Annotated in this window: 45 protein-coding genes and 2 tRNA genes (2 of these 47 cut by a window edge); 13 read left to right on the top strand and 34 right to left on the bottom strand. The window is 64.4% G+C overall.

Features of this window, described 5'->3' with window-relative positions; translation table 11 throughout:
- Both C8D78_RS14355 and C8D78_RS14350 read left to right on the top strand, forming a co-directional pair.
- On the top strand, positions 1 to 1,106 hold the 3' portion of the coding sequence (locus tag C8D78_RS14355) for an aminotransferase class I/II-fold pyridoxal phosphate-dependent enzyme (protein ID WP_120954547.1). The gene continues 115 nt to the left of window position 1, outside the view; 1,106 of the gene's 1,221 nt are visible here — the last part of the coding sequence; the start codon falls outside the window, past its left edge; its stop codon occupies positions 1,104 to 1,106.
- Positions 1,107 to 1,108: 2 nt separating this feature from the next.
- On the top strand, positions 1,109 to 1,894 hold the full coding sequence (locus tag C8D78_RS14350) for a spermidine synthase (RefSeq protein ID WP_208641963.1): 786 nt from the start codon (positions 1,109 to 1,111) through the stop codon (positions 1,892 to 1,894).
- Here C8D78_RS14350 and rsmD read toward each other — a convergent pair.
- The 4 genes from rsmD to thiL are packed head-to-tail and all read right to left on the bottom strand — an operon-like array spanning position 1,891 to position 6,920.
- Positions 1,891 to 2,529, bottom strand: a complete 639-nt coding sequence (rsmD, locus tag C8D78_RS14345; RefSeq protein ID WP_120954546.1) for a 16S rRNA (guanine(966)-N(2))-methyltransferase RsmD — start codon at positions 2,527 to 2,529, stop codon at positions 1,891 to 1,893. The two genes, C8D78_RS14350 and rsmD, sit on opposite strands and share 4 nt — an antisense overlap.
- A 27-nt stretch (positions 2,530 to 2,556) precedes the next feature.
- On the bottom strand, positions 2,557 to 4,791 hold the full coding sequence (locus C8D78_RS14340) for an ATP-dependent DNA helicase RecG (RefSeq protein WP_120954545.1): 2,235 nt from the start codon (positions 4,789 to 4,791) through the stop codon (positions 2,557 to 2,559).
- Positions 4,781 to 5,875 (bottom strand): DAK2 domain-containing protein, encoded by a 1,095-nt coding sequence (locus C8D78_RS14335; RefSeq protein WP_244208417.1) that lies wholly within the window; start codon positions 5,873 to 5,875, stop codon positions 4,781 to 4,783. Before C8D78_RS14335 ends, C8D78_RS14340 begins: the two co-directional genes overlap by 11 nt.
- A 22-nt stretch (positions 5,876 to 5,897) precedes the next feature.
- Entirely contained in the window at positions 5,898 to 6,920 is a 1,023-nt protein-coding gene (thiL, locus tag C8D78_RS14330; RefSeq protein WP_120954544.1) for a thiamine-phosphate kinase, read from the bottom strand.
- A gap of 189 nt (positions 6,921 to 7,109) precedes the next feature.
- Here thiL and C8D78_RS14325 point away from each other — a divergent pair, with 189 nt between their 5' ends.
- The 6 genes from C8D78_RS14325 (at position 7,110) to C8D78_RS14300 (ending at position 16,384) form a co-directional block, all read left to right on the top strand.
- A complete protein-coding gene (locus tag C8D78_RS14325) occupies positions 7,110 to 7,685 on the top strand; it encodes a YdcF family protein (RefSeq protein ID WP_147429611.1) in 576 nt (191 codons plus the stop codon).
- A gap of 73 nt (positions 7,686 to 7,758) precedes the next feature.
- Entirely contained in the window at positions 7,759 to 8,103 is a 345-nt protein-coding gene (locus tag C8D78_RS14320; protein WP_120954542.1) for a hypothetical protein, read from the top strand.
- 395 nt (positions 8,104 to 8,498) lie between these two features.
- The gene (gene wecB / locus C8D78_RS14315; protein ID WP_120954541.1) at positions 8,499 to 9,641 is read left to right on the top strand and encodes a non-hydrolyzing UDP-N-acetylglucosamine 2-epimerase; all 1,143 of its coding nucleotides are present in this window, start codon (positions 8,499 to 8,501) and stop codon (positions 9,639 to 9,641) included.
- 67 nt (positions 9,642 to 9,708) lie between these two features.
- Positions 9,709 to 12,591 (top strand): CgeB family protein, encoded by a 2,883-nt coding sequence (locus C8D78_RS14310; protein WP_167467920.1) that lies wholly within the window; start codon positions 9,709 to 9,711, stop codon positions 12,589 to 12,591.
- Complete coding sequence (locus C8D78_RS14305) at positions 12,584 to 14,593, top strand: glycosyltransferase (protein WP_120954539.1); 2,010 nt, start codon at positions 12,584 to 12,586, stop codon at positions 14,591 to 14,593. The genes C8D78_RS14310 and C8D78_RS14305 overlap by 8 nt, the downstream gene beginning before the upstream one ends.
- 138 nt (positions 14,594 to 14,731) lie before the next feature.
- Positions 14,732 to 16,384: a hypothetical protein gene (locus C8D78_RS14300; protein WP_208641962.1), complete on the top strand. Its 1,653-nt coding sequence runs from the start codon at positions 14,732 to 14,734 to the stop codon at positions 16,382 to 16,384.
- A gap of 68 nt (positions 16,385 to 16,452) precedes the next feature.
- Here the strand turns inward: C8D78_RS14300 and C8D78_RS14295 are convergent, their stop codons facing one another.
- The 8 genes from C8D78_RS14295 to C8D78_RS19735 form a co-directional block, all read right to left on the bottom strand.
- Positions 16,453 to 18,462 (bottom strand): DUF6270 domain-containing protein, encoded by a 2,010-nt coding sequence (locus C8D78_RS14295; RefSeq protein WP_120954537.1) that lies wholly within the window; start codon positions 18,460 to 18,462, stop codon positions 16,453 to 16,455.
- A gap of 75 nt (positions 18,463 to 18,537) precedes the next feature.
- Positions 18,538 to 19,791, bottom strand: coding sequence for a UDP-N-acetyl-D-mannosamine dehydrogenase (wecC, locus tag C8D78_RS14290; RefSeq protein ID WP_120954536.1), 1,254 nt, complete (start codon positions 19,789 to 19,791; stop codon positions 18,538 to 18,540).
- An 11-nt stretch (positions 19,792 to 19,802) separates the two neighbouring features.
- Positions 19,803 to 21,485, bottom strand: coding sequence for a glycosyltransferase family protein (locus tag C8D78_RS14285; protein WP_341867121.1), 1,683 nt, complete (start codon positions 21,483 to 21,485; stop codon positions 19,803 to 19,805).
- A 221-nt stretch (positions 21,486 to 21,706) separates the two neighbouring features.
- Positions 21,707 to 22,603, bottom strand: a complete 897-nt coding sequence (locus tag C8D78_RS14280) for an ABC transporter ATP-binding protein (RefSeq protein ID WP_120954534.1) — start codon at positions 22,601 to 22,603, stop codon at positions 21,707 to 21,709.
- Complete coding sequence (locus C8D78_RS14275) at positions 22,590 to 23,477, bottom strand: ABC transporter permease (RefSeq protein WP_244208414.1); 888 nt, start codon at positions 23,475 to 23,477, stop codon at positions 22,590 to 22,592. Before C8D78_RS14275 ends, C8D78_RS14280 begins: the two co-directional genes overlap by 14 nt.
- A 16-nt stretch (positions 23,478 to 23,493) precedes the next feature.
- Positions 23,494 to 25,239 carry a glycosyltransferase family 4 protein gene (locus C8D78_RS14270; protein ID WP_120954532.1) on the bottom strand — a complete coding sequence of 582 codons (1,746 nt, stop codon included), beginning with the start codon at positions 25,237 to 25,239 and terminating at the stop codon, positions 23,494 to 23,496.
- Complete coding sequence (locus C8D78_RS14265; protein ID WP_120954531.1) at positions 25,236 to 26,486, bottom strand: glycosyltransferase family 4 protein; 1,251 nt, start codon at positions 26,484 to 26,486, stop codon at positions 25,236 to 25,238. The genes C8D78_RS14270 and C8D78_RS14265 overlap by 4 nt, the downstream gene beginning before the upstream one ends.
- Before the next feature lie 7 nt (positions 26,487 to 26,493).
- On the bottom strand, positions 26,494 to 26,655 hold the full coding sequence (locus tag C8D78_RS19735) for a hypothetical protein (RefSeq protein WP_167467914.1): 162 nt from the start codon (positions 26,653 to 26,655) through the stop codon (positions 26,494 to 26,496).
- 698 nt (positions 26,656 to 27,353) lie between these two features.
- On the opposite strand from C8D78_RS19735, the gene C8D78_RS14260 reads away from it, so the two are divergent.
- Both C8D78_RS14260 and C8D78_RS14255 read left to right on the top strand, forming a co-directional pair.
- The gene (locus C8D78_RS14260; RefSeq protein WP_120954530.1) at positions 27,354 to 27,854 is read left to right on the top strand and encodes a DUF3515 family protein; all 501 of its coding nucleotides are present in this window, start codon (positions 27,354 to 27,356) and stop codon (positions 27,852 to 27,854) included.
- Positions 27,855 to 28,014: 160 nt separating this feature from the next.
- Positions 28,015 to 29,304 (top strand): alpha/beta hydrolase-fold protein, encoded by a 1,290-nt coding sequence (locus C8D78_RS14255; protein WP_120954529.1) that lies wholly within the window; start codon positions 28,015 to 28,017, stop codon positions 29,302 to 29,304.
- A gap of 62 nt (positions 29,305 to 29,366) precedes the next feature.
- Here the strand turns inward: C8D78_RS14255 and C8D78_RS14250 are convergent, their stop codons facing one another.
- The 6 genes from C8D78_RS14250 to leuC form a co-directional block, all read right to left on the bottom strand.
- A complete protein-coding gene (locus C8D78_RS14250; RefSeq protein ID WP_120954528.1) occupies positions 29,367 to 30,512 on the bottom strand; it encodes a D-alanine--D-alanine ligase family protein in 1,146 nt (381 codons plus the stop codon).
- A gap of 2 nt (positions 30,513 to 30,514) precedes the next feature.
- Positions 30,515 to 31,567, bottom strand: a complete 1,053-nt coding sequence (locus C8D78_RS14245; RefSeq protein ID WP_120954527.1) for an NAD(P)H-dependent glycerol-3-phosphate dehydrogenase — start codon at positions 31,565 to 31,567, stop codon at positions 30,515 to 30,517.
- The gene (locus C8D78_RS14240; protein ID WP_120954526.1) at positions 31,564 to 32,370 is read right to left on the bottom strand and encodes a lysophospholipid acyltransferase family protein; all 807 of its coding nucleotides are present in this window, start codon (positions 32,368 to 32,370) and stop codon (positions 31,564 to 31,566) included. Before C8D78_RS14240 ends, C8D78_RS14245 begins: the two co-directional genes overlap by 4 nt.
- Positions 32,371 to 32,380: 10 nt before the next feature.
- Complete coding sequence (gene murA, locus C8D78_RS14235; RefSeq protein WP_120954525.1) at positions 32,381 to 33,706, bottom strand: UDP-N-acetylglucosamine 1-carboxyvinyltransferase; 1,326 nt, start codon at positions 33,704 to 33,706, stop codon at positions 32,381 to 32,383.
- A 280-nt stretch (positions 33,707 to 33,986) separates the two neighbouring features.
- Complete coding sequence (gene leuD, locus C8D78_RS14230; RefSeq protein ID WP_120954524.1) at positions 33,987 to 34,589, bottom strand: 3-isopropylmalate dehydratase small subunit; 603 nt, start codon at positions 34,587 to 34,589, stop codon at positions 33,987 to 33,989.
- Positions 34,590 to 34,681: 92 nt separating this feature from the next.
- Entirely contained in the window at positions 34,682 to 36,136 is a 1,455-nt protein-coding gene (gene leuC / locus C8D78_RS14225) for a 3-isopropylmalate dehydratase large subunit (protein WP_120954523.1), read from the bottom strand.
- Positions 36,137 to 36,266: 130 nt separating this feature from the next.
- On the opposite strand from leuC, the gene C8D78_RS14220 reads away from it, so the two are divergent.
- Entirely contained in the window at positions 36,267 to 36,986 is a 720-nt protein-coding gene (locus C8D78_RS14220; RefSeq protein ID WP_026266447.1) for an IclR family transcriptional regulator, read from the top strand.
- A gap of 13 nt (positions 36,987 to 36,999) precedes the next feature.
- Positions 37,000 to 37,536: a DUF1697 domain-containing protein gene (locus C8D78_RS14215; protein WP_120954522.1), complete on the top strand. Its 537-nt coding sequence runs from the start codon at positions 37,000 to 37,002 to the stop codon at positions 37,534 to 37,536.
- Positions 37,537 to 37,613: 77 nt separating this feature from the next.
- Here C8D78_RS14215 and C8D78_RS14210 read toward each other — a convergent pair.
- Together C8D78_RS14210 and C8D78_RS14205 are read right to left on the bottom strand one after the other, a co-directional pair.
- Positions 37,614 to 37,689: transfer RNA gene (locus tag C8D78_RS14210), tRNA-Glu, on the bottom strand.
- Positions 37,690 to 37,819: 130 nt separating this feature from the next.
- Positions 37,820 to 37,891 (bottom strand) — tRNA-Gln (locus tag C8D78_RS14205).
- 346 nt (positions 37,892 to 38,237) lie between these two features.
- Between C8D78_RS14205 and C8D78_RS14200 the strand changes: the two genes are divergently transcribed.
- Positions 38,238 to 39,728, top strand: a complete 1,491-nt coding sequence (locus C8D78_RS14200; RefSeq protein ID WP_120954521.1) for a hypothetical protein — start codon at positions 38,238 to 38,240, stop codon at positions 39,726 to 39,728.
- Positions 39,729 to 39,883: 155 nt separating this feature from the next.
- Here C8D78_RS14200 and C8D78_RS14195 read toward each other — a convergent pair whose 3' ends face one another.
- From C8D78_RS14195 to ilvD, 14 genes are all read right to left on the bottom strand, one after another.
- Positions 39,884 to 40,597, bottom strand: a complete 714-nt coding sequence (locus C8D78_RS14195; protein ID WP_120954520.1) for an HAD family hydrolase — start codon at positions 40,595 to 40,597, stop codon at positions 39,884 to 39,886.
- Between the two features lies 1 nt (position 40,598).
- Complete coding sequence (gltX, locus tag C8D78_RS14190) at positions 40,599 to 42,137, bottom strand: glutamate--tRNA ligase (protein ID WP_120954519.1); 1,539 nt, start codon at positions 42,135 to 42,137, stop codon at positions 40,599 to 40,601.
- 130 nt (positions 42,138 to 42,267) lie between these two features.
- Positions 42,268 to 43,044, bottom strand: coding sequence for a fumarylacetoacetate hydrolase family protein (locus C8D78_RS14185; protein WP_120954518.1), 777 nt, complete (start codon positions 43,042 to 43,044; stop codon positions 42,268 to 42,270).
- 89 nt (positions 43,045 to 43,133) lie between these two features.
- Positions 43,134 to 43,928, bottom strand: coding sequence for an MBL fold metallo-hydrolase (locus tag C8D78_RS14180; protein WP_244208412.1), 795 nt, complete (start codon positions 43,926 to 43,928; stop codon positions 43,134 to 43,136).
- A 165-nt stretch (positions 43,929 to 44,093) separates the two neighbouring features.
- Positions 44,094 to 45,206 (bottom strand): branched-chain amino acid aminotransferase, encoded by a 1,113-nt coding sequence (locus C8D78_RS14175; protein WP_120954516.1) that lies wholly within the window; start codon positions 45,204 to 45,206, stop codon positions 44,094 to 44,096.
- A 140-nt stretch (positions 45,207 to 45,346) separates the two neighbouring features.
- A complete protein-coding gene (locus tag C8D78_RS14170; protein ID WP_120954515.1) occupies positions 45,347 to 46,399 on the bottom strand; it encodes a 3-isopropylmalate dehydrogenase in 1,053 nt (350 codons plus the stop codon).
- Between the two features lie 126 nt (positions 46,400 to 46,525).
- Positions 46,526 to 48,085: a methionine--tRNA ligase gene (metG, locus tag C8D78_RS14165; protein WP_120954514.1), complete on the bottom strand. Its 1,560-nt coding sequence runs from the start codon at positions 48,083 to 48,085 to the stop codon at positions 46,526 to 46,528.
- A 9-nt stretch (positions 48,086 to 48,094) separates the two neighbouring features.
- Complete coding sequence (locus tag C8D78_RS14160; protein ID WP_425266707.1) at positions 48,095 to 48,862, bottom strand: ABC transporter ATP-binding protein; 768 nt, start codon at positions 48,860 to 48,862, stop codon at positions 48,095 to 48,097.
- On the bottom strand, positions 48,859 to 51,645 hold the full coding sequence (locus C8D78_RS14155; RefSeq protein WP_120954513.1) for an ABC transporter permease: 2,787 nt from the start codon (positions 51,643 to 51,645) through the stop codon (positions 48,859 to 48,861). The genes C8D78_RS14160 and C8D78_RS14155 overlap by 4 nt, the downstream gene beginning before the upstream one ends.
- Before the next feature lie 206 nt (positions 51,646 to 51,851).
- The gene (serA, locus tag C8D78_RS14150; protein ID WP_120954512.1) at positions 51,852 to 53,447 is read right to left on the bottom strand and encodes a phosphoglycerate dehydrogenase; all 1,596 of its coding nucleotides are present in this window, start codon (positions 53,445 to 53,447) and stop codon (positions 51,852 to 51,854) included.
- A 181-nt stretch (positions 53,448 to 53,628) separates the two neighbouring features.
- Positions 53,629 to 54,654: a ketol-acid reductoisomerase gene (gene ilvC / locus C8D78_RS14145; RefSeq protein WP_120954511.1), complete on the bottom strand. Its 1,026-nt coding sequence runs from the start codon at positions 54,652 to 54,654 to the stop codon at positions 53,629 to 53,631.
- Between the two features lie 78 nt (positions 54,655 to 54,732).
- Positions 54,733 to 55,245, bottom strand: coding sequence for an acetolactate synthase small subunit (gene ilvN, locus C8D78_RS14140; RefSeq protein ID WP_018773531.1), 513 nt, complete (start codon positions 55,243 to 55,245; stop codon positions 54,733 to 54,735).
- A gap of 2 nt (positions 55,246 to 55,247) precedes the next feature.
- A complete protein-coding gene (locus C8D78_RS14135) occupies positions 55,248 to 57,146 on the bottom strand; it encodes an acetolactate synthase large subunit (protein ID WP_120954510.1) in 1,899 nt (632 codons plus the stop codon).
- A gap of 465 nt (positions 57,147 to 57,611) precedes the next feature.
- Positions 57,612 to 57,671: the 3' portion of a dihydroxy-acid dehydratase gene (gene ilvD / locus C8D78_RS14130; protein WP_120954509.1), read on the bottom strand. The gene runs 1,662 nt beyond the window's last position; the window shows 60 of its 1,722 coding nt (coding positions 1,663–1,722); the start codon falls outside the window, past its right edge — the gene reads right to left on this strand; its stop codon occupies positions 57,612 to 57,614.

Raw genomic sequence — 57,671 nt, 5'->3', positions numbered from 1 at the left:
CGCTGGCCCTCAGCACGGGAGCCATCAACCTCGGCCAGGGCTTCCCGGACGAGGACGGCCCCGTGGAGATCAAGGAAGCTGCCCAGGCCGCAATCGCCGCCGGAGCCAACCAGTACGCGCCCGGCAAGGGCATCCTGCCGCTGCGCGAAGCGATCTCGGTCCACCAGCAGCGCTTCTACGGGCTGGCCCCCGATCCCCAGACCGAGATCATCGTCACCACCGGCGCCACCGAGGCCATCGCCGCCTCGCTGCTCGCGCTGGTGGGTCCCGGCGATGAGGTGCTCACGTTCGAGCCGTTCTACGACTCCTACGGCGCCATCATCGGCCTCTCCGGCGCCACCCACGTCACCGCCCCGCTGCTGGCCCCGGACTTCATGCCGGACCTCGCCGCGCTCGAGGCGGCCTTCAGCCCGCGCACCAAGGTGGTGCTGGTCAACAACCCACACAACCCCACCGGCGCGGTCTTCCCCCGCGAGGTGCTTCAGCGCGTCGTCGAACTCGCCGAGCGGCACGACGCCGTCATCATCACCGACGAAGTCTACGAGCACCTGACCTTCGGGGTGCAGCACATCCCCGTGGCCACCCTGCCCGGCGCGGCAGAGCGCACCCTTACCATTTCCTCCGCGGGCAAGACCTTCTCCTTTACCGGGTGGAAGATCGGATGGCTTTCCGGGCCGGAGCACCTCGTGGCCGCCGCCCGGACCGTCAAACAGTTCCTGAGCTATAGCTCCGGCACGCCCTTCCAGGCCGCGATCGCGCTGGGGCTGGGCCTGCCGGACGAGTTCTACACCGGCATCGCCGACACGCTCCGGTACAAGCGGGACATCCTCAGCGAAGGACTCCGCGCGGCCGGCCTCGACGTCCTGACACCGCAGGGCACCTACTTCGTGAACGTGGACACCTCCCCGCTCGGCATCACCGATTCTGTGGAACTGGCCCGCAGGCTTCCGGCCCTGGTGGGCGTCGCCGCCATCCCGGTTCCGGTCTTCTGCCACGCCGACGGCGCCGAACGCACCCGCAGCCTGCTGCGATTCGCCTTCTGCAAGCAGCTGTACGTGCTGGAGGAGGCCGCCGAGCGGCTCGCGACCCTGTGGGACAGGCTGTGACAATGCCGGAGCAGCAGCCGGGCGGCTCGCGTTTCCTGCGGACCACGGGACAGCACGCGGAAATCGAACCGGATCCCTTTACGGACGGCGGCTTCGTGCTGAGCATCGGCGGCGCCGAGCAGTCCCACGTCAATCTGGCCGATCCCTCGGACATCTTCTACGAATACCTGCGCCGTATCGGGCATGTGGTGGACCTCGCCGCCCCGTGGGGCGAGCCCATCAGCGCGCTGCACCTGGGCGCGGGCGCCCTGACCCTGGCCCGCTACATCCAGGCCACCCGGCCCGGATCGGTCCAGTACGCCGTGGAGCTGGAGCGCGAACTGCTGGACTTCGTGCTGGCGCAGCTGCCCCTGCCGGCGGGCACGCAGCTGCACACGGTGATCGGCGATGCCCGCGACGCCCTCGCCGAGCTTCCGGCGGAACTGCGCTTCGACGTCGTGATCCTGGACATCTTCTCCGGGCCGGAGGCGCCGGAGCATATCGCGTGCACCGCGTTCTACCAGGAGGCCGCGGCACGGCTGACGCCCCGCGGGGTGCTGATAGTCAACGTGGGCGACGAACCCGGGCTGACCCTGGTCCGCAGCCAGGTCGCGGCCCTGCGCCAGGCCATGACCGGCGTCGCGGCCTTCGCGGAAGCCGGAATGTTCACGGGCCGGTACCCCGGGAACATCATCCTGACCGGCACGCAGGGCCCGTGGCCCGAGGCCTGGACGGCGGCGCTCACGGCGCGCGGGCCGCACCCGGCCAAGGTCCTCGCCGGGGTGGAGCTGGACGTGCTGTCCGGCTAGTCCCCGGCTCCTGCGTCCACGACGTCGGCGGCTTCCAGGTCCTCCGCGTCCACGCCCCCAGCAGGCTCCACGCCGGGTTCGGCGTACCACAGCCGGGTTTCGCCGTACTTCTTCTCGGCAAACCGTTCCAGGCCCGCGGGCCACGCCGGTTCGGGGCTCCGGGAAGAGCGCTCCACCACCACGACGGCGCCCTCACCCAGGTGCGGCACCAGCTTGGCCAGGACGGCGGCCAGTGCAGGCTCGTCCAAGGGGTAGGGCGGGTCCAGGAACACCAGGTCCCAGCGCACGGCGTCGGCGGTCCGCTCCAGGAACGATTCGACCTTGGAGCGGTGCACGGACACCACTTTGCGGGCCGCCACGGTGTTGACCAGGTCCGCGTTCTTCTGGCACACGGCGCTGGCCTTGGCATCGAACTCCACCAGATCCACGGAGCTGGCGCCGCGGCTGCCGCTCTCCACGCCCAGCGAGCCCGATCCTGCATACAGGTCCAGCACCCGGGCGCCGGCAATGACGTTGAAGGCGTCGAGCCGGGAAAACAGCGCCTCCTTGACGCGGTCCGTCGTGGGCCGGGTCAGGTTTCCGGGCACGCTGGTCAGCGGGCTGCCGCCGGCGGCGCCGGCAATGATCCGGCTCATAGCGGCCGCTGCCCTTGATGTGTGGTCCTAGCCGCGTTCAAGGAACGCCTCCTTCTCGGGGTTCAAGTATTCGTCGATGGCCGCCGCGAGACCCGGCTGGCCCGCCAGGGATGGGTCCGCGGCCACGATCCGCTGAGCATCCTGCCGGGCCTTGGCAATGATGTCCTCGTGTTCGAGCACGCGCAGCAGCTTCAGGGTGGAGCGCCCGCCGGACTGCGATGCGCCCAGGATGTCGCCCTCCCGGCGGAGTTTGAGGTCCTCCTGGGACAGCTCGAAGCCGTCGGTGGTGGCGGCGACGGCGTCGAGCCGGCGGCGGCTCGGATGGCCCGGCTCCAGGGTGGTGACCAGCAGACAGGTCCCCGGCAGGCCGCCACGGCCCACCCGGCCGCGCAGCTGATGGAGCTGGGAGATGCCAAAACGGTCCGCGTCCAGGATCACCATAAGCGTGGCGTTGTGCACGTCCACGCCGACCTCAATCACGGTTGTCGAGACCAGGAGCTTCGTCTGGTTGGCGGTGAAGGAGGCCATGGTCTCCGACTTCAGGACGGGGTCCTGCCGGCCGTGCAGGGGCGCCACGGTGACCCCGGCGAGGGCGGGCTCGTCCCGGAGGTGTTCGACGACGCCGGTGACGGAGGCGAGCTCGCGCGCGCCGTTGTCGCCTTCCAGGTCCGCGGCGGACGGCTCTGCCTCGCCCGGGGTGAAGTCGCCGTCGTCGTCCTCGCCGATCTTGGGGCACACGACGTAGACCTGGTGGCCGGCGTCGATCTCCTCCCGCGAGCGGGACCAGATGCGGCCGGCCCACCCCGGGTGCTCCGCGAGCCCCACCACGTGGGTGGAGATCGGCGCGCGGCCCGCGGGGAGCTCGTCCAGCACGGAGGTTTCCAAGTCCCCGAACACGGTCATGGCCACAGTCCGGGGAATCGGGGTGGCGGTCATGACCAGCAGGTGCGGCGGCTTGCTGGCCTTTGCCCGCAGGGCGTCGCGCTGTTCCACGCCGAAGCGGTGCTGTTCGTCCACCACAATCAGCCCGAGGTCGTAGAAGGAGACGTTCTCGCTGAGCAGGGCGTGGGTGCCGATCACGATTCCCGCCGTCCCGGACGCCGCGTCCAGCATGGCCTGCTTCCGCGCCGCGGTGGGCATGGAGCCGGTGAGGAGGGTGACCTGGACGGCGTCGGGCCCGAATGCGCCCAGCATCCCGTCCCGGGAGAGCGGCCCGAGCGTGCGCCGGATGGATTCGTAGTGCTGGGCCGCCAGGACCTCGGTGGGGGCCAGCAGGGCAGCCTGTCCCCCGGCGTCCACCACCTGCAGCATGGCGCGCAGGGCAACAATGGTCTTGCCGGAGCCCACCTCGCCCTGGAGCAGCCGGTTCATGGGCGAGTCCTGGGCGAGCTCCGCGGCGAGCGTCTTGCCGACGGCGGCCTGGCCGGCGGTCAGCGTGAACGGCAGCTGCCGGTCGAAGGCGGGCAGCAGTCCGTCCGGTGCCGGGCGCCGGGCGGTGGCCTCCTCGGCGGCCAGCTGGGCCCGGCGGCGGGCCAGGGCCGACTGCAGCACGAGCGCTTCCTGGTAGCGGAAACGGTCCCGGGCGCGCTGGAAGTCCGCCGGGGTTTGCGGGGCATGGATCAGCCGGTAGGCGTCGGCAACCGGCAGGAATTTCTCCCGGGCCGCGATCTCCGGCGGCAGCGGATCGTCGAGGGCCTCCAGCTCCACGGTGTTCAGCAGCGTGGAGATGACCTTCTGGATGGACCAGCTGGTCAGTTTCGCCGTGGCCGGATACACCGGGATGGGCATGGCCGCGAGCGTCTCCGGATCGATGCCCGGGGTGTCGGGGTCTTCGTCGAGCAGCAGGAAATCGGGATTGGTCAACCCGAGCGATCCGCCGTAGCGGGTGACCTTGCCGGAAAACATGGCGCGCCGGCCCGGCTGCAGTTCGGCCTTGGCCCGGAACCCGTTGAAGAAGCTGACCTTGAGCGTGCCCGGCAGCGCGCCGCCGGTCCCGGCGTCGTCAGAGATCACGACGTCGGTGAGCGAACCCTTCCGGGCGCGCATGGGCCGGGTGCTGTTGGAGATGACCCGGGCGATCAGGGTCACGTCCTCATCCAGCGGGACCTCGCTGATGGGCGTGAGCTCGCCGCGGCTGAGGTAGCGGCGGGGGAAATAGTTCAGCAGGCCGCCGACAGTATCGATGCCAAGGTGCTTTTCGATGACGGCCGCGGAGCGTTTGCCGATGCGGCGCTCCAGGCCCAGTTCAAGTTCAGCGTGCATATCCGTCGGGGTTTCGGGTTTCAGTGGCCATTGCCGGGGCGGCGGTGGCCGCTTTTGGGTCCGGGTCGCGCGGCAGGGCGAGCTCGCTCACGGAGATATCCGTGGGCTCGCCCAGGGAACGGATCAGCGCGACGGCGGGTTCGGCGTCCAGGACGTGGACGTGGACGCGCCAGCGGTAGTGTCCGGCGGCATCGGCGGCACCGCCCACCTGGCTCATGATCACCGAGTCCCCCATTTCGTCGAGCCGCTGCCGCATCATGGCGGCGTCCAGCGGTGACAGGGAGATGGTGCACATGACCTCGACGCCGTCGTCGCGGGGCATGCCCATGTGGATGTGCGGGTCCTGGACGTCGTAGCCGTGCAGGCCGTCCAGCAGTTCGCTCTGGAGCTCCTCGCCCAGCACGGCGGAACGGAGGCAGTCCAGGATCAGGAGCATGCCCACCCCGCCGGCGTCCACCACGTGGGCGGCATGCAGGGCGTCGAGCTGGTCCTCGGTGCGCACCACGGCCGCCAGGGCAGCCTCGACGGCGGCGTCCAGGGCCAGGCCCAGGGTGTGGTTGCTGTCATCGCCGTCGTGCTCGGAGTCCACAGCAGCTGCCGCGCGCGCGGCAGCCTCCATGACGGAGAGCATGGTGCCCGGCACCGGATCGCTGAGGGCGGACCAGGCCCGGATCTGGGCCCGGTTCAGGGCCGCCGCCAGCAGGGGCGAGCTGATCCTGGTGTGTCCGGCCAAGGGTTCCGCGGCGGCGCAGAGGAACACGGCGAACAGTGTTCCGGAGTTGCCGCGGGCCTGTTCCATGGCCGCCTGGCCGGCCTGCGCCAGGACGGCGCCGACGTCGTGCAGGGCGGGGTCCGGTGCGGCGACGACGTGTGCGGGGTGCTGTGGCGTGTGCGGGGCCGGGTCCGCGGCGGTGTGCGCCCCGGCTCCGGGGTCCGTGCCGTGGGCGGCGTGGGCTGCGGCCCGGACGGTCAGGTAGAGGTTGGTGCCGGTGTCGCCGTCGGCCACGGGAAAGATATTGATGGCGTTCAGGCGGTCGCTGTGGTTTCCGAGCGTGGTTTCCGCCTTGACCAGCCACCGCTTCATCGCTTGCGCGTTGGCGGCAATCTTAGTCTGCAAAGTGATCCCATCCCACAGCGTCAGCGGGCCTTCCCGCGATCTTTACTCCCGTGCTTTCCGTTGGTGCAGGGGCCTCTACCGAGCCTATCGCAGTGAAACCGGGCGGGAGCTGAAGCCCCGATGGGAATGTGGCCAGCAGGCCGTGGTCTTCGCCGCCGCCCAGGACCCAGGACATCGGATCCGCGTCCAGGAGCTCGGATGCCGGCAGCAGCGGCACCGCGAGTTCCTTCAGGGCCGCGGCGTCCAGGTTGAGCACGGCGTGGCTGGCCGCGGCCATGCGGTTGCCGTCCCGGGCCAGGCCGTCCGAGATGTCCATGAGGGCCGACGCGCCGGCCTCACGGGCCAGCGGGCCGGCAGCGAGCGGCGGCAGGGGCCTGCACTGGGTGTCCATGAGGGCCCGTTGTTCGGCGCTGAGGTCCCCCACCTGGATGTCCGATTCCAGCAGGGCCAGCCCGGCGGCGGCGCGGCCCACCGTTCCCGCCAGCGCCACGGTGTCCCCCGGCCGGGCTCCGGAACGCAGCACGGGTTCCTTGCCGTCAAGGGTGCCCAGGATCGCCACGCTGACGGCCAGTTCGCGGCCCCGGCCAAGGTCTCCGCCGGCCACGGCACAGCCCGCTGCCCCCAGTTCGTTGATCCCGGCCATGAGGCCGTCGGCGAAATCCTCCACCCACGAGACAAGGGTCTCCGGGGGCATCGTCAGGCTCACCACCAGGGCGGTGGCGCGGGCGCCCATGGCATTGATGTCGCTGAGGTTCTGAGCGGCGGCCTTCCAGCCGACGTCGTACCCGGACGTCCGGTAGCCGTTGTTCCATTGGAGCCGGAAGTCCTGGTCCGCCACCTGGGTGTCGATGCTCAGCACCGTCCGCCCGTCCGGCGCCGCGACGATCGCCGCGTCGTCGCCCGGGCCGAGCAGCAAGGATGCCGCCGCGGACCCGCGGAGCAGGCGCGGGAAGATGCGTTCGAGGAGCTCGGACTCGGAGAGTCCGGCAACGGTCAGCGGCGATTCGGGCATGTGTGATCCGGACATTGTCGTTTCGGGCATGGCCGATTCGGGCACGGGCGATTCGGGAACTGCAGATTCGGGCACAGCCCTACGCTACCGCGCCGGGCCGACAACAACTGGGGAAGGGACATAGCGGCGCCATCAGGGCACGGCGGTGCGTATTTCTTCCGGAGGACCCTCCATGTCAGACTCATACGCGTGCCTCATTCCGTCCCCGCATTGAAGACCGTGGCCCGTCAGGTGCTCACATTCGTTGTGGGGGCCGCGGCCGTGTGGCTGATCGTTTGTTTTCAGCTGTTCGTCAACGTTGACCCGCTGAGCGTGCACCGCACCGACGCCGTCATCATGCTGGGCGGCGCCGGCTCCGAGCGGCTGCCCGTCGCACAGCAGGTCCAAGAGGAATACAAGGTGCCGGTCCTGGCCCTGTCCCACACGGATACTTCCGGCAACGCAGCCGCGGACGACGCTTGCAAATCCGCCACGTTTCCCAACGCCTCCCTTATCTGCTTCCGCCCCAATGGCCTGGACACCCGGGGCGAGGCCCAGGCGGTCGGGCGGCTGATCGAGGCGAACGGCTGGAAGTCCGTCACGGTGGTGACGTCCAGCTACCACGTCACCCGTGCCGGACGCCTGATCGGGCAGTGCACGACGGCGGAGGTCCAGATGGTGGCCTCGCACCCGGAACTCAGCCCGTGGCAGTGGCTCCGGCGCTTCATCATCGAAACCGGGGGCCTGATCGACGTGTCGCTGCGGCCCGAGTGCGCCGCCGGCTGATGGCCCACACGATCCGATCCGTGATTCGGATGCAGATCCGACACACGGTGGTGTAAGAATTGAGGATGGCCCGGTGGACGTCGTCGAAAATGGCGATGACCGGACAAAAAAAGGGGGACTGACAGTGGAGCGTGACCGCGAGCAAACTCCGCCGCTCGTTGCCGCTCCCAGGCATCTGCGACGGCGGCCGTTCCACGCCGAAATTCCGGACGAACTGCTGGTTCCTGGTGCGGAGCCGTTCACCGACGGCCACGGACAAGTTCACGAATCATTTTCTGTAGTCGAGAAGGAGGCGCGCCCGGCCGAGTTCCCAATGGAGGTTGCCTACCGGCGAAAGCGCCGCGTGGCCCTCCTTTGCGTAATCATCGTCTCGTTGAGCGTCCCGGGCCTGCTGATGGCACTGATCTTCGCTGGCTAACCGTGACACCTCGATCACGAGCCAACCGGACCTCGATTAGCCTCCTCAATACCCGGGGGGACGGAGGGCGCTTAGAGAATGCCGTCATTGGAACAATGCCCCAAGCACAAGCTTTGCGCGGCCGCCCTAATGACTGAAAAGGCGCGCCCAATCCTTGGAATCTTAGGCTGAGGCCCGGAATTTTCGAAGGACTGCCGAGGTGAACAATGGATGCACTCTGAGCGCCTCATCGGCAGCCATACGTCTTTGCGGGCGCATCATCGCCTCCGGTCTCACCGCCCGAGCATCTTTGTCACGCCACACCCTATCTCGGTAGCCGTGAAGATTCACGCCTGCTCTGTCAAGTCGGATAGCATGCAACGGTACTTGGCTTCATTCATCTGGGGGAAACTTTAATGCCTAGCATCATGCCAATTTTCGGCACCCGGCCCGAGGCCATCAAGATGGCGCCCATCGTAGCGGCCCTTCAACAGTCAAAAGACTTTGAATGCATTGTGACCGTTACCGGACAACACAGGGAGATGCTGGATCAGGTCAATGAGCTTTTCGGAATTGTTCCGGACCATGACCTCAACATTCTGCAGCAGCGCCAGTCGCTCTCGGCGATCATGACCCGAACAGTCGACGGCTTGGACCGCCTGTTCAGCTCGAATAAGCCCGACGCCGTGATTGTCCAGGGTGACACGACGACATCTACAGCCGGGGCCATCGCTGCTTTCTATCACGGCATCCCCGTGGTCCATGTGGAGGCCGGGCTTCGCAGCGGGGATCTGTTCTCTCCTTTCCCGGAAGAGGCAAACCGCAAAATGACAAGCCAGATCGCCAGCCTGCATTTGGCTCCGACGAGCATCAGCAAAGCGAATCTTGTAGCCGAGGGAGTGAATCCCGATGACATAGTCATTACGGGCAACACTGTCATTGATGCTCTGCTTGCAACTGCGGGCAAGCAAATGCCTTTTTCGGACCCTACATTGGAGACCCTTGCTGCTGGCGGGCGGCGGATTCTGCTCGTCACGACCCACAGGCGTGAGAATCAGGGCGATGCTATGCGGGGAGTGGGACGAGCCTTGGCCAGGTTGGCAGAGGCCTATCCGGACGTAGATATTGTCCTGCCGGTCCACAAGAATCCAGCTGTGCGGGAGGCTGTTCTTCCAGCACTGAACGGGCGGACCAACGTCAAGGTCACAGAACCTCTGGCCTACGGCGAATTTACCCGGATGCTTGCGATGGCCCACATCGTACTGACGGATTCGGGCGGAGTGCAGGAAGAGGCCCCCAGCCTGGGTAAGCCGGTGCTCGTCATGAGGGACAACACTGAACGTCCCGAGGCTGTTACCGCTGGGACGGTACTCCTTATAGGCACCGATGAGGACCGGATAGTTCAAGAGGTCACACGACTCCTTGATGACCAGACGCATTTTGATTCAATGGCAAACGCCGTCAATCCATACGGCGATGGCCGCGCAGCCGACCGCACCATGGCGGCGCTGGCGCAACTGCTCGGACTCGGGCTCCGGGTCCAAGACTTCGCTGCCTGACCGCCCTACCGGCGCCAACGTTGACACCTTTTTAGAACACAGCTTTCAGCTATTTGGAGAGAACTGCATGCTTCGGACCATTCTCGATAAGCCCCGCGCTAAGCTTCAGCGCACGTGGCACGATTCCCCGACGGGCCTGCCACGAACCGAGTTCCGGCTTGATCCGCGACTTCCGGCCAACTCGGGTATCGCCCTCGTCAAGCGTTCCCAATGGCTGAGAGCCGAGGTAGCAGGCAATTCCGAACTCACCGTTAAAGTAGGTCTAGTCCAAGGCAGCGGGCACCTTGCCGCTAAGGCCGGCGTCATCTGGATCAAGTATCTCGATCGAAGCGGGGGCGAACTGGCGAGCGAAGCAAAGCTTGCCTCAGGCAAGAACGGTCACTACGTCTACCTGATTCCGGGCCCCGAGGGAGTTCCGGCCTTTACACTCCGAACGCCAACCGGCTGCGCCTCCGTGGCGCTCGGCTTTGCAGCCTGGAAGGCGACCCCGGGGTCCATCAGTCTTCAAAACGGCGTATCGATCGAGCAAACGGTGCGGCAACCGTTGCCAACAAAGTCATTGGGCCAGACCGGGCAGATCACCGGCCATGGGACTATTTCCCCCGACGAGGACTCGGAGGGGTCCTTGGTCCTCGGCAAGTCCCCTGTCTGGAGTGCGGTCTCTCTTCACGAAACCAAGGACCTTGAGGGTCGAATTAATGTCCTGGACCCCGCCGCCTTCGGGGCCCCGAAGGTCGGCGTCGTCATTGTGAAGTTCCTGGACAAGTTTGGTACGGATGTGTCGTCCCGGGTGGAGATCCCGACTGGCCCCCTTGGTGACTACTTTTATATCGAACCCGACAGTGATGGCCAGTTCATTTTCCGGCTCCACGCGCCGGACAATTGCGTCACTGCTGAGCTAGGCTTCGCCGCATGGAACGCAAGTGCGCAGCGCCTACCGATCCGAAACGGCATCACATTCACCGCACTTCCGCCGTCTGCTGCGGAAGGTCTCCCGCCAGGCATCGGGCCGCTCCAGTCGGACGGTAAGGGTCTCCTCTTCAACCCCCAAACTGCTAAGGCCGCAGTCTTCGCCCCTAGCAAGGCGCCGACGTGGATCCGCGTTGCAACCAGGGGCCAGTCAAATTTCAAGCTGACCTTGGACGTCGTAAAGGCCACAGGCCTGGACACTGCAAGAAGCGGCCTCCTGCGAGTGGCTTGCGTCACATCCAACGGTACAACCGAAGTCGTATCAGGTCTCGATCACTCGCAGGAATATGGAGCCTACGCCTACATCGATGCCCGTACTGCCGGCGCGCGCACATTCCAAGTAGGTGTTCCTCGCTCCGCTGTGGAGCTCAGAGTTGCGGTCCAAACGTGGGAAGAGGCCGAGGGCGAGCTGCTTCTCGCCAACGAACTCCAACTCGAATCGGTCAATGACTCTCATATCAGGCAGTCTGAGCGCCGTGTACAACGGATCGCTAGCCCGCCTGCGGCCAAGCAGCCGAAGGAATTCAAAGTTGCTATTATCTGCGACGAATTCACGTATAACAGTTTCAAGTATGAGTTCGATCCTATTGTTCTTGACCCAGCCACGTGGCAGCAGCAGCTCGAGGAAGAACGGCCGGATCTTTTTCTATGCGAATCAGCATGGTCAGGCGTAGATTCTCGCACCAGGCCCTGGAAGGGAAGAATCTACGCCAGTAGTAACTTCGCTCATGAAAATCGCCGCGAGGTTCTGGATATTCTGGAATGGTGTCGAGCTGAAAGCGTACCTACGGTCTTCTGGAATAAAGAAGATCCGACTCATTATCCCGACAGGGTGCATGACTTTGTGGATACCGCCGTCAAGTTCGATCACGTATTCACCACTGACCGAAACTGTGTCGAGAAATACCGCGACGATTATGGACACCCCAGCGTCCATTGCCTGCCCTTTGCCACCCAGCCGAAGCTCTTCAATCCCATAGGTGGCTCATCGCGGACTGATGAGGTCGTCTTCGCCGGAAGCTGGTATGCGAACCATCAAGATCGCTCTGCAGAAATGCTGGCAATCTTCCGGCAGATTATGGCGACGGGCCGAAAGATCAAGATCTTTGACCGCTTCTTCGGTTCATCCGATGAACTGCACATCTTCCCCTCAGAACTACTCCCCTACACTGTTCCGGCGGTTTCTCATGCCGAACTGGCGTCGGTGTACAAGTCAAGCATTTTTGGGCTCAACATCAACACGGTCACCGGCTCCTCTACAATGTTTGCTCGGCGCGTCTTCGAACTAATGTCGAGCAACACCCTGGTACTGAGCAACGACTTTGCAGCAGCGGAAGAGTTCTTCGGCGACACGCTGGCAATAGTCGGCCGAGATCGAAGTGCGCTCGTGGGACTTACACCTGACGAGATTGAGAGGAAGCGCGACAGCGCGCTTCACAATGTGCTGGAACATCACACATACCGTGCGCGTTTCGAACAAATTCTTGATGTCGTCGGTTCAAGCTACCAGCGTCCCGATGACCGCCTGACGGTGGTCTATCCGGTCGTAAATGCGGCAGAGGCTTCTGCAGCCTTGTCGTCTTTTAGCGGGTTCTCCTCTGTTGCACGAGGCGTCTTGTTGCTCCTCTCCCCGGCCATACCCGATGAAGAGGTGCGCAGTCTCTACTCTGAATTCAACAAGTACGGGGCCACGGTAGTCTCAGTTGCGCTGGCGCTTCGGCAAGGAGTCCTGCCAGAGTCGCTCATACCAACGACTCATTTCGTCGTGCTAGCGCCGGACACACAGGTTACTCCGGAGGACATCAGGCGTGCCAAACTCCATACCGCTTATGTGGACTCACCAATCGTCCTCGGCTCGGGTTTGAAGTACGAATTTACCTCCTCCCACAAGGTCGCAGATATCATCGCCCCTCAGGACTACATTGAAACAGTCCTGCAACACGCAGGCGCCGCAATCGGCGGTGATTTCTATCATGTCTGATCTCAATAACGCAATAGGTTCAAAAGCATCTGGAAACCCAAACGACGAGGTCGATGCAATGAAAGTCAGCATAATTGTTCCCTGCTACAACGTGGAAACGAAGATCGACCGCTGCTTTGCTTCTTTAGAGAAAGTTGGCCTGGAGTTCGAGCGATCCGAATTTGAGGTGATTTTTGTCGATGATGGCTCTTCAGACAGGACTGTCGACAAAATTCGGGACAGACAAGTCCACCACCCCCAATGGAGCATCGTGGCGCTCGACGCCAACAGCGGCTCCCCATCCCGGCCCAGAAACGTCGGCGTAACCGCGGCAAAGGGCGAATTCGTTTTCTTCCTGGATCCGGATGATGAAGTCCATGCCGGGGCACTGCACGCCCAATACTGCCTCGCGGTTGACGAGTCCGCCGATCTGGTGCGGACTGCCTTGGAACTAGCCGAGCTCGGAAAGCCAAACGTCGTCGTCGACCGCGTCGCTGGCTTCAAGGCCGATGCACCACCGGTTGCCCAAATTTCGCAGATCGTCAGGTCTCAGAGCACGACCAATTCAACGTTGGTGCGGCGGTCCCTTTTACTCGATCACTCCATCCAATGGCCTGAAGAGCTTCACATGGGCGAGGATACGATATTCCTGCTGACAGTCCTGACGCGTGCGCGGAAAGTGTCCTACCTTGATGAGCCGGGCATTGTGTATCACAAGACGGTCAGTGTCGTTCGGTCAGCCACTCAGCAGTACAGCGCACGCGACTTGGCCTCGCACCTGACGGTCTGGGAACAAGCCGAACAGATTCTCTCGTCGGCAGGGCTGAGCTACCTGAAACTCAGGGGGGCCGTTGCAGTCCGCCACGCAATCGAACAGTTGTACAAATTCGATTCGGATGAACTCCCGGACGCAAGCCTGCTGGAGTTTTCGGCATTTGTTCAGCGCCACTCGATAGCCATGCAGAGCCTCAAAGTCCGGCCCAGAATCCGCGAGACCCTTGAGGCTCTGGAGCTTGGCGACATAACTAGGATCCGTCAGAACCTTCGGCTGCGTCTCCTGATTGCCGGCAGCGATCTGAAGTTCATCAAAGCCGCAATTCCCGCGCTGGAAGTAGTCTACGACGTCCGGATCGATGAATGGCCCGGCCATGATAGCCATGACAAGGAACGAAGCGCCGAGTTGTTGGGTTGGGCAGATGTCATCTTCTGCGAATGGTTGCTCGGTAACGCGGTGTGGTACGCCGAGCACAAGAAAACGTACCAGAAACTGATCGTAAGGCTGCACCTCTTTGAATTGACCCGCGACTTTGGCCTAAAGATTAGGCAATCGGCCGTTGACTGCTTCTTCTCGGTCAGTGCTCACACCGCTGAGGACATGATCCGCACCTTCGAGGTCGACCGCACTAAGGTGCGCGTGATTCCTAACTTCATCGTGGAGGACAAATACGCCCAAGGCGTTGGCCAGGACAGACTCTTCCGTCTCGGGCTTGTGGGCCCGGTGCCCAAGCGCAAGGGGCTGCTGAAGTCACTTCGATTGCTCTACAGCCTACGACTGCAGGATTCGCGCTACACGCTTACCATCTACGGCAAGCGACCAGAGGAACTCCCGTGGGTCATCCGCGACGACGACGAGCGACTCTACTACGAGGAGTGTGACAGGTTCATCGTCGACCACGGATTGTCCGAAGCAGTGTCATACGCAGGCTGGGTGGACACCTCCACCGAACTTGCCAATATCGGGTTCGTTCTTTCGCTCAGTGATTTTGAAAGTTTCCATGTGGCGCCTGCCGAGGCCTTTGCCGCAGGTAATCAGGCAATGTTTTTGCCTTGGCGCGGGGTCGAGTTCCTGTACCCAAAACAGTACATCCATGAAGATATTTACAGCATGCGGGATTACATTTTGGCGAACAGAGAGGAACCAATCTTCCAGGCCAGCGGCGCTCATGGCCAGGAATATGTTCGACACAACTACTCGCTGACGTCTTTCACGCGCGACGTGTCTGACCTGATCGCCTCGATTTAGCCGATTTTCGCACCTGAGCGTAAGTGCGGCTTCAACGTCCGGACAACGAGGCGAGCGGTTGTGTCCTGTACCAAAGGTTTTTCCAAGATCGGCGGTTCACTCTGGCTTAGGGGATGCTTGTAGCCGGATGAAAGGCTGATGGTCATGTCAGTGACGCGGCGGGGAGCTATCGTTTTCGCAAGCCTCGGACTCGCCGCCGGCCCTCAGGGAACCCCAGCAGCCCAGGCCCTCGCCCGTCCGACAGCGACCGGAAATATAGCTCAAGCCACGGCAGTCTCGATCTTCGCCGATGACTATCCCGGCGCTGGCGACGGAACAGTGGCCGGAACGGCGGCGCTGCAGAACGCTTTCACCGCGGCACAGGGAAAGACCCTCCTCTTAGGGGTTGAAAAAACGTATCTCATCACGTCCTCCATCAGCGCACCCAAGAATATGACGCTGGTATCCAACGGCTCGAAACTCGTTAAGACCACTATCGGCGCATGGGCCGTCGTCACCAACGATGGCTTCAATGCCGACCTTCTGGACGTCCAAACTCCCGGACATGCCACGACGTACGATCAGGGCGTCTACGTCGCCGGCAGCAACGTACACATTTGCCATCTCCGAGTCGTTTCCACACAAGGAGACACCCCGGGCTTGAACGGGGTCGTCATTGGGAATGCCCAATCCGTGAACACGACAGCCCGCACGAACGTTCGCATCGACAGAATTGAGGTCTCGGGCTTCCAACGCCCGGTTCGGATACTGAACCTCGCGGATTCATGTATCTCTAATATTGACATCCGCAACTTCATCCTCGGCGTGTACGTGCAAAACAACGTGGCGAATGTCAGCTTCCCGCGCGCCACCATTTCAGGCACTTCACCTTCGTCATTCGCCGGCCCGTTCAGCGGTATGAACGGGCTGCTCATCGAGTCCGTGTTGGATTACAACACGTACGGGCTTCGATTCCATGACTGGACTATTGACGGGGCGCCGGAGCACTCCTACCGGATCGGAGGCGGGGGCGCGGTCACGGATATTACATATGAGAACTGCATCAGCCGTAATCCAGGAAACGCGCCAGGTAACGTTTCCACTGGAGGCGCAGCCTTCAAGGCCCTCGGCGCCGTGGGGCACTGGCATTCCAACATTCGCTACATCAACTGCTTGGCGGAAGACTCGAACACTGACGCAGCCGGGATCAACAACTTTAGTCAGTTCAACTTCGGCTTCTGCGAAAATGTCGCACTCGTGACGCCTGTTGTCCGGAAACGCAGAAGATCTTATTCGGCTCACGTTGCTTTGTATTTAAACAGCGTGAGGCATTTCGACATCGTAAGTCCTAATTTCCGGGATACGAAGGCAACCACAGTGTTCATTGGCAAGGACGGCTTTGATAATTCGCTTTCCGGTGTCAGTGACATCCGCATTACTGGAGGAATTATCGACACGGCAGCATCGGCAGCACAATGTCTTCTGTTCGACACGAAGCAAACCATCACAAAGAACGTTTACATTAATGACGTGATCTGTTCACGCGGTCAGGCAGCGTGGCGCACTAACGTCGCAACCGCAGCCGGTGCGGATATTGGCATGTACACCAACGTAAACATCAGCATTCACTATCAAAATGCGCCCCTGGGAAACGTCGTTCCCCCTGTGCAAACTGGCAACGTCGAGGTCACACACCGGTACCAAGGCCCAGTCTATGGGGGATCTATGGGCGGCAGGAATGGGTCCTCCTACGTCGATCAGAGAACCGGCGAAACTCGGATTCGTAAAGCTGCCACCTGGTATTTGCTCTAGTCACCGCCAGATCAATTATCCACCAGTCCAGACGTGCCTGCTTCTCCGCACCACATGCTTGATTAGACTCAGCCGGCGGCAAGCAGCGTTTCTAACTCCCAGAGGTAATGTTCGTTTAGTGCCGGAATGAAGTGGTATGGCTGCCGCCCCCACTTATGGTCGGAATCCGCAATCCTTAGGGACTCTGGATAATCTATAAAACGGATCCCCGGTACCGCTTCGAAGATGGCGTAGAGCTGGCCAAGAAATGCATTGTTCTTCGCAATCCACAAGCCCTGCGCAAATTCCTGTCCTGCGTCGTCTTTCGTCGCCCAGTAGACACGATTCACGATAATACGTGAAGGATCGACAACTCTAAGAAGCGCGCTCACGCCCGCTCTGCGCTGTGCCCATCCCTCAGCGGTCCAAGGCTCACGTTTGCGTTCGGCATCAGCAGCGAATCCAGTAGCCGCCAACTCGGGCGAGTCCGTCACGACAGAACCACCGAATTCCACCGTACTCATGCGCTCGTCAATGAAGTCCAAGACCAGGACGTCGAAGTCTGTGTTTCGCAGATCACCGGCCAGAGTCTTGGTGACGTCGGTCGTCACCATGCGGCGCTGAAACGGGCTGGCGAGAGAGTCGATATCAACCTGTGTCTCCCACCCCAACGGACGATCGGCGAAAGCACTCCCGAGGGACGCCCGGGCTCGGTAGTCGACAAGGTCTACGGTCGTCTCGAGCTCGAAAGGATCCCGCGAAACGCAACTACCCCAGATGAACACACGGTCCGCCTTGGTTTTAGTCCCCCGGCTGTCGCGGATTTTGAAGCCAAAGACTTCACAACGTGTCACTCGAATGCTCAGCGCAGAATTATTCCACCGCCTGATGAGAATTGAGGTGCAGAAGACGCCCCGCGGCAGATTGAGAGTCGTCGAATAGTCCGCTTGGCCAGGCCGCAGGTTGAGGTATCGAAAGTGCCCGATTCCGGGCACTTCGGAGTACAGCAATCCTCGCTGACGCAGCTCCTCGCGCATCACGTCCGGGCCTAAGGGCTTCCCCTCCGAATCAACAAGTCCGAGGCCAAGCAACGCGTTTCCTGCACCGGCTTCGGGCCCGCAGTCGAGAGTTATCTCGACTTGGATGAGGCGATCGGTTCGACCTGTCTCCAGACGGAGTCCCTGCTCGTCGAGGCCCGAGACGGCTGGGCTTGCAGCAATCAACGTGAGATCGGTGTTCGGAGCCGGCGAGAATCGCTCTCCACCCAAAGGAAATGCCCGAACCACGTCGTCCATGGAGAGGACGCGGGGAAATCTGGACAAATCCTTCAGCGTCTGTTCGAGTTGCTCAGACGACCCATATTCGGCTTTGCGCAGAGCTGTGTCTTGAGTCGGGTGCCGAAGCCACAGATAGCTGATCTTCCTAGAGTCAAGGATCAGCGGGTTAAAGCGGTCGGACTGATTATGCGGCACCTCTATAGGCCGGATAAGCTCTCCGCTGCCATCAAACATGCAGACTCTTAGCAAGCCAATGGCGATCATTGGGGAATAAGAAATCCGCGGATTGTAGAAGCGACCGTCCTCGACCAGCGCAGTGAGGCCTGTCCCCAAACTGACCTGCATGCCAGCATTTGCGGCAGTGATGTAGGGCAACATTTGCTGGAAATAGTCCGCCGACAGCAGATCATCGTCGTCGAGTCGGAACCAGCCAAAGGGGGTCCCTGCGCGGTTCTCCGAGCCGTCCGGCCCAAAGATCTGTTTGGCGATTTCGAGCGAGGAACTCCCGGTAGAGCCTTCCGACTGACGGTCAAGGACAAGGAATTCGAACTCCCGCTCGGCCTGTTCCAGCCGCTTCTGGTATTTCGCCGGCAGCGACTCGGAGTAGGACACCACATGGCGATATTCCACTCCAGTTGAGGCTAGGGTCAACTGCGGCAGTGAGACGTCAAAGAAGATCTCGCACCTTACGTCTAACCGTTCAGTGGAATACAAGTAGTTCCGGTATTCCTCTGACGACCGGAACCGGCTGCCATTCGACGCCACCCAATCCGGTGAGTCAGGTTTCAGAAGACTGAACCGGGTCTCTCCGATGAAGCCCATGCTAATTTCCCTCTCGAGATTTGTCACCAGTTGTCGTCCGACTGACAGTCAACGACCAATACGTACTGTGGCGAATCAAACCGCCAGAATGCCGCGAGTGTCGATGACAAACTTGGACTCGAGGTCCGTAAGCTCCGCTGTTTTGAAGTCATCGTGGTCGACTAGCAACACAACTACTCCTGAGCTCTTCAAGCCGACGGTCAGATCGGTCAACTTGACATTTTCATGTTCTCGAAGCTGTTCGGGCAGCTGGACAATGTGTGGCTCTACCACGTTCAAGACAGTCTCGGGAGCACGCTGGGCAATCATTTTCGTAATCTCAATGGCGGGAGATTCGCGTAGGTCGTCGATATTGGCCTTGAAGGCGAGCCCGAGAACGGCCACCTCGGTGCCTAATGGTGCCGATTCCAGGGCATCAATGACTTTGTCCACAACCCAGAGCGGCTTCGCATCGTTAACCTGGCGCGCCGTCCGTATGAGTTTGGCATCCTCCGGGGCCTCAGCAACGATGAACCATGGATCAACCGCGATGCAGTGCCCACCCACGCCGGGACCTGGCTGAAGGATGTTGACACGGGGGTGATGGTTAGCCAAACGAATAAGTTCCCAGACGTCGATGCCCAATCCGTCGCTGATGATGGACAGCTCGTTCGCGAACGCAATATTGACGTCTCTATAGGAGTTTTCTACGAGTTTTGCCATTTCCGCCGTGACATCGTCGGTGAGAAGGATTTCCCCTTGGCAGAAGGTGGAGTACAAGCCCTTTGCGAGCTCTGCCGCTTCGGGGGTTACGCCTCCGACAACGCGGTCGTTAGTGACGAGTTCAATCATCACGCGGCCCGGCAGGACACGTTCGGGGCAGTGCGCCAAATGGATTGTGGGCCTTCCATCCGACCCATCGAGTGATAGGTCCGGCCGAAGGCTCAGGATGTAATCCCCCATGTGACGAGTTGCGCGCGGAGGTGATGTCGATTCCAGGATGATGAGCTCACCGCCCTCGAGTTGAGGTGCAATGCCCCGCGCCGCAGCTTCGATGTAGCTCAGATCGGCAGAACGATCAGCCCTGAAGGGCGTCGGCACCGCAACAATGTATGCGTCGGCCTTGGGTGTGTCCTGGGTTGCCCGAAGCTTACCTTGGCTAACGGCGCCAGCAACGTGGGCCCCAAGGTCTGGCTCCACGAAGGGGACTTCCCCGGCGTTGACCGAATCCACGGTCCGCTTATTGACATCGACTCCAACTACCTGAAGCCCGTTTGTGGCAAGAATGGCCGCTGTAGGCAAGCCGATATAGCCCAGACCGATTACCGCGACTTTTTCAATGTTAGTCACTATGTTTCCCCCTAAATGGTGATGTTCTCAATTGGATTGCCAAAAAGCTTTATTGGCCCGGACGCGAGAAGTTCCTCGTCTGCGATGTCCCAAGTGTGTCCGGTCCCCCGCCGCATCTGGCAGTAGTTGAAACGGTCCGCTGAATAGATCGCTCCGCCACCTTGGGCAACAGACTCAAGGAACCGAGTGTCTTCGCCACGACTTCGTGCCTCAAAAGGATGGCTTTCGAACACCGAACGCGCCGCCGTGATGGTGGGACCGGCAACCAAGCGACTGAAGCGGTGTTCCTTGTGCCCGGAACGCAAAATCGTCGCCTCATTAGCCAGGAAATGCATGTAGTGCGCCTGTTTCCCTACGACGGCGGCCTGAGAAAATTCGAGGGCATTCAGCATGTCCAAGAGATAATCAGGTCCATAGAAGTCGTCGTCGTCAAATTTAGACAGGACCTCGCCTGTGGATGCCGCCACGCAAAGATTAAGGCACTCCCCCAAGGTCAGTTCCATGCCCGCAGTAAGGAACCTGTACCTCCTCACGCCGTGGCGTGTCGCGAGCTGCGAGAGGACTTCCTCCGCCACCTCGAATCCGTGTGTCAGCAACACGAGTTCCAGGTCTACTCCTCGCTGGGTGCCGAGAGTCTCAAAGACATGTTCAAGCTGGTGAGGCCTGAAAGTGCTGACAATGGCGCTGACCGTCGGGAGTGCGGGAATCTGCTCTCGGCCCGGGAGAACTGCAGCGACGATTTTTTCGGCCCGGTGGGCGTAGGTGTGCGCTTCCCAAATGCGGCGCTGGGCCTTGTGCACAACCCGATCCCTGTAGTCAGCGTTTGCAACCAAGGACCGAATCTGGGCTGCGGACTCCGACCGGGACGTCGCGACAAGCACCTCATCGGGCGGAAAATAGTTTGCTATGGCCTTCGACGCCGAGCTCACAACCGGCGTGCCGCTAGCGGTGATCTCAAAGATCCGCCGAGCGCACATGCTAGGTGAATCGATAACAGAGTTGACGTTGAGGAACACCCGGTATGACCGGTACGCCGTGAGCATCTGAGCGTAGGTGAGGCTCCCGACGACGCGCTGACTCAACGGCTCCGGAAACTGATAGTTGGAGTCACCGCCCAACTGTCGAGAAAAGATCTCGAGTTCGAATCCGTCCTTCTCGGCGGCATCGGAAGCTCCGCCGAGCAGCATGTCCAGCTGATCCCTCCGCTCCGGGTACTTGTGCGCGAAGTACATGCCAGCAAAGGCCACGCCTCGGGACTGGAAGCCATGACCCGGGCGAATCGGGTTGTGCAGGGCAGGCTGCGCTGCAAACGGCAGTACACTCACCCTCTCGTGGCCCAGTTCCGCAATGTAATCAGGGACCTTGTGGCTGTCGCTCGTAAAGACGGCATCGAACAACCGCGCGGCAGGCAGAAAGTCCTCGTAGTGAGGCGGATCTTCTTTGTTCCAGAATGCCGTGGGGATCCCGCTTTCGCGGCACCATTCCATCAAAGCCAAGAACTCAGGTTTGGGGCCCGAGGCGCCGGTCAACTGGTGCTGCCATTCGCCTCCGTTGCCGTTCCACGCCGACTCAATAAAGACGAAGTCCACGCGTGACGTTTTGAGCTGATCGCGCCAGCCTGCACGGGACAAGGGCACCGCGTTCCACTCAAACCCGAATGCGGCACTTGAAAAATCATCTAGGATGACGCCCACGCAAAGGTCACTTCGGCGTGGTTTCGCGGCAGGGGATTCAAAGGGGACAAAACTGAGCTGACGCCGCTTTCCCCTGCCTTTCCATCCGCCCTCGGCGCCTTTGATGTTGGCTGGGATGTGCTGCCCGGCTTCGGCGAGCCGCCGGAGTCTCCACTGACGAAGTTGGATGAGGCCGCCATGACGGAAGTGCCATATCGCCGACCTGACCTGACGGACCGACATCACAGTTGTACCCCGATGCGCCGGCCCTGCGTCCTGGGGAGGATCTCCGTAATCGTCAAGCGTGAGCGCGCGTCATCCTTAATTTTTGCCGCTGTAATGTTGTTGCCCTTCGAAAGATGGTCCGTGTAGTCCTTATAGGCGGCTGTGGCTTCCTGGGGTTCCGAGTCCATGATCAGGTCACCTTGATCAATCCAAAGCACCCTCGTGCACATTTCCTCGATCGTGGAGAGGCTGTGGCTGACCAGGAACACGCATCCGGCATTACGCCGTAGTTCGTCCATGCGTTTGCGGCTTCGGTCGATGAACTGCGCATCGCCCGTATTCAAGGCTTCGTCCACGAGTAGGATCTCGGGGTCAACGGCCGCAGCGATCGCGAATCTGAGCCGCGATCCCATACCGGAGGAGTACGATTTCATCGGCAGATGAATGGACTTCTCTAACCCTGAAAGTTCCACAATGCTGTCGAACTTCTCATCTATTAATGCCCTTTCCATTCCCATGGCCAGACACCCCAGAATGACATTTTGGTCCCCTGAAAGATCAGGAACGAGCGCCGCGTTTACGCCCAGCATTATCGGCGTGCTTGACGCGTAGACGGCCCCGGACGTGGCCAGCTCCTGGCCGCTGATGAGCTTCATCAGCGTGCTCTTACCAGAGCCGTTGCGACCGATGATTCCAACAGACTCGCCACGTTCCACAATGAGGGACAGCTCATTCAGGGCATCGACGCGGACCTTATTGTCACGCCCTAAGGTCCTCTTGAACAACCGGTGGCGAATAGGAGACTTATCGGCAGGAACATCCGCCGTTGAGACCACCGTGTAACTCATCCTTACGGAATCGAGTACAACGCAGGGGTTTCCGTCAAAGTAGACCGTATCTTCAGTCGCGGCCATAGTTTTCTTCCCCCTGCCAGAAGAAGACAAGTCCAACAATTAGCGAGCCTAAGGCGAAGACCGCGAGGGCAGCCCATGAATGCCATTCAGGTATCCGATTGTAAAGTACACAGTCCCTCACAATGTCAATCACGTTGAAAAGGGGATTCAACTTAATAATCTCCAGCAATGCGGGGTGCTTGATGAAACGCTCGTAGGAGTAGAAAATGGCTGAACCATACATCCACAAACGGATTACGAACGGCAGAAGATGAGAAACGTCGTTCACCCGCGAAATTACTCGTGCAAGTGTAAGTCCGACGCCAAGGTTAAAAATTGACATCAGTAGCAGTGCCGGAATCACCAAGAGCCACAGCGGCCCAATGAACTCAGCAGGCGGCAGCACCACAACGATCAGGAGCATTGCGATGATCAACGGCACACCCGAAAGTTCCTCCCGCAGATTCGCTCCAATGGGAAGGGCTGCGCGGGGAAAGTTAAAAGCCTGGATCATCGTCCGATTAGCCTGAATAGACCGCGCCACGGATGTTATTGCGCCAGCGCTGAATTGAAAAACGAAGATGCCGGTGACCAAGTATCCTATATAATTTTCGATTCCCCCGCTGGTCTGGAGAAGAATGCCGAATATTATGTAGTAAGTCAGACCATTGAAAACGGGGTTGAGCAACAACCACGCGCTCCCCAAACGGTCGCGCCTGGTTCCGCTGCGGACGCGAGCGCGGGCATCGTAAAAAATGAACTCTCGAAAGTCCCAGAGCTGCACCAAGTAGTCAAGAAACGCTGGCCGCGACCCGACTCGGCTCAGGCGCCGCAGGTCAACGGACACCGCCTGAACTCCCGCTGGCGCGGGCATGGATGCCGTTTCTACTAACACTAGCTGGTCCTCCTGGTTATAAATAGGTCATTCCCCCTGATACGCGGCGATAGGCGAAGGCCATCGCATTTGCGTTTGCGGACCAAGTCCGGGTTAGCAGAACTTGGGCCCTTCCCGTCTCTCCCATAGATGTTCGCAGCGGCTCGTCTCTCAGAATCCGTGCCACCGCGGCGGCAAGCTGTTCGGGCCTTTCGGCCGCCGCGAACAAGCCGCTGACACCCTCGTCGACGATCTCTTCAAGTGCCGGAAGCCTGCTAGCCACTACCGGCCGCGCACTCGCCAGCGCCTCCACTGGCTTGAGCGGAGTCACCGCACGGGTCACGTCAAGGTCCTTACGTGGTACTACGAACACGTCCAGGGCCTGGTGATAAAGCGGGGTGTGGTCCCTGGGCACCCTGCCGGTGAAAATTGCCCTGTCACCCAAGCCCAGCTTCCGGATCTGCTCCTCCAGGCCAGGGCGGGCCACGCCGTCGCCAACAATCAGCAGCCGCAGCTGTGGAAAGGCCGGTGCCAGGAGGGCGAATGCACGAACGAGGTCGTCCAGGCCCTCGTAGGCGACCAGGCTACTGACAGTGCCGATGAAGAGGCCGTCCTCCGGCAGACCGAGTTCACGGCGGGCCTCGCCTGTACCACGGGGCTCCTGAAGGAAGGCTCCGCCGACGGCGTTGGGCGCAATGATGATCTTCTCGTCAGGGATGCCCGCGGCGGCAATGTTGGCCTTCATGGCGTGCCCCAGCGTTACCACCAAATCGGCGTCCCGCATGACCTCGGCTTCCCGTTCCTGGAAAAGCCTGTACTTTTCGCTGTCCCGGGCCTCAGGCCCGCGGGTCGCTGCCCAGGTGTCGGCCAGCTGGCCGCGGACTTCGTATACCCAAGGGACCCCCAGCGCCTGGGCCACTGCCCGGACCACCATGCCGTTGACGAAGTGGGTGGTGGTGTGGAGCACGTTGGGCCTGAATTCCAGCGCCACCTGGAGCAGTTCCTCGGCCTGCTGCTGCAGGCGCGCGTCCATTGTCGGCGCCAGCCGTGACGGGAGGAGCCTGCGGTACCGGACGCCGTCGACGACGTCGCTGGCGCGGGCCAAGAGCTTTCCCACCTGGACCGGATATCCCAGCCTCGTAACAGCCAGGACGTCCCAGCCGGCTTCCTGCTGCGCCACCATGATGGAGTGGGAACGCTGGGCGTAGCCGCTGGCGGTGTGCGGCAGGGAGTTGGTGAGCAGGTGCAGGACCCGGCCGGGAACGGGCGAGAACTCCTGGCGCTCCAGCGAGGGTGCAAAACCGGAGTAGACGGCCGCTTCCCCCGCAAGCCGCGCTTGCTGCCGCCGTCCGGCGGGGCCGGAAGCGTCGAGGGCGGTGACGGCTCCGCTGAGGTTCCCGTCATGCCACAGCCTGCGGGCGTGTGCAGACTTAAGGCGGGTAGCATTCGCGGCTTTGGCCAGCAGTGTGTCCGATAGCTCCGTTAAGCCGGCAGACAAGGCGATGTCGGCCAACCGCCGGGCCTGCTCTCCCCTGACGGGGCCATCCACTGCAAGTTCGAGTCGTCGCCGAACGTCGGCGTCCTGACCGTTGCTCAGCGCCGCGAGGATCACGGGCGCGGCCACCGAGTTACGCGGCGAGCCAGCCGACATTGCCCGGCCCAACGGGCGAGCGACAGCGGGCAGACGGCGGGCCGCCTGCAGGTAGAGGAGGAAAGGGTCATCGGCGAGGTGCTGGGTGACGACGCTGGTGGCCAGGCTTAAATTCTTGAGGAGCTGGATCATCTGCGGCTATCGGTTTCCGCAAGGAGCTGCGAAATGAGGTCCATATAGAGGTCCGCGAGGTGCCCGTATTCTGCGTTGGTCTTGACCCACTGACGGCTGTCCCCGTTGCGTACAAGCCGGCTCCGGTCAGCTGCGAGCTGGCGCCACAAATCGGCCACGGCTTCCGGAGAGCTGGGAACGATGTCCCCGGCTTCCGCGTCCATGACAATACGGGCCGCTTCCCCGCGCACCATCGCGGTTACATGCCTTCCGATGGCCAAGACCTCGTAGGTCTTTGACGGCACGGTGGTTTCGAAGGATTTCCAGTCATCGCGAAGGGACACGACGCACGTGTCGGCAGACGCGTAGCGTTCCATCATCGCTTCACCTGTCAGGGGCGGATGGAACGTGACCGGTGCCTTCAGTTCCCGCGCCAGCTTCTCCAGCGCCGGCCGCTGCGTGCCGTGGCCCACCATGTGCAGGTGCATCGATTCCCCCACGAGTGCGCTCGCCCGGATGGCGACGTCCAGGCGCTGGCTCTCGCCGTGATTTCCCAGATACACGGCTTCGAATATGTCCCGCTCGGTCTCCGGCGGACCCAGCACGGGGATGGAGTCCAAGTGCACGCCGTTGCTAACCGTCGCCACGTTCCGGACACCACGCGCCCGCAGCGTAGCGGCGAACCCCTCCGTCACGGTGACCACGAGGTCGGCCCGGTGTTGGACAAATTCGACCACGCGCTCAACGACGCTTTTTACGCTGCCTTGGACCAGCCGCGCATCGCGGGCCAAGTCGGGCCACGCATCCCGCATTTCGACGATCAACGGAACGCCGCGGACCTTGGCCAGCACATAGCCGGCCGCCAGGGAAGGCAGCCCGGGCGCGGTAACAATCACGACGTCGGGCTTCCGGACCATGAATCCGGCCGGAATCGAAAGAGCCGCCGAAAAAGCCTGGTCCAGCAGGCGAGCCGCACGGGAGTTGCCGTGCCGGAGGTAGGGAACGCGAAGTATTTTCTCGGTGAATTGCCCTTTTTGCAGCCCGAAGGGCCTCCCGGCCATCTTGCGGGGCAAGGCCCGCCGGCCGAAGGGGTAGTGCGCCACCGGGGTCACGACGTCGACGTCCCAGCCGGAATGGGAGAACTCCTTGATCATGGCGGTCCAGCGCCGCTGGGGCGGGCTCTGTTCGGGCCAGTAGGAGTGGGTCAGCAGTGTTATGCGAAGGGACTGGGCCTGAGGTGTGCGGTCGGAAAATTCACGGGGTATCACCGGAGACTTACTTTCCGGCCTTGACGGGGCTATTTTGGCTCTTTCCGCCGAGGAAGCGGAAGTACGCCAAACCAGCACCGAGCAGGATCAACACAGTGATGAGCTGAACTCCAAGCGGGCTGCCTGTAGCTACTGCGACTGCGGCCTGGATTTCGGGCTTCACCGTCACGGGCGGCTGGCTAGGGGTGGCGATTACCGCAGGAGCCGTCGAGAGCGCCGGCTTCGGAGTTGGCGAGGGTGACGGGGACGGCGTCTCAGACGGCGTCGCTCCCGCGGGAGCCGGGGCCTGGGCGGGCACCGGAGCGGGTGCAAGGGCCGGGGGCACAGTTAGTGCAGGCCGAGGGGTGCCAGCGGGGGTCTGGACCGGGGCAGGAGCGGCGCTGCCTGCCGGGGCGGGAGCCGGAGCGGGGGCCGGGGCAGGCGCCGGCACGGGCACAGGAACCGGCGCGGGATCAACGATGACCGGCGGTTCCACGGGCAGCGGAGCGGGCGCAGGATCTGCGGGGGCTGGATTAGGATCGGGGGCAGGCACCGGGCTGGTCACCACCGGAGGGTCTGCGGGAAGGGCGTCGTCGGCGTTGACGGCGCTGGCTGTGCCTATGAGCGAGGCTGCCAGAAGCAGCGCTCCCAGCCCGACGCGAGCTGACATGAGTTTTTGGCCGCACGACGGCATCGGCTGTCCCCCCAAGGTGCGATATGGAATCAGGTGTGCGTTTTGCGGCCAACACTAACGTCGTTGTCGGCAGAGCCCCAGAGGTGCACGAGGCCTCAGTCTACTTGAAGGTAAGACTCAGGTGGTTCACATGATGCTAGTCTCGCCCCCGCGAATGCGGCAGTAGCGCCACGCGGGCGGGTTAAGCTGGATGAATGCTCCGATTCAGCCGCCTCACTGCCGTGCGTCTTCCCGTGGCTGTCGCCGCGGCAGCGGTCGGGCTTGCCCTGACCTCCTGTTCCCCGGTGGTGGACGTCACGCCCGCCAAGGATGCCGCCAATGCTGCGTGTGCGCCGATGATGCTGGCCCTTCCCGACACTATCGGGGACGCAAAGCTCCGCAAGACGAATGCCCAGGCCACCGCGGCGTGGGGGGATCCGTCCGTGGTGATCGTTCGCTGCGGAGTCAACGTTCCCGGCCCCACCACGGATCGCTGCGTGAGCGTCAACGGCGTGGACTGGGTTATCAAGGAAGGTAATCCGGTGTGGACGCTGACCACGTTCGGCCGCGAACCCGCCACGGAACTGCTGATGGATCCGGACAAGATCAGTTCGGCCACCGTGCTGGCAGACCTCGCCCCTGCGGCGCTTAAGATCAAGGCGACCCGGAAGTGCGTGGGTCAAGAGGACTTGCAGAACCTACCGCCCAGCAAATAACAGTCCCTAAGTGAAAACAACTCAATGTCCGCGGAGGGGCCATTTCATGAGTGCCTCTCCATGGTCTCTAAGTGGCGGCATGAAGCGGAATCTGCCACGGTCTAGTGTTGCTAACATCAGTGAGTTGAACTGAACTTGACCGGGAATGTAGAGGCCGCTGATGTCATCCGTATTGGACTTTGCCCTGAAGGGGCGCCGGCCACTATCCGAGGTAAGCCGCTCGGCTGAGTTTTCTGCTACAAACCGGGTGATAACCGGCATGACCTCGGACGGTCTTCCCGTGGAAGCGTTTGTGAAATTCGCGGAGGCACCCAAGCACTTGCTGTGTCTGCTCCCCTCAGCACAACCTCGTTCCGTTGCGCCTCAGATTCCATTCTTCCCAAGATGGTCCTGGGCCTCCGGATTTGACGAATGGGATGTCGTCTCACTCAGCGATCCCATGCTTCATGCTGCTCCGGAGCTCCACGCTTCCTGGTTCGTCAGCACCACGACGGACATAACCAAAGAACTTGCCGCCTTCCTGAAAGAACTATGCGTCCGGCGGGAGATTCCAGCGGACATGGTCACCCTGTACGGGAGTTCCATGGGTGGGTACGGAGCCCTCATGATAGCGGCTTCCCTGCCTGGCTCGCGGGCCATAGCGGAGGTTCCCCAGTTGGATCTCTTGGAGTATCCCGATGCACAGGCCCTGACTGATGTGGAGCGCCTCGCACTTGGCGGAACCCCTCTCAAAGAGATCGAGAGCCAGTTCCCCGAACGGGTCAATGTTCTTGCCCGCTTCCGCCACAGTGACTACATTCCCCCACTGTCAATCATTACGAACAGGGCAGATGGCGCGCATTCCGAAGCTTTGGAGTTCTTGAAGGCAGTCAACTCGATGGCGCCCACTGTCTCGTCCGTCGGCCACACCTCACTCCACCAGACGCCGCGACCGGAGGGGCACGCGGTCCAGCCAACCCCGTTTATGATCCAGACGCTGAAGACTCTCGCCGAGTTGCCCTACGATATTTCCGACGGACGTCCGCCCGCCGTCGAGGAAGCCCTGGCGGTGCCGACTCCCATCTGGGATCTCAACGATGCCGCGGAATGGGAGAAGCAGCCACTGGCGGAAGCGGTGACATGGGTCGGGTCGTCAGGACACGGAGCGGTCGACGTAGAATTTGAAGTCTTTAACGGCGGAGCAGAATCGGAAAAAGGGATCGTTCTTTGTCTAGTGCCAGCTGACCCCGACAGCGAGGCAATGAATCGAGCCGGATTCCGATTCTCACCATTTAGGGGAATCGGATATTTCAAATATCTGCGGGTTCCGTCCGGGAGATCCTCACTACGCGAGTCGGTCATTGTCGACAAGAAATGCGAAATCAAAGGTTTCGGACTCGCCACATGGGAGTTGGACGCACCCGAGATCACCGAGTTGACGATTTCGTATCGGGAGCCACAGACGCTTTGACATAGCCGGACTGACGCGGCCCGGCGGCAGGCCAATTTACCGGCCGCCGGGCCCAGCTCGCCCTAGCGCAGGCCCGTCTTGCGGTGCAGTGCGAGGTGGATCAGCTCGTCGATCAGTTCGGCGTAGCCCAGGCCCGATGACTTCCACATCTGCGGGTACATGCTCTTGGGCGTGAACCCGGGCATGGTGTTGATCTCGTTGATGATCAGTTCGCCCTCGGGCGTGTAGAAGAAGTCCACCCGGCTCAGCCCCTCGGCGCCGACGGCGTCGAAGGCAACGGCGGCCAGTTCACGGACCCTGGTGATCGCCTCGTCGGGGAGGTCGGCCGGGCAGCTGAGGGCTGCGGCGTCGTCGACATATTTGGCGTTGAAGTCATAGAACTCGTGCCCGCCGCCCGCCACGGAGATTTCGCCCGGCATGGAGGTCCGCGGAGCATCGGTCCCGCGGCCTTCCAAAACGGCGCATTCAATCTCGCGGCCGGTGATGCCGGCCTCGATGACCAGCTTGGGATCGTGCTCGCGTGCCGCCTCGATCGCGGCATCCAAGCCCTCGAGGGAATCCACCTTGGAGATGCCCATGGAAGAGCCCGCCCGGGCCGGCTTGACGAACACGGGGAAGCCGAGCTGGTCCACGCGCTTGCGGACCGTCTCGGGATCTGTGAGCCACTGCCTGTCGGTCACGGCGATGTACGGTCCCACGTGGAGCCCGGCAGATTCGAAGACAACCTTCATGTAGTGCTTGTCCATCCCGACGGCGGACGCCAGCACGCCTGCGCCCACGTAACGGGTGTCGGACAGTTCCAGGAGGCCTTGGATGGTCCCGTCCTCGCCGAACGGTCCGTGCAGCAGGGGGAAAACGACGTCCACGGTGCCGAGCTCCTGCGGGACCGCGTTCGGGGAGGCCACGATCAGCTGGTGTTCACCGCCGATCTCGGCCAGGGCCACGGTCTGCGCCGAGGGCGCCACTTCGGGCAATGACGACGCGGAGAGCGACCACTCGTTGGTGTCGCCGGAGGCCAAAACCCACTGACCGGTCTTGGCGATCCCGATCGGGATGACGTCGTACTTGTCCTTATCGATGGCGCCGAGGACGCCGGCGGCTGTTACGCAGCTGACGGCGTGCTCGCTGGAGCGGCCGCCGAAGAGCACCGCCACGCGGGGTTTGGACTGGCCCGTGGGGGCTGCTGTGGTCATGTTGATCTCTGACATGCTCAGTGGTCGCCTTCGGGTTTCAGGTCGCGGGACAGCAGCAGCGGACCCAGTTCGTCTACGGACAGTTTTCCGGCCAGGACGGCGACGACGGCGGCCGTGATCGGCATGTCGACGCCGAGCTTTCCGGCGAGTTCGTGGACCGCCTGGCTGGATTTGATGCCTTCGGCCGTTTGCTTCATTTCGGCGGTGACCTGATCGAGGGTCAGGCCCTTGCCGAGCAGCCTGCCGGCCGTGTGGTTGCGGGACAACGGCGAGGAGCAGGTTGCCACCAGATCGCCCAAGCCCGCAAGGCCCGCCATGGTCCGGGCGTCGCCGCCCAGGGCCAGCGCCAGCCGGGACGTCTCCGCCAGCCCGCGGGTGATCACCGAGGCCTTGGTGTTGTCCCCCATCTCCTTGCCTTCGCAGATTCCCACGGCCAGGGCGATGACGTTCTTGACGATCCCGCCGATTTCGACGCCGATCACGTCCGTGGTGGTGTACGGGCGGAAGTAGGGCGCGGTGCAGCTGCGGGCAATCCAGCCTGCCGTGACCGGGTCCGCGCAAGCCACCACGGATGCGGTCGGCTCTTCGCGGGCGATCTCCATGGCCAGGTTGGGCCCGGACACCACGGCGACGCGGTCGGCCGGGAGGTCCAGTTCCGCGCAAATGACCTCACTCATGCGGGCGTCAGTGTGGAGTTCGAGGCCCTTCATGAGGGACACGACGACGGCACCCGGCGCCAGGTGTTCCTTCCAGGCCTGCAGTTGCGGCCGCAGCGTCTGCGCCGGAACGGCAAGGATGACCAGTTCCGCGCCGGTGAGGACCTCGGCGACGTCCTTGGACGCGGTGATGCTCGACGGCAGCGTGATGTCCTTCAGGTACTGCTCATTGCGGTGCAAGGTGTTGATCTGGTCCACGATTTCCGGGCGCCGGCCCCAGAGGCGGACGTTTCGTTCAACCCCCGAAGCAGTGGCCGCGTCCGCGACCACCTTGGCGAAAGTGGTACCCCAGGAGCCAGCCCCCAGGACGGCCACGGTGCCTGCGGAAGAGGCTCCTTCAAAGTTGACCGTCATCCGGCGCTGTCCCCCGTGTTGTCGTTTGATGCGCCACCGTCTCGGATGGCGCTGTCCCCGGTTCCGCTTTGTTCGACAAAGCGGCCCTGCGTTGGCTGATTGTGCGCCGCCGGATCCCAGCGCTCGGCCGGCGGCTGTTCGCCGCGCAGCCCGGCCAGGAGGCCGGTAATGGCGTCCATGATGACATTGGTGGCCTCGGCGAGCGTTGCCCTATCCAGCGGGCGGCCGGCGAAGGCGCTCAGGTCCACCGGGTCGCCGACCACCAGGCGCGAGGTCTTGCGCGGGAAGATGTACATGCGCTTTGAGTAACGCGGCAGAACCTCCTGGGCACCCCAATGGGCCATGGGCACCACGGGAATGCCGCTCTGCAGCGCCATGCGGGCCGCGCCGGTGTGTCCCCTCATCGGCCAGAGCGCAGGGTCCCGGGTCAGGGTTCCCTCGGGGTAAATGATGATTGCCCCGCCCTCGTCCACAATCTCCTTGGCAAGCTGCAGCGCCAGGTTCGCTCCCGTCGTCGAGCGTTCCACCGGGATCTGCTTGGTGGAGCGCAGGACAGCACCCAGCACCGGAACCTTGAAGAGTCCGGCCTTGGCGAGGAAGTGCGGCATCCGCTTTTGGTTGTAGAGCATGTGCCCCACCACCAGCGGATCGATCTCCGTGCAGTGGTTGGGGGCCGCGATGAAGCCCCCGGCGGGCAGCTTCTCAAGGCCCTCCCACTTCTTGCTCATCAGCAGGTTCATCACGGGCCGGACGATCGCGGCGACCGCCACAAACGTGGCGTGGCTCTTGGCCGATTCCTTCACCGGGCCCCCGCTACTTGGCCGACGTGATGTCGAAATCGGCGCCGAGGCCCGCGAGCTTTTCGGTGAAGCGCTCGTAGCCGCGGTTGATGATGTCAATTCCGGTGACGCGGGACGTGCCCGTCGCGGCCAGGGCGGCGATGAGGTGGCTGAATCCGCCGCGCAGGTCAGGGACGTCGATGTCGGTGCCCTTGAGTTGCGCGGGTCCGGAGATGACGGCCGAATGCAGGAAGTTGCGCTGGCCGAAGCGGCACGGCACGCTGCCGAGGCACTCGCGGTGGACCTGGATATTGGCGCCCATGCGGATGAGCGCATCCGTGAAGCCGAAGCGGTTCTCGTACACAGTCTCGTGGACGATCGAAACGCCCTCGGCCTGGGTCAGGGCGACGATGAGGGGCTGCTGCCAGTCCGTCATGAAGCCGGGGTGCACGTCCGTTTCGAGGACCAGCGGGTTGAGCTTGCCGCCGCGGTGGTAGAAGCGGATGCCGTCGTCGCCGATGTCCATGCCGCCGCCAACCTTGCGGTAGGTGTTCAGGAACGTCATCATGTCCCGCTGCGTGGCACCTTCCACGAAGATGTCGCCCCGGGTGACGAGGGCCGCAGAGGCCCAGGAGGCCGATTCGTTGCGGTCAGAGAGGGCCCGGTGGTTGTATCCGCCGAGGTCCCGGACGCCTTCGATCCGGATGGTGCGGTCCGTCTGGACGCTGATGATCGCGCCCATCTTCTGCAGCACCGCGATGAGGTCGACGATTTCCGGCTCGGTGGCCGCGCCGGAGAGCTCGGTGATGCCTTCGGCGCGGGTGGCGCTCAGCAGGACCTGCTCGGTGGCGCCGACCGACGGGTACGGCAGGGCAATCTTGGCGCCCTTGAGGCCGTTCGGCGCGGAGATGTGGATGCCGCCCGGGCGCTTTTCCACCACGGCGCCAAACTGACGCAGGACATTCAGGTGGTAGTCGATCGGACGGTCGCCGATCTTGCAGCCGCCCAGGTCCGGGATGAAAGCTTCGCCGATGGCGTGGATCAGGGGCCCGCACAGCAGGATCGGGATGCGCGAGTCGCCGGCGTGGGCGTCGATCGCGGTGCTGGAGGCCGTCTTGGCGCCCTTCGGGTCCAGCGTCAGGTCACCGCTCACGGGGTCCTTATCAACCCGGACGCCATGGAGCTGAAGCAGGCTCGTGACAACCTCAACGTCCTTGATTTCGGGGACGTTGCGCAACACCGACGGCTCATTGCCCAGCAGGGCAGCGACCATGGCCTTGGGCACAAGATTCTTGGCCCCGCGAACGGTGACGCGGCCAGTTAGCGGGACGCCTCCGCGGATTGTCAGAACACTACTCATATACCGGTTTCCTCACGACTACTCGCCCCCAAATCCTTACAAAGGCTCCAGCTAAGCATAGGAGCATCCGTTACCGATCTGAAATACGGGGTGCCGTGGGCTGGCGCGGACCCCCATCCAGACGCCGCTTCAGCCGCCGCCCTGGACGCAGCTTGGGACACCCCTCACCCAAACGGCAACGCGGGGTCACTTCCGGCCCATCCCGGAGGTTCGGATGGGCTGCAAGTGACCCCGCGTTGCTGTGGCAGACCCCGGACGAAGGCCCGGAGCTGGCGGATTCTTAGGACAGGCGGGCCGGCAGCGTTTTGGGCATGAAGGCGGGCCGGGTGGCCTCAAACGCGGTGATGTCTTCCTCGTGCTTGAGGGTCAGCCCGATGTCGTCCAGGCCTTCAAGGAGGCGCCACCGGGTGTAATCATCGATCTCGAAGGGCGCCACGATGGTGCCGCACTGCACGGTCTTGGAAACGAGGTCCACCGTGACTTCGGTGCCCGGGGCGTTCTCGAGCTCCTTCCAGATCAGCTCGATGTCGTCCTGGGCAACCTCGGCGGCCAGCAGGCCCTGCTTGCCGGAGTTGCCGCGGAAGATATCGGCAAAGCGGGAGGACAGCACGGTTTTGAAACCGAAGTCCTTCAGTGCCCACACGGCATGCTCGCGGGAGGAGCCGGTGCCGAAGTCGGGTCCGGCCACCAGGACGGAGCCTGCGTTGAACGGCGCCTGGTTCAGGATGAAGGACGGGTCCTTGCGCCACGCGGCGAAGAGCGCGTCCTCGAAGCCCGTGCGGGTGATGCGCTTGAGGTAGACGGCGGGGATGATCTGGTCGGTGTCGACGTTGCTCTGACGCAGCGGGACACCGATTCCGGTGTGGGTGGTGAACTTTTCCATGGCGGATCCTTCGAAACTGTGGGGACCGGGGCTGTGTGGATCGAGACTAGGTGAATCGGGTGCGTCGATCCGGGGTCAGATCTCGGCGGGGGCTACGCGGCGCCGACGCGGAGCGCCGCGGACTCCGGGGCGGGGTCGAGATCCGACGGCGAGCTCAGCGTGCCGCGGACCGCCGTCGCCGCGGCCACTACCGGCGAGACGAGGTGGGTGCGGCCGCCCTTGCCCTGGCGGCCTTCGAAGTTGCGGTTGGAGGTGGAGGCGCAACGCTCGCCGACCTCCAGCTGGTCCGGGTTCATGCCCAGGCACATCGAGCAGCCGGCAAAACGCCATTCTGCGCCGAAGTCCTTGAAGACCTTGTCCAGCCCCTCGGCCTCGGCCTCCAGGCGGACCCGGGCCGAGCCAGGCACCACGAGCATCCGGATGTTGGGGTCCTTCGTGCGGCCGCGGAGGATGTCCGCGGCGGCCCGGAGGTCCTCCATCCGTGAGTTGGTGCAGGAGCCCAGGAACACCGTGTCCACCCTGATGTCCTTCATCGGAGTGCCGGCCTCGAGCCCCATGTACTGCAGGGCGCGTTCGGCGGCGGCCTTGGCGTTCTCATCGCCAAAGTCCTCCGGCGAGGGCACCTTCGCGGACAGGGACACGCCCTGGCCCGGGTTGGTCCCCCACGTCACGAACGGTTCCAGGGTGTCGGCGTCGAGGTCCACCTCGACGTCGAACGCCGCGTCGTCGTCGGTGCTCAGCGTGTTCCAGTACTCGACGGCGGCGTCCCATTCGGCGCCCTGGGGCGCATGCGGGCGGCCGTGCATATAGTCGTAGGTGGTCTGGTCCGGGGCCACCAGCCCGGCACGGGCTCCGGCCTCGATGGACATGTTGCAGATGGTCATCCGGGCTTCCATGGACAGCGCCCGGATGGCGGAGCCGCGGTATTCGAGGACGTAGCCCTGTCCCCCGCCGGTGCCGATCTTGGCGATGACGGCGAGGATGATGTCCTTGGCGCTCACGCCGGGGCGCAGCGTGCCCTCAACATTGATGGCCATGGTCTTGAACGGCTTCAGGGACAGCGTCTGGGTGGCCATGACGTGCTCCACCTCGGAGGTGCCGATGCCCATGGCGAGGGCGCCGAAGGCGCCATGCGTGGAGGTGTGCGAATCGCCGCAGACAACCGTCATGCCGGGCTGGGTGAGGCCCAGCTGGGGGCCGACGACGTGCACGATGCCCTGCTCGGCGTCGCCAAGGGAGTGCAGGCGGACCCCGAACTCCTGGCAGTTGTTGCGCAAAGTCTGGATCTGGGTCCGGCTGGTGAGATCGGCGATTGGCTTGTCGATGTCCAGCGTGGGAGTGTTGTGGTCCTCGGTGGCGATGGTGAGGTCCGGCCGGCGCAGCCTGCGCCCGGCCAGCCGCAGGCCCTCAAATGCCTGCGGGGACGTCACTTCATGCACCAGATGGAGATCGATGAAGAGAAGGTCCGGCTGGGCGTTGGCTCCTTCGCCGTCCCCCTTGCGCACCACGTGCGCGTCCCAGACTTTCTCGGCCAGTGTCTTTGCCACGGCCTTCTCCCTTCACTGCGGTAATTATTGTGCGTTCCTATGGGCTATTGCTTCCACTGAACCAGCACTGCCAAGTAATACGCCAGCGCGTTGACTTGCATCTCAGATAATGAGACGTCAATATCATTACATGGACAATTCTAGTGGAGTCGGTGTCATCGATAAAGCGGCCCATGTGCTTGACGCACTTGAGGCCGGCCCCACCACCCTGGCGCAGCTGGTGGCTGCCACCGGGCTGGCGCGGCCCACGGTGCACCGGCTGGCTCTCGCCCTGGTGCATCACCGGCTCGTGAGCCGGGATATCCAGGGCCGGTTCGTGCTCGGAAGCCGCCTGGTGGAGCTCGCCTCCGCCGCCGGTGAGGACCGCCTGATCGCCTCCGCCGGCCCCGTGCTGATGCAGCTGCGCGACGCCACCGGCGAAAGCGCCCAGATCTTCCGCCGCCAGGGCGACTGGCGCGTCTGCGTGGCCTCCGCCGAGCGTCCCATCGGCCTGCGCGACACCATCCCCGTCGGCACCCAGCTGTCCATGAAGGCCGGTTCCGCCGCCCAGGTGCTGCTGGCGTGGGAGGACCACGACCGCCTGCTCGAAGGCCTTCAGTCGGCCCGCTTCACCCCTACCGTCCTGGCGGGAGTACGACGCCGCGGCTGGGGCCAGAGCCTGGGCGAACGCGAGCCGGGCGTCGCCTCCGTTTCGGCCCCCGTGCGCGGGCCGTCTGGCCGCGTGATTGCCGCCGTGTCCATTTCCGGCCCGATCGAGCGCCTGACACGGCAGCCGGGCAGACTGCACGCCGAGGTGGTCTGCAACGCCGGCCGCGTCCTGACCGAGGCGCTGCGCAAAACCAACGACTAAGTATGCTGTGCCCATGAGCAACTATGCGGTGTTCCTTCGGGGAATCAACGTGGGCGGCATCAACATCAAGATGGCCGATCTCAAGGCCGCCCTGAACTCGCGGCGGTTCTCGGGCGTGCAGACCTTGCTGGCCAGCGGCAACGTGGTGCTGGCCAGCGAGCTGGACCCTGCGGGGGTCAAACAGGAATTCGAGGCATGCCTGAGGGAAACCTTCGGCTATGACGCCTGGGTGGTGGTGCTGACCTCGGACCGCGTGGCAGCACTCATCGAAGCCTGCCCCTACCCGGCCGATGACGCGTCCACCCACACCTACCTGACGCTCGCCTCCGATGAGGCGGTACTTGCGGAACTCTTCGAGTCCGGCAGCGCCCTGGACGGGACCGAGCTCACCTTGCTGGGCCCGGAAGCCCTGGCCTGGCTTGCCCCCACCGGCGGAACGCTGGACAGCCCCTTCAGCAAGCTCTCCTCGAAGGCCAAGTACAAGGCAACCACCACCACCCGGAACCTTCGCACGATGGTCAGGGTCCGCGACGCGGCAGCGGCGCTGTAGGCCACACGGGGATCCCCCACACGGGAAGACGGGGACGACGAAAAACGGCCCCGGGCTGATGCCCGGGACCGTTTCATTGGTGACCCCAGCGGGATTCGAACCCGCGTTACCGCCGTGAGAGGGCAGCGTACTAGGCCGCTATACGATGGGGCCGCGTACTCTCCAGAACAGCATTCCTGCCATTCAAGCCAAATGATTGTTTCACACATTCGGCTGCTGTTTCAAATCGGACCAGCCGTTTGAAAACATCCGACAATCCGCGGAAATCCGTGGATTTTCAGAGCTGGGATACCAGGACTCGAACCTAGAATGACGGTACCAGAAACCGTAGTGTTGCCAATTACACCATATCCCAATGGCACTTTCGGACCGGATGTTTGGGTCTAAACCCTCGCTCCCGGCGCCTCAGCACGAGTAATTACTTTACCCGAGAGTTTTCACTTGCACAAATCGGGCATGCGCCGGCGGGACGGTGGTTCCGGAAGGCGCGGACTTCCCGGCCGGGGCCACAAAACCCGCGCAAACCCTTGCCAATTCGGCAGTAACAAGTTTACGCTCGGTAAGTTACCAACGAGTAACCACCCCTCCCCCACACCGCTGCGGGCAGAATTACGATCTTTTTCCAGTGTTAGCTGCATCACAGAGGCCGGGGTGGCCGGAAGCACAGCCGCTGCCGGCAAGACCGTCGAGAGGAATCATCTGTGTCACAGAGTCGTGCCGCCATCGCCCAAAGCAGAACCCGGGGGCAACAGATCGCCATCGCCATCCTGGCCCTGCTGCTGATTGCGCTGCTGGGGTTCTACACCCTGGTCACTGGACGCATCACGGACGGGTCCGCGCGGCTCAACGCCGGGGCCGGGCTGGCCTCTGCCGGGGCGCACCAGCTGAAGGACGGAGCGGCCAAGCTCGCCACCGGCGCAGGGCAGGCAGACGCCGGAGCCGGCAAACTCTCGGATGGGGCCACGAAGATCCAGGCCGGAATCGCCGGCAAGCTCGCCCCTGGAGCGGACAAGCTCGAAGCAGGGGCCCAAAAGCTCGCTACCGGCGCGGTCAAGATTCAAACAGACGTCAACAATAAGCTGGCGCCCGGCGTCTATAAGGTGGACGACGGCGCGCAGAAGCTTGCCGCCGGCGCCGTGCAGCTTTCCGCCGCCCTGACACCCACCAGCTCCGGTACGGCACCGAACAACCTCGCCGACGGCGCCACGCAGATCGACGCCGGCGCGGCCCGGCTGGCCGACGGAACCGGGCGCCTGCAGGCGGGAACGGTTCAGCTGGCTGCCGGAACCGGCCAGCTGAAGGCCGGAACCGACCAACTGAAGGGTTACCGCGGGGCCAACAATAACCCCGAGGCCGGCACGGGGACCGCCGCGCTGGCCCAGGCACTGGAGCTGCTGCAGGCCGCGGCCAACGATCCCGTCCAGGGGCTCGTCCCGCTGGCCGTGGTCAAGGACAAAATTGCCAAGATTCTTGACGGCGCCCACCGGCTTGATGCCGGTGCGTCCCAGTTGCAAGCCGGGGCGTCCCGGCTGCAGTCCGGTGCCGGGCAGCTGCAGGCCGGAAGCACCCAGCTGAACACCGGTGCCGGCCAGCTCCATGCGGGAACCGGTAAGCTCACGGCCGGATTCGCCACCTTGGCCGGGAAGCTCAACAGCCGGGATCCCAACAGCCCCGGCGTCGTCCTGGGCACCGAGCTCCTCGCCGCCGGCACGGCCAAGATCCGCGTCGGCATGGACGGGGTTCCGGGCGACCCCGAGCACCCCGGCCTGCTCAAGGCCACCGCCAGAATGACAGACGGAAGCTCACGTCTCGCCGACGGCACGCTGGCGCTGAACGCCGGCATCGCGGGAGATCCCGCGGATCCGTCCAACCCCGGGCTCCTGAAGGGCTCCACCGCCCTCGCCACCGGCGCATCCCAGCTCTCCGCGGGCAGCACCAAGCTGGCATCGGGCTCCACCAAACTGTCCACCGGCGCGGACAAGCTGGCCGACGGCAACGCCAAGATCGCCGAAGGAACGGGGACCCTGTACTCAAGCGCCGCCGCGGTGTCGCCGTCGAACATGGTCAACGCCGACGCGGCGGTGGCCTTGGGCCTGGTAGCCCTCCTGACCCTGGGCGCCGTCGGTGCCTACGTTGCCCTGCGGAACCGGCGCCTGGCACGCGACAGGCGCCTGGAAGAGGCCTCGGCCTAACCGGTTACGCCAACGGCCCCGCCGGAAGGGATTTCCCTTCCGGCGGGGCCGTTTTGTGCGGGGCCGTCTTGTTAGGTGCCAACTGTGTCCGGTGCCAGCTCATTTCCGGTACCAGCTCAATTCCGGTGCCGGCAGCGTGCAGGCGCCGGCCGGGGTCAGGCCAGCAGTTCCAGCAACGAGGCGACTTCGCGTCCGCGGAAGTCCGGGGCCGGCTCCCCGCCGCGGTTGAGCCAGACGCCAAGGAGGCCGGCCGCCGTCGAGCCTTCCGCGTCGAGCAGCCGGTTGTCACCGACGTACAGCGTTTGGCCCGCGTCGGTGCCGATCCGCCGGACACCCTCGAGATAGATGGCCGGGTCCGGCTTCGCGGCGCCGACAGTATCGGTGCCCACCAGCACGGTAATCCGCCCCAGGCCCGCCGCGTCCAGCTTCACGCGCTGGTAGTCATGGACGTTGTTGCTCACGGCCCCGTAGGGAATCCCGGCGGCGTCCAGGGCGTCCAGCAGCGGTCCGACGTCGTCGAACGCGCGGATGTAGCCGTGCTGGCGGCTGGCGTAGGAGCTCACCCAGTGGTGGGCCTGCTCGCCGTCTGCCAGTTCGACGCCGAAATACCCCAGTGCCGCCCGGCCCCGGAGCAGCCGCTGCTCATTGAAGGTCAGCTCGCCGGCCAGGTAGCGGTCGTAGAAGTGGGTGGTCTCATGGGTGAAGATCCGCCCGAACCGCTGCCACCCGGCCTCGTCCAGGCCGGGCAGGAGGTGCTCGCTGACGTCACGGAGGGCCGTCGTCATGGCGAATTCGAGGTCCACCAGGGTGTCGTCGATGTCGAAGAGGATCCCTTTGACACCGGCAGCGCCCAGTCGCGCCGTCAGCATCTTAGCCGCGGAAGGCGCGCAGGCGGGCCAGGGACGAGTCCTTGCCCAGGATGACCATGGATTCGAACAACGGCGGGGAGATCCGGCGGCCCGAGACGGCCGTGCGCACGGGGCCGAACGCCAGGCGCGGCTTGACGCCCAGGCCTTCCACGAGGGCCTCCTTCAGGGCGGTCTGGATGGCCTCGGCCGTCCAGTCGGTGACGGGCTCCAGCGCGGACAGGGCGGCGTCCAGCACCTCGGTGAGGTTCTCCGGCAGGCCCTTGCGGGCGTCGTCGGCGACGTCGATCGCGTCGTCGGCCTTGAACAGGAAGGCCAGCATTTCCGGCGCCTCGCCGAGCAGCGAGATGCGCTCCTGGATCAGCGGCGCGGCCTCGGCCAGGATCTCCTCCTCGCGGGCCGTGAGGCTCTCCCCCACGAAGCCGGCGGCCTGGAGGTAGGGCACCAGGCGGCCGCGGAAGTCCTCGGCCCCGAGCATGCGGATGTGGGTGCCGTTGATGGCCTCGGCCTTCTTGATGTCAAAGCGCGCCGGGTTGGCCAGCACATCGTTGACGTCGAAGTGCTCGATCAGCTGCTCCACAGTGAAGATGTCCTCGTCGGCGGAGAGGCTCCAGCCGAGCAGGGACAGGTAGTTCAGCAGGCCTTCGGGGATGAAGCCCCGGTCCCGGAGCAGGAACAAGTTGGACTGGGGGTCGCGCTTGGAAAGCTTCTTGTTGCCCTCGCCCATGACGTAGGGCAGGTGGCCGAACACCGGCATGTAGCTGGCGACGCCGACGTCCATGAGGGCGCGGATGAGGACCACCTGGCGGGGCGTGGAGGAGAGCAGGTCCTCGCCGCGGAGCACGTGGGTGATTCCCATGAGCGCGTCGTCCACCGGGTTGACCAGGGTGTACAGCGGGGATCCGTCCGCGCGGACAATGACGTAGTCCGGGATGCTGCCGGCCTTGAAGGTGATGTCGCCGCGGACCATGTCGGTGAACGTGACGTCCTCATCCGGCATCCGCACGCGCAGCACGGGCTGGCGGCCCTCGGCCTTGAAGGCGGCCAGCTGCTCCTCGGAAAGCTCGCGGTCAAAGTTGTCGTAGCCGAGCTTGGGGTCGCGGCCGGCAGCCCGGTGGCGGGCCTCGACCTCTTCCGGCGAGGAGTAGCACTCATAGGCGTAGCCGGCGTCGATCAGCTTGGCCACAACGTCCTTGTACAGGTCCAGGCGCTGCGACTGGCGGTAGGGCTCGTGCGGGCCGCCGACTTCAACGCCTTCTTCCCAAGTGATGCCGAGCCACTTGAGCGCCTCGAGCAGCTGCTGGTAGCTCTCCTCCGAGTCGCGCGCCGCGTCCGTGTCCTCGATCCGGAATACAAAGGTGCCCTTGGTGTGCCGGGCGTGGGCCCAGTTGAAGAGGGCCGTGCGGATCAGTCCGACGTGCGGGGTGCCCGTGGGTGAGGGGCAGAACCGGACACGGACCGGAGTGTCAGCGGTGACTTCACCGGCGGGGGCGGCAAGCGGGGCGGAGCTGGAGACGGCGTCGGGCGCGGAAGCAGTAGTCATAGTGGTACCAACATTACCAATCTCTGCCCTGGCCCCCTGCCCGGAATGCGGCCGCGAACATACCGCCGCGGAAACAGACAACCGCACCGTGGATCCACGGTGCGGCTGTCCGAAATCGGCGCGGAAAACCCTAGCGGCGCACCACCGGGTTGGAGAGGCGTCCAATGCCCTCGATCTCGACCTCGTAGCGGTCGCCGGCCTGCACCGCGCCGACGCCGGCCGGGGTCCCGGTCATGATGACGTCGCCGGGCAGCAGGGTGAAGGCCCGGGAGACGATGGAGACAAGTTCCCGGACACCACGGATCATCTGGCTGGTGCTGCCGTCCTGGCGCAGTTCGCCGTTGAGCCGGCCCTGGATCTGCAGGTCCTCGGTGTCGAGCTCGGTCTCGATCCACGGGCCCAGCGGGGCGGAGGTGTCAAAACCCTTGGCCCGGGCCCACTGCAGGTCCGTCTTCTGGACGTCCCGGGCGGTCAGATCGTTGCCGCAGGTGTAGCCGAAGATCACTTCGTCCACACGGTCCTCGGGCACGTCCTTGCAGATCCGGCCGATGACCACGCACAGCTCGGCCTCGAAGGAAACGTCCTCGGAGAACTCCGGCAGGACAATGGGATCGTTCGGGCCAATCACGGAGGTGTTGGGCTTGAGGAACAGCAGGGGCTGCTGCGGGACATCGTTGCCCAGTTCCCGGGCATGTTCGGCGAAGTTGCGGCCGACGCCGATCACCTTGCTGCGCGGAATGATCGGCGCGAGGAGGCGGACGTCCTCCAGCTTGTGCTTCATGGGGGTTCGTTCCACGCCGTGGAAGAAGGGGTCACCCTTGATGACAGTGACTTCCTCACTGCCGGGCTCACCTTCCACGATGCCGTAGAGGGGATCAGAATCGACTACAAACCGGGCGATACGCATGGGTCTTAGCCTACCGTCCCCGGCGGGCGCCCCTCCCAACTAGCCCGCGGCTGAGTCCGTAATGAGCGCGGCATAAAGCCCACCGCCGGCTAGTTGGGTGGCTGAGTCCGCAGGTAGTCCAGCTGCGCCGCGACGGAGAGTTCCGCGGCCCGGCGGACGGAGGGATCGACGTCGGCGTACACGGCGTCCGTGACGGCGCCGACTCCGGCGTCCGCGCCCAGGGACTCGAGGGCGGCGCGGACCTGGGCGAGCCTGCCGTGCCGGTGGCTGCGGTAGGCGCGGGCGGCGTCGTCGAGTGCCGGCAGCACCGGGCCGTGGGCCGGCAGCACGGCGGCGGGGCCGACGTGTTCCAGCCGGTCCAGCGACTCGAGGTAGTCGCGGAGGATGCCGTCGGGGTAATCCAGCACGGTGGTTCCGGAGCCCAGGATCGTGTCCCCGGTCAGTACCGAGCCGTGAGGGCCGTCCTGCGGCAGGTGGAAGCACACCGAATCGGAGGTGTGCCCCGGCGTCGCCAAAACCCGGATCTCCACCCCGGCCGCGTGAATCGTCTCGCCGTCCTCCAGCGGGGGCGCGCCGAGGCAGTGTGCCGGATCCGCGGCCCGCACCGGCGCGCCGGTCAAAGCCGAAAACCTCGCGGCGCCCGCGGTGTGGTCCGCGTGCCGGTGCGTGATCAGGATCAGCTCCACCGGGCCGTCGCCGGCCAGCGCCCGCAGGTGCGGCTCATCGAGGGGCCCGGGGTCGACGGCGACCCTGCCGGCCGTCCCCGCCGCGCCGATCAGGTAGGAGTTGGTACCGTCCAGGCTCATGGGCCCGGGGTTCGGTGCGAGGCGGTACCGGGTCAGTTCGCTGCTGCGGACAGTGCCGCGGGAGGTCTCGGAGGTCACGGTCCCATCCTTGCATTGAATGCCCTGCGATGCCCTGCGCTGAATGAAGGACTGCATGATGCGCTGATTGCTGGGCGGAATGATGCGCTGCCTTGACTGCAGACGCCGACGGCGGCCCGTCACCCGAAGGTGGGGGCCGCCGTCGTGCACTATGGCATTCTGCGCCTAGGCGAGGCGGGTCAGCCAGCCGTGGGTGTCCTCCACGGTGCCGGTCTGGATCCCCAGCAGCCGGGCGCGGATGGCCATGGTGGTCTCCCCCGCTTTGGCGTCCTCGGAGCCGATGAACTCGGTGGCGTCCTTGAGCACGCCGATGGGGGTGATCACGGCGGCGGTGCCGCAGGCGAAGACCTCGGCGATCTCGCCGGAGGCGACGCCCTCGCGCCACTCGTCCAGGGTGATCTTGCGTTCGGTGACGTCGCGGCCCATGTCCCGGGCCACCTGGATCACGGAGGAGCGGGTCACGCCCTCCAGGATGGTGCCGGAGAGGGCGGGAGTGACCAAGGAGCCGTCCTTCATGACGAAGAAGACATTCATGCCGCCCAGCTCCTCGACGGCGTTGTCATTGAACTGGTCCAGGAACAGGACCTGCTTGCAGCCGTGCGCCTCGGCTTCCTGCTGGGCGATCAGCGAGGCGGCGTAGTTCCCGCCGCACTTGGCGGCGCCGGTTCCGCCGCGGCCGGCGCGGGCGTATTCACGCGAGATCCAGATGGAGACGGGCTTGAGCTCGCCGCCGAAGTAGTTGCCGGCCGGGGAGGCGATCACGCGGAAGGAGACCTCACGCGCTGCCCGGACGCCAAGGAAGGCCTCGGTGGCGATCATGAAGGGCCGCAGGTAGAGGGCCTCGCCGTCGCCGGAGGGCACCCATTCCTTGTCCGCGGCCACGAGCTCGCGGATGGCGCCGAGGAAGTACTCCTCCGGGAGTTCGGGGAGGGCCAGGCGGCGGGCGGACTTGTTCAGGCGGGCGGCGTTGGCCTCCGGGCGGAACGTCCAGATCGAGCCGTCGGCGTGGCGGTAAGCCTTGAGGCCCTCGAAGATCTCCTGGCCGTAGTGCAGCACGGCGGCGGACGGATCCAGGGAAATCGGACCGTACGGCTCAACGCGGGCGTCGTGCCAGCCGCCGTTGCCCTGGGCGTCGACGCTGTAGTCGACAATCGCGGTGTGGTCGGTGAAATAGTCGCCGAATCCCGGGTTGGCCAGGATGGCAGCACGCTCTTCAGCAGACTTCGGGGTCTCCGACAGGTGCTGGGTGAATTCGACGCCATGGGCAGTCTGAGTCATGGTTCCTCCACGATCGGCTGCCTGGCGTGGGAACGTGGTTCACCCTCGGACCACGGCAGCATATTGGTGATTCGAAACAAGCTTACGCCCGTTGCGGCGGCGCTCCCGCGGCCCCCTCGGGGCAGCCGGCAGGGCAGCTGCTACAGCGCAGCCGCGATGGCGTCACCGACCGCGCTGGTGGTGCGGACGCCGCCGTCGCGGGACTCGACGTCGGCGGTGACTGCCGCCTCGATCTTCCGGGCGGCGCCGGCAAATCCGAGGTGGTCGAGCAGCAGCGCGGCGGAGAGAATCGCGGCGGTGGGGTCGGCCTTCTGCTGGCCGGCGATGTCCGGGGCGGAGCCGTGGACCGGCTCGAACATGGACGGCGCGGTGCGGTCCATGTTGATGTTGCCGGAGGCCGCGAGCCCGATCCCGCCGGTTACGGCCGCGGCGAGATCGGTGATGATGTCACCGAACAGGTTGTCGGTGACAATCACATCGAAACGGCCCGGATCGGTGACCATGAAGATGGTGGCGGCGTCAACGTGGAGGTAGTCGTGGGTGACCTCGGGGAACTCCTGGGCCACGGCCTCGACGGTGCGCTTCCAGAGCTGGCCGGCGAAGACCAGGACGTTGTGCTTGTGCACGAGCGTGAGCTTCTTGCGCGGCCGTTCGCTGGCCCGGCGGAACGCGTCGCGGACCACGCGCTCCACGCCGTGGGCCGTGTTGAGCGAGACCTCGGTGGCCACCTCGTGGGGCGTGCCGGCGCGCAACGTGCCGCCGTTGCCCACATAGGGGCCTTCCGTGCCCTCGCGGACCACGATGAAATCAATCTCGCCCGGGTTGGCGAGCGGGCTGCCGACGGTGGCGTACAGGCGTGAGGGCCGCAGGTTGACGTAGTGGTCGAGGCTGAAGCGCAGCTTCAGCAGCAGCTCGCGCTCGATGATGCCGGAGGGAATCCGGGTGTCGCCGGGGGCCGCCCCGACGGCGCCGAACAGGATGGCATCGCGGGTGCGAAGGTCCGCCAGGGTGGCAGCGGGCAGGGTCTCCCCCGTCTCCAGCCAGTGCTCCGCGCCCAGTTTGTAGTGCGTCTGCCGGAGCACGATCCCCTCGGTGGCCGCGGCCTTCTCGAGGACTTTCAGGGCTTCGGCCGTGACCTCGGGGCCGATGCCGTCGCCCGGGATGACTGCCAGATCAATGGTGGATGCGCTCATATTTTCAGCGTAGCCAAGTCATCCACATTCTGGTCAAGTTGTCTCAGTATCCGAAACGCCCGGCCGGACGAAAAACGCTCCCGCACCCCGGTTCAGGGGGTGCGGGAGCGTCAGAGCCGCAAGGACTCAGGCCTCGGCAGGCTCCTCGTACTTCGGGAACACCGGGCTCGGAGCAGGCAGTTCAGTGCCGGCGGCAATGGGCGTGCCGAGGGCCGCGAACTGGCGGGCCTCACCCTCGGGCTGGCCGAGCGTGTCCAGGATGGCCGCCGTCGCCGTCGGCATGACCGGCTGAGCCAGGATCGCCACGATCCGCAGCACTTCCAGCGTCACGTAGAGCACCGTGTTCATGCGCTCGACGTCGGTCTTGCGCAGCACCCACGGGGCCTGCTCGGCGAAGTAGGCGTTGGTGTCTCCCAGGACAGCCCAGATGGCCTCCAGCGCGCGGCTGAACTCCTGCTTCTCAAACGCGGCGCGGACAAGCTCCAGCAACCCGTTGGCCTGGCCGAGCAGCGCGGTGTCCGCCTCGGTGAAGTCGCCCGGCGCCGGCACGCGGCCCTCGCAGTTCTTGGCCACCATGGACAGCGACCGCTGGGCCAGGTTGCCGAAGTTGTTGGCGAGGTCGGAGTTCATCCGGCCCACGATTGCCTCGTGGTTGTAGTTGCCGTCCGCGCCGAACGGGACCTCGCGCAGGAAGAAGAACCGCACCTGGTCCAGCCCGTACTGCTCCACGAAGTCCGCGGGTGCCACCACGTTGCCCAGGGACTTGGACATCTTCACGCCGTTGTTTTGCAGGAAGCCGTGGATCATGATCCGCTTCGGCAGCTCAAGCCCGGCGCTCATGAGGAACGCCGGCCAGTAGATGGCGTGGAACCGGGAAATGTCCTTGCCGATCACGTGGAGATCGGCGGGCCAGAACTTCTTGAAGGATTCCGATTCAAGGTCCGGGTAGCCGACGCCGGTGAGGTAGTTGGTGAGCGCATCGACCCACACGTACATGACGTGGTTGTCGTTGCCCGGCACCGGGACGCCCCAGTCGAACGTGGTGCGGCTGATGGACAGGTCCTCCAGTCCGCGCTTGACGAAGCTGATGACCTCGTTGAACCGCGACTGGGGTGCCCCGAACTCCGGGTGCGCCTCGTACAGCGCCAGCAGCTTGTCCTGGTAAGCCGAGAGCCGGAAGAAGTAGCTCTCCTCGGCCGTCCACGTGACCTCCGTGTCCGATTCGCGCGAGTACCGCACGCCGTCGTCCTTGACCACGGTCTCGTCCGCGCCGTAGTACGCCTCGTCGCGGACCGAGTACCAGCCCTCGTACTTGGACAGGTAAATATCCCCGTTCGCTTCCATCTTCTTCCAGATCGCCCGCGACGCCGCGTAGTGGTCGGCGTCCGTGGTGCGGATGAAGCGGTCATAGGAAATCCCCAGGGCAGCGTGCGCGGCCTTGTAGATCTCGGCGTTCCGGTCCACCAGCTCCTTGGGCGTGATGCCCTCCTTCTCCGCGGCCTGGGCGATCTTCATGCCGTGCTCGTCGGTGCCGGTCAGGAAGAAGACGTCGTACCCGTCCAGGCGCTTGAAGCGGGCCATCGCATCGGTGGCAATGTACTCGTAGGCGTGACCGATGTGCGGCACCCCGTTGGGGTACGTGATGGCCGTGGTGAGGTAGAACGGGGTTTTATCTGTAGAAGTCACGGTCTAAATCTAGATCAGTTCGGTCAGGGTATCGCTCTGGCGGACCAGTTCGTGGTCATGTGAAGCCACCAGCACCGCGATGCCGTCCGAGGTGGTGTCCTTGAGGATGCTGATGATGCGGTTGGCCGCGGCGCGGTCCAGGCTGGCCGTGGGCTCGTCGACCACCAGGACGCGGGTGCCGAGGATGAGGGCGCGGGCGATCGCCACGCGCTGGCGCTCACCGCCGGAGAGCTGGGCCGGGCGGTGGCGCATGCGCCGGCCCAGGCCCACGAGGTCCAGGAGGTCCTTGGCCATGTCCCGGCGCAACTCGACCTCGCCGTCGGGCACGGCCGGCAGCAGGACGTTCTCGAGCGCGCTCATCCCGTCGATCAGGGCGCCGCCCTGGTCGACGTAACCGATCAGGGCACGGCGGCGGTCGGCGATCTCGTCGTCGCCCATGGTCTCGAGCGAGTCGCCCTCCCAGAACACCCGGCCCGACGTCGGCAGGGTCAGGCCCGCGCCGACGGTCAGGATGCTGGTCTTGCCGGAGCCGGAGCGGCCGGCGACGCAGTGCATCTCGCCGGCGTGCAGCGTCATGTTGAAGTCGTCCACGACGTTGACGGCCTCGGCACCGCCCTTGCCGCCGCCGTAGTGGATGGTGATGTTGCTCAGTTCCAGCGGTGTGGCGTGGTCCGTGGCCTTCACGATCGTGTTGGCACGGGTCTTGTGCCCGCCGCGCCGGGTGCTGGCGGTCATCCGGTCGTGTGCCTCCCGGTCAAGGTTCAGCTCGTTAGTCATTGGACCACTTTCGTTGCAATAGGAATCCAGCAAAGTACAGCCACAAGACCGGCGATTGCGGCCCACAGTGCGGCATAGGGGGCCAGGAGGAGGCCGATGCCGAGGGCGCCCACGACGCCCAGCGGCAATGCGACGGTTCCCACCATGGCGTTTTCAAAGAAGCGGACCTGGCCCAGCATGTCCGGGTTCCAGCCCATGGCCCGCAGCGTGCCGAGGTACTGGCGCTTGGCCTGCAGCTCGAACCGCCCGGTGACCATGGTCAGGACCAGGCCGACGGTCACCCCGGACACGCCCAGGATGATGCTTGGCAGCGCGATGCTGGCCGCGGCCAGCCCGCTGAGCGCGCTGGCTCCGGCGGCCCGGGGAATGTCGATCAGGAGGGCCACCAGGCCACCGACGGAGGCTCCGAAGACGCCGACGGCGACGGCCAGGGCGATGGTGTTGAACTTGTTGGTGCTCAGCTGCCGGTTGGCAAAGGTCAGCGGCGAATCAATCGCCATGAGCCGTTCGTCGTGCTGCGGCTCCTGGTCGACCACCTCGCGGTGGCGCAACTGCTGGGCCGCGACGAATGCCGCACCTGCGTACAGCACGAGGACCGAGGCAGAGACGATCGCCGTCGCCGCGCTCCAGGTGATCAGGCTCAGGGCGATGCCGACGACGGCCAGCAGCGCCGCGCCGACGCCGAATTCGGCGAGCACCCAGGAACGGATCTTGCGCTGGGTCCAGCCCATGGCACGCAGGGTGCCGGCCTCGCTGCGCCGTTTGCGCACGTAGCTGACGGTGGAGGCACCGGTCAGCAGGGCCGCGCCGCAGAGGGTCAGGAACAGCAGGGTCAGGTTCGTGGCGGTCAGGGAACCGGAAACGGCGTCGGCCGCATCCTGCCGGACCCACGACTGCTGCACGGTGCCCAGCGGCGACTCCTTGCCGGCGTCGTCCTTGCTGTAGCCGGGGACGGCGATGTTGGCGTCCTCGCGGGCGGACCCGGCCACCACGGTGGCCTGCAGGCCCATGCCGCGGATCTCGTTGGCGAGCTTTTCCACCTCGGGCTGCGCCTGCTTCCAGCTGCCGGGGACCTTGGCGCGGACCCGGACGGCGTCGATCACGTTGGCGTTGGCGTCGTAGCCGCGGGCGGCCGCGAGGCCGTAGAAGTCGGTGATGGCGCCGGCGGACTGGCTGGCCAGGCCCGTGGCGCTCAGGGACGGCTTGAGTTCGGTGTTGACGGCTGTTCCGGACGAGTCCTTGGTCAGGGTGAACGGCGCCGGGTCGTACCCGCCGAGGGGCAGCCGGTTGACGTCGCCGGCCGCTTCCTTGACGGTGGCGGGGTCGAACGTGCCGTAGACCATGGCGAGCGGGGTGGCCAGCTTCTTGCCGGTTTCCAGGTTGTCCCGGTAGGCGCGTTCGTCCACGGGCTTGCGCTGCGTCTGGTCGACGGCGGCGCCGTTGGCGGCCTTGTCCGGCAGGCGGTTCACGGTGACCCAGTCGCCCGGAGTGGCGCTCTTGTCCACGGCGCCGTTGGCGGCGGTTTCGCCGTCCTTGTACTTCGGGGCGGCGGCAAAGTTGGTGGTCCAGGTGGCCGGGTTGTTGAGGCCCTGGCTGAAGGATCCGGTGTCCCCCATGAGATTGGAGAGGTCCTTGGACCCCGGCCAGGCGAGGGCGAACGGGGACTTGGAGACGAACGGCAGGTAGTCCTTGTCCAGCGAGCGGGTGACCGTGCCGACGTCCTTGGTGACGTTGCCGGAGTCGTCGATTTCCTCGATTTTGACCGAGTACTTCAGGTCCAGGGCGGTGCCCGAGCGCACGATCAGCGGAATAGCCTGCGAATCGGCGGTGAGCTGGCCGTCGCGCTTGGCCTGCTGGTACTGGGTCATCAGCGGCGCCCAGTACTTGAGCTTGACGCCGAGGAAGTCAGGGCCCTCTTTGAGCTGGTCCATGCTGATGCCGTTGGTGAAGAGGCTCTCGAAGTGCCGGCCGATCGCGCCGGCGTTGCGGGCGTCCGCGGGCGGGGCCTTCTCCAGCGGGGCCAGGAAGTCACCGGCCGTGCCGAGCAGCGCGCGTTCGGAGACGGGGTCGACGGCGACCACGGACTCTGTCACCGGCGGCGCCATGGGCAGGGACACCGAGAGGTTGAAGAGGTTGTGCTCGGAGCCGCCGGCCGGGTTGGGGAACTTGATGCCGGTCTCGCCGGCCGGGCCCTGGATGCGGACGTTCTTGCCGCCGGCAACCTGCTCTTCGACGAGCTTGGCCTTGCCGAGCGAGCCTTCGGCCGTGGTCTTGAAGAGCGTCTGGTCGGAGTGGCCGTCGGAGCTGACGGCGCTGGCGGTGAGCCGGTACTTCTTCGGCGTGTCGCTCAGGACCGATTCCGCGGCCGGCCATTTGCTCGGATCCGTGGCCGTCGGGTCCCCCGCGGTGCCCGCGAGGCCCGCGTTGAAGCCCAGGTAGTCGGTGGCATCCAGGCGCGGCGCCTCAAGGTTCTGCGTGACGCGGGAGACCAGGCTGATCGGCGCGGCCACCGAGGTGCCGGAGAGCTTGCGGATCGAATCCAGCTGATCGAAGCTGATGCCGCCCTGGCCGGTGGCGATATCGGGCTGCATGAGGCCGCCGCTACCCCCCGCCTTGGCCTGGACCAGGACGTCGTAGAGCCCCCGCGAGTTTTGGTCCACGGTCCTGCTCAGCGCCGCCTGGGACTGACCCTGGACGAGGACGGACAGGCACATGGCCACGATCAAAATGGACGCGGTCAACAAAAGCACTCTGCTTCTGATGAACCTCTGGACGGCGTTCATTGGGCTCCTGAAAGCTGGATTGCGTGCGCACGCCGCAGTTCATTTCCTGCGGAATTGAAGGCGTCCCGTGCCGGGCGTGCAAAAGTAAAGGCCGGTCTGCCGGCCAAGACCTGTAATTTAGGTCCTAGCCATTGTACGCAGACCAGCCGTCCGCTCGTGGCCGCCGGCGGCGGTCATGCCGCCGCCGGCGCCCTGCGGGGAGGATTTCAGTCCTCGAGGTCAACCTCGCGGACCATGTCAGCGCCGATCCCGGCCTTGATCGCGTCAAGGACCTGCTGGGGAACGGCGCTGTCGATGGTCAGCAGGGCGAGCACTTGGCCGCCCTCCGCCTGGCGTGCCACCTGCATGCCGGCGATGTTGATGTTGTTCATGCCCAGGATGTGGCCGATCGTGCCGATCACGCCGGGGCGGTCCGAGTAGGCCACCACCACGAGGTGTTCGCTGATCGGGATCTCCACCTCGTAGCCGTTGACGCCCACGAGCTTCTGGATCTGCTTCGGGCCCGTGAGGGTACCCGCGACGGAGATCTGGCTGCCGTCGCTGAGCGCCCCGCGCAGGGTCAGGACGTTGCGGTACGACTCGGTGTCCGGCGTGGTGATGAGCCGGACGTTGATGCCGCGCTGCTCGGCGATCACCGGGGCGTTGACGTAGGAGACCTGCTCGGTCACGACGTCGGCAAAAATCCCCTTGAGTGCCGCGAGCTCCAGGACCTTGACGTCCAAGGAGGAGATCTCGCCGGCGACCTCGACGTCGAACTGGGTGAGGGAGGCGTGGGTCAGCGCCGTGAAGATGCGGCCCAGCTTTTCCATCAGCGGGATGCCCGGGCGGACGTCCGGGGCGATCACGCCGCCGGCGACGTTGACGGCGTCGGGGACCAGCTCGCCGGCCAGTGCCAGGCGGACGGACTTGGCGACGGACACGCCGGCCTTCTCCTGGGCCTCGTCGGTGGAGGCGCCCAGGTGCGGGGTCACCACGACGTTGTCGAGTTTGAAGAACGGCAGGTCGGTGCTGGGCTCCTTGGAGAAGACGTCCACGCCGGCGCCGGCGATGTCCCCGGCCTGCAGCGCGGTGTAGAGGGCTTCCTCGTCCACCAGGCCGCCGCGGGCAACGTTGACCACATAGGCCGTGCTCTTCATCTTCTTGAAGGCCTCGGCGCCGAGCATGCCGACGGTTTCCGGGGTTTTGGGCATGTGGATGGTGATGAAGTCCGACTGCGCCAGGAGCTCGTCGAGGGTCACCAGCTGGACACCGAGCTGGGCCGCGCGGGCGGAGGTGATGTAGGGGTCGTACGCGAGGATCTTGGTGTCGAAGCCCTTCAGGCGGGCCGCCACCAGGGCGCCGATCCGGCCGAGCCCGATGATGCCGATCTTCTTTTCGAAGAGCTCGATGCCGGTGTACTTGGAGCGCTTCCACTCCCCGTCCTTGAGGGCGGAGCTGGCCTGCGGGATGTGGCGGGCGAGGCTGAGGATGTGGCCGACGGTGAGCTCGGCGGCGGAGACGATGTTGGAGGTCGGCGCGTTCACCACCATGACGCCGGCCTGCGTGGCCGCCTTGATGTCCACGTTGTCGAGTCCGACGCCCGCGCGGGCAATCACCTTGAGGTTCTTGGCGGCGGCGATGGCCTCGGCGTCCAGCTGGGTGGCGGAGCGGACCAGGATCGCGTCGACGTCGGCGATCGCGGAGAGCAGCTGGGAACGGTCGGAGCCGTCAGTCTGGCGGATTTCAAAGTCCGGGCCGAGGGCCTCGACTGTGGCGGGGGAAAGTTCCTCAGCGAGGAGTACGACAGGTTTGGTGCTTGTCACCGGTGACCTCTTTAGCTCTCTTGTGTATCTGGTGGGGATCTTGGTGAATCAGGTGGTACTGGCGGTTCTGATGTTGCCGGCGGTGCCGGCGGTGCCGGACAGCAGGGAAGCCGGACCCCAGAAATTGGTGTCCGGCTCCCCTGCCGGGCAGTGTCTAGCGGCAATATTTAGCCGGCAATGCTTAGCGGGCTGCGGAGCCTTCGACGTAGTCGGCGTCCTGCTGCTGCCAGGCGAAGAGCGAGCGCAGCTCGCGGCCAACGGCCTCGATCGGGTGCTGCTCGGCCTTGGCGCGCAGCGCCTTGAACTCCGGGGCGCCGGCGTCCTGGTCATCGATGAAGCGCTGGGCGAAGGCACCGTTCTGGATGTCCGCGAGGACGGCCTTCATGTTCTCCTTCACCTCGGGGGTGATGACGCGCGGGCCGGAGACGTAGTCGCCGTATTCTGCGGTGTCCGAGACGCTCCAGCGCTGCTTGGCGATGCCGCCTTCCCACATCAGGTCGACGATCAGCTTGAGCTCGTGCAGGACCTCGAAGTAGGCGATCTGCGGCTGGTAGCCGGCCTCGGTCAGGGTCTCGAAGCCGTACTGGACCAGCTGGGACACGCCGCCGCACAGGACAGCCTGCTCGCCGAAGAGGTCCGTTTCGGTCTCTTCGGTGAAGGTGGTCTTGATGACGCCGGCGCGGGTGCCGCCAATGGCCTTGGCGTAGGACTTGGCCAGATCCCAGGCGGACCCGGTCGCGTCCTGCTCGACGGCGATGATGTCCGGGATGCCGCGGCCGGCCTCGAACTCGCGGCGCACGGTGTGGCCGGGAGCCTTCGGGGCGACGAGGATGACGTCAACGCCCTCCGGTGCCTTGATGTAGCCGAAGCGGATGTTGAAGCCGTGGGCGAAGGCCAGTGCCTTGCCGGGGGCCAGCTTGTCCTTGATGGAGTCGTTGTAGATCGAGCGCTGGTACTGGTCCGGCGCCAGGATCATGATGACGTCGGCCCATTCGGCGGCGTCGGCGACGTTCTTGACCGTGAAGCCGGCGTCCTCGGCCTTGGCGATCGACTTGGAGCCTTCCTTGAGCGCGATGGCAACCTCGACGCCGGAATCGCGCAGGTTCAGCGCGTGGGCGTGGCCCTGGGAGCCGTAGCCGACAATGGCGACCTTGCGGCCCTGGATGATCGACAGGTCTGCATCGTCGTCGTAGAACATTTCAGTCACTTGCGTAACTCCTCTTGAGTGGATTTTCCGGTGAAAATAGTCTGTGGTGTTGCGGTACTGCGCGGGCTCCGCACTCGCCTAGGCGCTGCGCAAAGCCCTGTCACTCATGGAGCGGGATCCCCGCCCGACGGCCAGGGTGCCGGACTGCACGATTTCGCGGATGCCGAATGGCTCAAGCACTGACAGGAGTGCCGTGAGCTTCTCGGGGTGGCCCGTAGCCTCAATGACCACCGACTCTGTGGAGACGTCGACCACTGAAGCGCGGAACAGGTCTGCAGCCTGGGTGACCTGCAGGCGTGTTGCGGCATCCGCACGTACTTTGACCAGGATGTGGTCACGCTGTACGGAAGATTCGGAGGTGAGCTCGACGATCTTGATCACGTTGACCAGCTTGTTCAGCTGCTTGGTGACCTGTTCGATCAGCTCGCCGTCGGCGTCGACCACCACGGTCATCCGGGACATGCCCGGGACCTCGGTGGGGCCGACGGCCAGGGAATTGATGTTGAAGGCCCGGCGGGCGAAGAGGCTGGCGACGCGGGTCAGCACGCCGGGCTTGTCTTCGACCAGAACGGACAATGTGTGGCGGGTCATGTTCAGTCCTCCTCTTCCCAGTCCGGGGTCATGTTGCGGGCAACCTGGATCTGGTCGTTGCTGACCCCGCTGGGGACCATCGGCCACACCATCGAGTTGGGGCTTACGACGAAATCGATGACCACGGGGCGGTCGTTGATTTCCAGGGCCTTCTGGATGGTGGCGTCGATGTCCTCGTCGCGTTCACACCGGAAGGCGGCGCAACCGTAGGCGTCCGCCAGCTTGACGAAGTCCGGGATGCGGACGGTGTCGTGGCCGGTGTTGAGATCGGTGTTGGAGTAGCGGCCCTCATAGAACAAGGTCTGCCACTGCCGGACCATGCCCAGCGAGGAGTTGTTGATGATGGCGACCTTGATGGGGATCTTGTTGATCGCGCAGGTGGCCAGTTCCTGGTTGGTCATCTGGAAACAGCCGTCGCCGTCGATCGCCCAGACCACCCGGTCCGGGTCGCCCACCTTGGCGCCCATGGCGGCCGGCACGGCGTAGCCCATGGTGCCGGCTCCGCCGGAGTTGAGCCAGGCGTGCGGGCGCTCGTACTTGATGAACTGGGAGGCCCACATCTGGTGCTGTCCGACGCCGGCGACGTAGACGCCCTCGGGTCCGGTCAGGGCACCGATGCGCTCGATCACGCGCTGCGGGGCGCTAAGCCCGTCCTCGGGTTCGGTCCAGCCAAGCGGGTAGGTCTCCTTGAGGTTGTTCAAGAAAGCCCACCAGTTAGTCAGGTCCGGGGTGCCGAAGGCCTCGAACTGCACGCGGAGCGCCTCGCTCAGCTCCGGGATGATTTCCTTGACCGAACCGACGATCGGGACGTCCGCCGTGCGGTTCTTGGAGATTTCCGCCGGATCGATGTCGGCGTGGATGACCTTGGCGTTCGGGGCAAAGGACTTCAGGATGCCGGTCACGCGGTCATCGAACCGGGCGCCGAGCGTGATCAGCAGATCGGACTGCTGCAGGGCGGTCACGGCGGAAACGGTGCCGTGCATGCCCGGCATGCCCACGTGCTGCGGGTGCGAGTCCGGGAACACGCCCCGGGCCATCAGCGTGGTCACCACGGGGGCGCCGGTCAGCTCGGCCAGTTCGCGCAGCTCGGCCGAGGCGTGGGCCTTGACCACTCCGCCGCCGACGTAGAGCACGGGCTTGCTGGCCGCGGAAATGAGCCGGGCCGCCTCGCGGACCTGCTTGCTGTGGCCGCGCAGCACCGGCCGGTAGCCCGGCAGGTCGATCTTCGGCGGCCAGGAGAACGTCATCTGGCCCTGCTGGGCGTCCTTGGCGACGTCCACGAGGACCGGTCCCGGGCGTCCGGTGGACGCCAGGTGGAAGGCCTCGGCCATCACGTGCGGAATGTCGTTGGGGTCCGTGACCAGGAAGGAATGCTTCGTGATCGGCATGGTGATCCCCACGATGTCCGCTTCCTGGAACGCGTCCGTGCCGATCACTCCGCTGGAGACCTGGCCGGTGATGGCCACTATCGGCACGGAGTCCATGTGGGCATCCATGATGGCGGTAACGAGGTTGGTGGCACCGGGGCCCGAGGTGGCAATGCAGACGCCAACCCGTCCGGTGACCATGGCGTAGCCTTGCGCGGCGTGGCCGGCTCCCTGTTCGTGACGGACCAGAACGTGGTTCATTTTGGAGGCCATCAAGGGGTCATAGGTGGGCAGGATCGCGCCACCGGGCAAACCGAATATGTCCTGCACGCCGAGTTCTTCGAGCGAGCGGACGATTGCTTGCGAACCGGTCATGACCGTCGGGGGTACGACGTTGTTCGGTCCGAGGACAGGAGAGACGGCAGCAGTGTCGACGCCGGCGTCAGCCGGACGTTCGACGCGTTCCGGAGCCTTGTGGGCTCCAGTGGACTTTGTGGCCATCAGCGAGGGGCTGATCGGCGATCCTTTGCTCATCGGACTCTTCCTTTGTGGATCTTCGGTGATCGTGGAACTTCTAGGTTTTGCTGGCAATGCGGGAAATAAAAAAACCCCTCAGCCGGAGGGCTCTTCGAGGGGTTGCGCGTGACGGATCGTTACCGTGGAGGCTAATGAGCCACGCGCTTGGTAAGTACGACCGATACACCTGCAGTGTTTGCATCTGCAGCGGCACCGGCGGTAACGATCTCGTTCATGCGTTCAGTTTTCCCTCTGAGCGAGACCAGTGTCAACGAGCCCGGCCCCTGTCTCACTATTTGGACGGCGTTGTCCACGTGTTGGTCCCCTGGGTCACCCCTGGTTCCCCTGCCCGACGCCGAACGGCGAGCCGCCCGCTTTGGCGGAAGGCGGGAAACTCCTGCCCCGAACGCCCGGCGCGGACGCCGTGCGTTCGGGGCCCCTCGGAGCTTCCCTTATTAAACCTGGTCACCCAGGCCCGGAGGATCAGCCGCAGTATGCGCCGGTGGAGGCGCTGTGGACCAGCTTGGCGTACTTGGCCAGAAC

This window comes from Arthrobacter oryzae, from assembly GCF_003634095.1.
GTDB classification, from domain to species: domain Bacteria; phylum Actinomycetota; class Actinomycetes; order Actinomycetales; family Micrococcaceae; genus Arthrobacter; species Arthrobacter oryzae.
The sequence above is the reverse complement of the archived record's forward strand: the minus strand, read 5'-3'. Positions and strand labels throughout refer to the sequence as shown.

What these genes read in the sequence shown, in the direction of transcription:
- gltX (WP_120954519.1), bottom strand. Translation starts at nt 42,137, where the DNA reads ATGACTACTGCTTCCGCGCCCGACGCCGTCTCCAGCTCCGCCCCGCTT.
- C8D78_RS14155 (WP_120954513.1), bottom strand. Translation starts at nt 51,645, where the DNA reads ATGAACGCCGTCCAGAGGTTCATCAGAAGCAGAGTGCTTTTGTTGACC.
- murA (WP_120954525.1), bottom strand. Translation starts at nt 33,706, where the DNA reads ATGAGTAGTGTTCTGACAATCCGCGGAGGCGTCCCGCTAACTGGCCGC.
- ilvN (WP_018773531.1), bottom strand. Translation starts at nt 55,245, where the DNA reads ATGACCCGCCACACATTGTCCGTTCTGGTCGAAGACAAGCCCGGCGTG.
- C8D78_RS14250 (WP_120954528.1), bottom strand. Translation starts at nt 30,512, where the DNA reads ATGTCAGAGATCAACATGACCACAGCAGCCCCCACGGGCCAGTCCAAA.
- C8D78_RS14300 (WP_208641962.1), top strand. Translation starts at nt 14,732, where the DNA reads ATGGTCATGTCAGTGACGCGGCGGGGAGCTATCGTTTTCGCAAGCCTC.
- C8D78_RS14295 (WP_120954537.1), bottom strand. Translation starts at nt 18,462, where the DNA reads ATGGGCTTCATCGGAGAGACCCGGTTCAGTCTTCTGAAACCTGACTCA.
- leuD (WP_120954524.1), bottom strand. Translation starts at nt 34,589, where the DNA reads ATGGAAAAGTTCACCACCCACACCGGAATCGGTGTCCCGCTGCGTCAG.
- C8D78_RS14195 (WP_120954520.1), bottom strand. Translation starts at nt 40,597, where the DNA reads ATGCTGACGGCGCGACTGGGCGCTGCCGGTGTCAAAGGGATCCTCTTC.
- thiL (WP_120954544.1), bottom strand. Translation starts at nt 6,920, where the DNA reads ATGCCCGAATCGCCGCTGACCGTTGCCGGACTCTCCGAGTCCGAGCTC.
- C8D78_RS14350 (WP_208641963.1), top strand. Translation starts at nt 1,109, where the DNA reads ATGCCGGAGCAGCAGCCGGGCGGCTCGCGTTTCCTGCGGACCACGGGA.
- C8D78_RS14335 (WP_244208417.1), bottom strand. Translation starts at nt 5,875, where the DNA reads ATGAAGCGGTGGCTGGTCAAGGCGGAAACCACGCTCGGAAACCACAGC.
- C8D78_RS14245 (WP_120954527.1), bottom strand. Translation starts at nt 31,567, where the DNA reads ATGACGGTCAACTTTGAAGGAGCCTCTTCCGCAGGCACCGTGGCCGTC.
- C8D78_RS14160 (WP_425266707.1), bottom strand. Translation starts at nt 48,862, where the DNA reads ATGACTAACGAGCTGAACCTTGACCGGGAGGCACACGACCGGATGACC.
- C8D78_RS14255 (WP_120954529.1), top strand. Translation starts at nt 28,015, where the DNA reads ATGTCATCCGTATTGGACTTTGCCCTGAAGGGGCGCCGGCCACTATCC.
- C8D78_RS14305 (WP_120954539.1), top strand. Translation starts at nt 12,584, where the DNA reads ATGTCTGATCTCAATAACGCAATAGGTTCAAAAGCATCTGGAAACCCA.
- C8D78_RS14310 (WP_167467920.1), top strand. Translation starts at nt 9,709, where the DNA reads ATGCTTCGGACCATTCTCGATAAGCCCCGCGCTAAGCTTCAGCGCACG.
- C8D78_RS14220 (WP_026266447.1), top strand. Translation starts at nt 36,267, where the DNA reads ATGGACAATTCTAGTGGAGTCGGTGTCATCGATAAAGCGGCCCATGTG.
- C8D78_RS14215 (WP_120954522.1), top strand. Translation starts at nt 37,000, where the DNA reads ATGAGCAACTATGCGGTGTTCCTTCGGGGAATCAACGTGGGCGGCATC.
- C8D78_RS14170 (WP_120954515.1), bottom strand. Translation starts at nt 46,399, where the DNA reads ATGAGCGCATCCACCATTGATCTGGCAGTCATCCCGGGCGACGGCATC.
- C8D78_RS14175 (WP_120954516.1), bottom strand. Translation starts at nt 45,206, where the DNA reads ATGACTCAGACTGCCCATGGCGTCGAATTCACCCAGCACCTGTCGGAG.
- C8D78_RS14135 (WP_120954510.1), bottom strand. Translation starts at nt 57,146, where the DNA reads ATGAGCAAAGGATCGCCGATCAGCCCCTCGCTGATGGCCACAAAGTCC.
- rsmD (WP_120954546.1), bottom strand. Translation starts at nt 2,529, where the DNA reads ATGAGCCGGATCATTGCCGGCGCCGCCGGCGGCAGCCCGCTGACCAGC.
- C8D78_RS14270 (WP_120954532.1), bottom strand. Translation starts at nt 25,239, where the DNA reads ATGATCCAGCTCCTCAAGAATTTAAGCCTGGCCACCAGCGTCGTCACC.
- C8D78_RS14260 (WP_120954530.1), top strand. Translation starts at nt 27,354, where the DNA reads ATGCTCCGATTCAGCCGCCTCACTGCCGTGCGTCTTCCCGTGGCTGTC.
- C8D78_RS14280 (WP_120954534.1), bottom strand. Translation starts at nt 22,603, where the DNA reads ATGGCCGCGACTGAAGATACGGTCTACTTTGACGGAAACCCCTGCGTT.
- C8D78_RS14340 (WP_120954545.1), bottom strand. Translation starts at nt 4,791, where the DNA reads ATGCACGCTGAACTTGAACTGGGCCTGGAGCGCCGCATCGGCAAACGC.
- wecB (WP_120954541.1), top strand. Translation starts at nt 8,499, where the DNA reads ATGCCTAGCATCATGCCAATTTTCGGCACCCGGCCCGAGGCCATCAAG.
- C8D78_RS14185 (WP_120954518.1), bottom strand. Translation starts at nt 43,044, where the DNA reads ATGCGTATCGCCCGGTTTGTAGTCGATTCTGATCCCCTCTACGGCATC.